This is a genomic window from Phenylobacterium sp., from assembly GCF_036502675.1.
Classification (GTDB): domain Bacteria; phylum Pseudomonadota; class Alphaproteobacteria; order Caulobacterales; family Caulobacteraceae; genus Phenylobacterium.
The window spans coordinates 56140-110865 of sequence record NZ_DASXYF010000107.1 but is presented as its reverse complement, the minus strand read 5'-3'; the positions used below and the strand labels follow the sequence as shown (position 1 = coordinate 110865).

The 54726-nt window shown below is 66.0% G+C and carries 60 protein-coding genes, 1 tRNA gene and 1 pseudogene (2 of these 62 cut by a window edge); 32 read left to right on the top strand and 30 right to left on the bottom strand.

What is annotated here, in order from left to right; all coding sequences use genetic code 11:
* On the top strand, window positions 1–667 hold the 3' portion of the coding sequence (locus VGL30_RS14095; RefSeq protein ID WP_331540639.1) for a hypothetical protein. Its footprint begins 134 nt before the window's first position; the window shows 667 of its 801 coding nt (coding positions 135–801); its start codon lies beyond the left edge, outside the window; its stop codon occupies window positions 665–667.
* Window positions 668–794: 127 nt separating this feature from the next.
* Here the strand turns inward: VGL30_RS14095 and VGL30_RS14090 are convergent, their stop codons facing one another.
* The 7 genes from VGL30_RS14090 to VGL30_RS14060 form a co-directional block, all read right to left on the bottom strand.
* Window positions 795–917 carry a hypothetical protein gene (locus VGL30_RS14090; RefSeq protein WP_331540638.1) on the bottom strand — a complete coding sequence of 41 codons (123 nt, stop codon included), beginning with the start codon at window positions 915–917 and terminating at the stop codon, window positions 795–797.
* Window positions 914–1312, bottom strand: coding sequence for a hypothetical protein (locus VGL30_RS14085; RefSeq protein WP_331540637.1), 399 nt, complete (start codon window positions 1310–1312; stop codon window positions 914–916). Before VGL30_RS14085 ends, VGL30_RS14090 begins: the two co-directional genes overlap by 4 nt.
* Window positions 1313–1327: 15 nt before the next feature.
* Complete coding sequence (locus tag VGL30_RS14080) at window positions 1328–1516, bottom strand: hypothetical protein (protein ID WP_331540636.1); 189 nt, start codon at window positions 1514–1516, stop codon at window positions 1328–1330.
* Window positions 1513–1746, bottom strand: coding sequence for a hypothetical protein (locus VGL30_RS14075; RefSeq protein WP_331540635.1), 234 nt, complete (start codon window positions 1744–1746; stop codon window positions 1513–1515). The genes VGL30_RS14080 and VGL30_RS14075 overlap by 4 nt, the downstream gene beginning before the upstream one ends.
* A 166-nt stretch (window positions 1747–1912) precedes the next feature.
* Window positions 1913–2110: a hypothetical protein gene (locus VGL30_RS14070; RefSeq protein WP_331540634.1), complete on the bottom strand. Its 198-nt coding sequence runs from the start codon at window positions 2108–2110 to the stop codon at window positions 1913–1915.
* A 281-nt stretch (window positions 2111–2391) separates the two neighbouring features.
* Window positions 2392–3096 carry a hypothetical protein gene (locus VGL30_RS14065; RefSeq protein ID WP_331540633.1) on the bottom strand — a complete coding sequence of 235 codons (705 nt, stop codon included), beginning with the start codon at window positions 3094–3096 and terminating at the stop codon, window positions 2392–2394.
* Between the two features lie 29 nt (window positions 3097–3125).
* Complete coding sequence (locus VGL30_RS14060) at window positions 3126–3380, bottom strand: hypothetical protein (protein ID WP_331540632.1); 255 nt, start codon at window positions 3378–3380, stop codon at window positions 3126–3128.
* Window positions 3381–3654: 274 nt separating this feature from the next.
* Here VGL30_RS14060 and VGL30_RS14055 point away from each other — a divergent pair, with 274 nt between their 5' ends.
* Window positions 3655–4227: a recombinase family protein gene (locus tag VGL30_RS14055; RefSeq protein ID WP_331540631.1), complete on the top strand. Its 573-nt coding sequence runs from the start codon at window positions 3655–3657 to the stop codon at window positions 4225–4227.
* On the opposite strand, the gene VGL30_RS14050 is transcribed toward VGL30_RS14055, so the two are convergent.
* Complete coding sequence (locus tag VGL30_RS14050; protein ID WP_331540630.1) at window positions 4224–5279, bottom strand: glucokinase; 1056 nt, start codon at window positions 5277–5279, stop codon at window positions 4224–4226. The two genes, VGL30_RS14055 and VGL30_RS14050, sit on opposite strands and share 4 nt — an antisense overlap.
* A 134-nt stretch (window positions 5280–5413) precedes the next feature.
* Here VGL30_RS14050 and VGL30_RS14045 point away from each other — a divergent pair, with 134 nt between their 5' ends.
* Together VGL30_RS14045 and VGL30_RS14040 are read left to right on the top strand one after the other, a co-directional pair.
* Window positions 5414–6220: a hypothetical protein gene (locus VGL30_RS14045; RefSeq protein ID WP_331540629.1), complete on the top strand. Its 807-nt coding sequence runs from the start codon at window positions 5414–5416 to the stop codon at window positions 6218–6220.
* A gap of 137 nt (window positions 6221–6357) precedes the next feature.
* A complete protein-coding gene (locus tag VGL30_RS14040) occupies window positions 6358–6489 on the top strand; it encodes a hypothetical protein (protein ID WP_331540628.1) in 132 nt (43 codons plus the stop codon).
* Between the two features lie 244 nt (window positions 6490–6733).
* On the opposite strand, the gene VGL30_RS14035 is transcribed toward VGL30_RS14040, so the two are convergent.
* The gene (locus VGL30_RS14035) at window positions 6734–7351 is read right to left on the bottom strand and encodes a hypothetical protein (protein ID WP_331540627.1); all 618 of its coding nucleotides are present in this window, start codon (window positions 7349–7351) and stop codon (window positions 6734–6736) included.
* A 484-nt stretch (window positions 7352–7835) separates the two neighbouring features.
* On the opposite strand from VGL30_RS14035, the gene VGL30_RS14030 reads away from it, so the two are divergent.
* From VGL30_RS14030 to VGL30_RS14015, 4 genes are all read left to right on the top strand, one after another.
* The gene (locus VGL30_RS14030) at window positions 7836–9632 is read left to right on the top strand and encodes a recombinase family protein (RefSeq protein WP_331540626.1); all 1797 of its coding nucleotides are present in this window, start codon (window positions 7836–7838) and stop codon (window positions 9630–9632) included.
* A gap of 238 nt (window positions 9633–9870) precedes the next feature.
* Window positions 9871–10950 (top strand): hypothetical protein, encoded by a 1080-nt coding sequence (locus tag VGL30_RS14025; RefSeq protein WP_331540625.1) that lies wholly within the window; start codon window positions 9871–9873, stop codon window positions 10948–10950.
* A gap of 88 nt (window positions 10951–11038) precedes the next feature.
* Complete coding sequence (locus VGL30_RS14020; protein WP_331540624.1) at window positions 11039–12592, top strand: hypothetical protein; 1554 nt, start codon at window positions 11039–11041, stop codon at window positions 12590–12592.
* Window positions 12593–12608: 16 nt separating this feature from the next.
* Window positions 12609–13577, top strand: coding sequence for a competence protein CoiA (locus tag VGL30_RS14015; protein WP_331540623.1), 969 nt, complete (start codon window positions 12609–12611; stop codon window positions 13575–13577).
* A 452-nt stretch (window positions 13578–14029) separates the two neighbouring features.
* Here the strand turns inward: VGL30_RS14015 and VGL30_RS14010 are convergent, their stop codons facing one another.
* The 3 genes from VGL30_RS14010 to VGL30_RS14000 form a co-directional block, all read right to left on the bottom strand.
* Window positions 14030–14701 carry a recombinase family protein gene (locus VGL30_RS14010; RefSeq protein ID WP_331540622.1) on the bottom strand — a complete coding sequence of 224 codons (672 nt, stop codon included), beginning with the start codon at window positions 14699–14701 and terminating at the stop codon, window positions 14030–14032.
* A complete protein-coding gene (locus VGL30_RS14005; RefSeq protein WP_331540621.1) occupies window positions 14698–15468 on the bottom strand; it encodes a hypothetical protein in 771 nt (256 codons plus the stop codon). Before VGL30_RS14005 ends, VGL30_RS14010 begins: the two co-directional genes overlap by 4 nt.
* A 75-nt stretch (window positions 15469–15543) precedes the next feature.
* Window positions 15544–16203 (bottom strand): hypothetical protein, encoded by a 660-nt coding sequence (locus tag VGL30_RS14000; RefSeq protein ID WP_331540620.1) that lies wholly within the window; start codon window positions 16201–16203, stop codon window positions 15544–15546.
* A 111-nt stretch (window positions 16204–16314) separates the two neighbouring features.
* On the opposite strand from VGL30_RS14000, the gene VGL30_RS13995 reads away from it, so the two are divergent.
* Window positions 16315–16650, top strand: coding sequence for a helix-turn-helix transcriptional regulator (locus tag VGL30_RS13995; protein ID WP_331540619.1), 336 nt, complete (start codon window positions 16315–16317; stop codon window positions 16648–16650).
* 7 nt (window positions 16651–16657) lie between these two features.
* On the opposite strand, the gene VGL30_RS13990 is transcribed toward VGL30_RS13995, so the two are convergent.
* The 4 genes from VGL30_RS13990 to VGL30_RS13975 all read right to left on the bottom strand — a co-directional run bounded on the left by VGL30_RS13990 (window position 16658) and on the right by VGL30_RS13975 (window position 22288).
* The gene (locus tag VGL30_RS13990; RefSeq protein WP_331540618.1) at window positions 16658–20080 is read right to left on the bottom strand and encodes a type ISP restriction/modification enzyme; all 3423 of its coding nucleotides are present in this window, start codon (window positions 20078–20080) and stop codon (window positions 16658–16660) included.
* 19 nt (window positions 20081–20099) lie between these two features.
* Window positions 20100–20255 carry a hypothetical protein gene (locus VGL30_RS13985; RefSeq protein WP_331540617.1) on the bottom strand — a complete coding sequence of 52 codons (156 nt, stop codon included), beginning with the start codon at window positions 20253–20255 and terminating at the stop codon, window positions 20100–20102.
* A gap of 105 nt (window positions 20256–20360) precedes the next feature.
* Window positions 20361–22127, bottom strand: a complete 1767-nt coding sequence (locus tag VGL30_RS13980; RefSeq protein ID WP_331540616.1) for a site-specific integrase — start codon at window positions 22125–22127, stop codon at window positions 20361–20363.
* An 85-nt stretch (window positions 22128–22212) separates the two neighbouring features.
* Window positions 22213–22288, bottom strand: a tRNA-Ile gene (locus VGL30_RS13975).
* A gap of 105 nt (window positions 22289–22393) precedes the next feature.
* Between VGL30_RS13975 and VGL30_RS13970 the strand changes: the two genes are divergently transcribed.
* A complete protein-coding gene (locus VGL30_RS13970) occupies window positions 22394–23122 on the top strand; it encodes an SIMPL domain-containing protein (protein ID WP_331540615.1) in 729 nt (242 codons plus the stop codon).
* A 2-nt stretch (window positions 23123–23124) separates the two neighbouring features.
* Here VGL30_RS13970 and VGL30_RS13965 read toward each other — a convergent pair whose 3' ends face one another.
* Window positions 23125–23586 carry a hypothetical protein gene (locus VGL30_RS13965; RefSeq protein ID WP_331540614.1) on the bottom strand — a complete coding sequence of 154 codons (462 nt, stop codon included), beginning with the start codon at window positions 23584–23586 and terminating at the stop codon, window positions 23125–23127.
* On the bottom strand, window positions 23583–23939 hold the full coding sequence (panD, locus tag VGL30_RS13960; RefSeq protein ID WP_331540613.1) for an aspartate 1-decarboxylase: 357 nt from the start codon (window positions 23937–23939) through the stop codon (window positions 23583–23585). Before panD ends, VGL30_RS13965 begins: the two co-directional genes overlap by 4 nt.
* A gap of 339 nt (window positions 23940–24278) precedes the next feature.
* Between panD and VGL30_RS13955 the strand changes: the two genes are divergently transcribed.
* From VGL30_RS13955 to VGL30_RS13940, 4 genes are all read left to right on the top strand, one after another.
* Window positions 24279–24515 (top strand): flagellar basal body rod C-terminal domain-containing protein, encoded by a 237-nt coding sequence (locus VGL30_RS13955; protein ID WP_331540612.1) that lies wholly within the window; start codon window positions 24279–24281, stop codon window positions 24513–24515.
* Between the two features lie 48 nt (window positions 24516–24563).
* Window positions 24564–25184, top strand: coding sequence for a TIGR02466 family protein (locus tag VGL30_RS13950; RefSeq protein ID WP_331540611.1), 621 nt, complete (start codon window positions 24564–24566; stop codon window positions 25182–25184).
* Window positions 25185–25540: 356 nt separating this feature from the next.
* Window positions 25541–26971: a hypothetical protein gene (locus tag VGL30_RS13945; RefSeq protein ID WP_331540610.1), complete on the top strand. Its 1431-nt coding sequence runs from the start codon at window positions 25541–25543 to the stop codon at window positions 26969–26971.
* A 92-nt stretch (window positions 26972–27063) separates the two neighbouring features.
* On the top strand, window positions 27064–27876 hold the full coding sequence (locus VGL30_RS13940; RefSeq protein WP_331540609.1) for an RMD1 family protein: 813 nt from the start codon (window positions 27064–27066) through the stop codon (window positions 27874–27876).
* Between the two features lie 75 nt (window positions 27877–27951).
* Here the strand turns inward: VGL30_RS13940 and VGL30_RS18845 are convergent, their stop codons facing one another.
* From VGL30_RS18845 to VGL30_RS13915, 6 genes are all read right to left on the bottom strand, one after another.
* Window positions 27952–28062, bottom strand: a complete 111-nt coding sequence (locus VGL30_RS18845) for a type II toxin-antitoxin system RelE/ParE family toxin (RefSeq protein ID WP_414695003.1) — start codon at window positions 28060–28062, stop codon at window positions 27952–27954.
* A gap of 167 nt (window positions 28063–28229) precedes the next feature.
* Window positions 28230–28481: a hypothetical protein gene (locus VGL30_RS13935; RefSeq protein ID WP_331540608.1), complete on the bottom strand. Its 252-nt coding sequence runs from the start codon at window positions 28479–28481 to the stop codon at window positions 28230–28232.
* Between the two features lie 55 nt (window positions 28482–28536).
* Window positions 28537–30495 carry an RNA polymerase sigma factor RpoD gene (gene rpoD, locus VGL30_RS13930; protein WP_331540607.1) on the bottom strand — a complete coding sequence of 653 codons (1959 nt, stop codon included), beginning with the start codon at window positions 30493–30495 and terminating at the stop codon, window positions 28537–28539.
* An 81-nt stretch (window positions 30496–30576) separates the two neighbouring features.
* The gene (dnaG, locus tag VGL30_RS13925; protein WP_331540606.1) at window positions 30577–32469 is read right to left on the bottom strand and encodes a DNA primase; all 1893 of its coding nucleotides are present in this window, start codon (window positions 32467–32469) and stop codon (window positions 30577–30579) included.
* A gap of 2 nt (window positions 32470–32471) precedes the next feature.
* Complete coding sequence (locus VGL30_RS13920) at window positions 32472–33257, bottom strand: site-2 protease family protein (protein WP_331540605.1); 786 nt, start codon at window positions 33255–33257, stop codon at window positions 32472–32474.
* 46 nt (window positions 33258–33303) lie between these two features.
* Window positions 33304–33999: an HAD family hydrolase gene (locus VGL30_RS13915; protein ID WP_331540604.1), complete on the bottom strand. Its 696-nt coding sequence runs from the start codon at window positions 33997–33999 to the stop codon at window positions 33304–33306.
* Window positions 34000–34160: 161 nt separating this feature from the next.
* On the opposite strand from VGL30_RS13915, the gene VGL30_RS13910 reads away from it, so the two are divergent.
* The 3 genes from VGL30_RS13910 (at window position 34161) to VGL30_RS13900 (ending at window position 37020) form a co-directional block, all read left to right on the top strand.
* Window positions 34161–35336 carry a response regulator gene (locus VGL30_RS13910; protein ID WP_331540603.1) on the top strand — a complete coding sequence of 392 codons (1176 nt, stop codon included), beginning with the start codon at window positions 34161–34163 and terminating at the stop codon, window positions 35334–35336.
* An 86-nt stretch (window positions 35337–35422) separates the two neighbouring features.
* On the top strand, window positions 35423–36589 hold the full coding sequence (carA, locus tag VGL30_RS13905) for a glutamine-hydrolyzing carbamoyl-phosphate synthase small subunit (RefSeq protein WP_331540602.1): 1167 nt from the start codon (window positions 35423–35425) through the stop codon (window positions 36587–36589).
* A 224-nt stretch (window positions 36590–36813) separates the two neighbouring features.
* Window positions 36814–37020: a cold-shock protein gene (locus VGL30_RS13900; protein WP_331540601.1), complete on the top strand. Its 207-nt coding sequence runs from the start codon at window positions 36814–36816 to the stop codon at window positions 37018–37020.
* Window positions 37021–37106: 86 nt separating this feature from the next.
* Here the strand turns inward: VGL30_RS13900 and VGL30_RS13895 are convergent, their stop codons facing one another.
* Window positions 37107–37316: a hypothetical protein gene (locus tag VGL30_RS13895; RefSeq protein WP_331540600.1), complete on the bottom strand. Its 210-nt coding sequence runs from the start codon at window positions 37314–37316 to the stop codon at window positions 37107–37109.
* 221 nt (window positions 37317–37537) lie between these two features.
* Here VGL30_RS13895 and VGL30_RS13890 point away from each other — a divergent pair, with 221 nt between their 5' ends.
* The 6 genes and pseudogenes from VGL30_RS13890 (at window position 37538) to VGL30_RS13865 (ending at window position 42079) form a co-directional block, all read left to right on the top strand.
* Window positions 37538–37747 (top strand): cold-shock protein, encoded by a 210-nt coding sequence (locus VGL30_RS13890; RefSeq protein WP_331540599.1) that lies wholly within the window; start codon window positions 37538–37540, stop codon window positions 37745–37747.
* A 194-nt stretch (window positions 37748–37941) separates the two neighbouring features.
* A pseudogene (gene infA / locus VGL30_RS13885) lies at window positions 37942–38157 on the top strand (translation initiation factor IF-1); the annotation flags it as partial.
* Between the two features lie 67 nt (window positions 38158–38224).
* Window positions 38225–38398, top strand: a complete 174-nt coding sequence (locus VGL30_RS13880) for a hypothetical protein (protein WP_331540597.1) — start codon at window positions 38225–38227, stop codon at window positions 38396–38398.
* Window positions 38399–38714: 316 nt separating this feature from the next.
* A complete protein-coding gene (locus VGL30_RS13875; protein ID WP_331540596.1) occupies window positions 38715–40553 on the top strand; it encodes a bifunctional diguanylate cyclase/phosphodiesterase in 1839 nt (612 codons plus the stop codon).
* 58 nt (window positions 40554–40611) lie between these two features.
* On the top strand, window positions 40612–41142 hold the full coding sequence (locus VGL30_RS13870; RefSeq protein WP_331540644.1) for a hypothetical protein: 531 nt from the start codon (window positions 40612–40614) through the stop codon (window positions 41140–41142).
* A gap of 49 nt (window positions 41143–41191) precedes the next feature.
* On the top strand, window positions 41192–42079 hold the full coding sequence (locus VGL30_RS13865; RefSeq protein ID WP_331540595.1) for a TIGR03620 family F420-dependent LLM class oxidoreductase: 888 nt from the start codon (window positions 41192–41194) through the stop codon (window positions 42077–42079).
* A gap of 9 nt (window positions 42080–42088) precedes the next feature.
* Here VGL30_RS13865 and VGL30_RS13860 read toward each other — a convergent pair whose 3' ends face one another.
* Window positions 42089–42511: a VOC family protein gene (locus VGL30_RS13860; RefSeq protein WP_331540594.1), complete on the bottom strand. Its 423-nt coding sequence runs from the start codon at window positions 42509–42511 to the stop codon at window positions 42089–42091.
* A gap of 251 nt (window positions 42512–42762) precedes the next feature.
* On the opposite strand from VGL30_RS13860, the gene VGL30_RS13855 reads away from it, so the two are divergent.
* From VGL30_RS13855 to VGL30_RS13830, 6 genes are all read left to right on the top strand, one after another.
* On the top strand, window positions 42763–43326 hold the full coding sequence (locus VGL30_RS13855) for a hypothetical protein (RefSeq protein WP_331540593.1): 564 nt from the start codon (window positions 42763–42765) through the stop codon (window positions 43324–43326).
* A gap of 232 nt (window positions 43327–43558) precedes the next feature.
* On the top strand, window positions 43559–46846 hold the full coding sequence (gene carB, locus VGL30_RS13850) for a carbamoyl-phosphate synthase large subunit (protein ID WP_331540592.1): 3288 nt from the start codon (window positions 43559–43561) through the stop codon (window positions 46844–46846).
* Between the two features lie 136 nt (window positions 46847–46982).
* A complete protein-coding gene (locus tag VGL30_RS13845; RefSeq protein WP_331540591.1) occupies window positions 46983–47723 on the top strand; it encodes a glucose 1-dehydrogenase in 741 nt (246 codons plus the stop codon).
* Window positions 47724–47808: 85 nt separating this feature from the next.
* A complete protein-coding gene (locus VGL30_RS13840) occupies window positions 47809–48177 on the top strand; it encodes a DUF427 domain-containing protein (RefSeq protein WP_331540590.1) in 369 nt (122 codons plus the stop codon).
* 154 nt (window positions 48178–48331) lie between these two features.
* The gene (locus VGL30_RS13835) at window positions 48332–49198 is read left to right on the top strand and encodes a LysR family transcriptional regulator (protein WP_331540589.1); all 867 of its coding nucleotides are present in this window, start codon (window positions 48332–48334) and stop codon (window positions 49196–49198) included.
* A 265-nt stretch (window positions 49199–49463) separates the two neighbouring features.
* The gene (locus VGL30_RS13830; protein WP_331540588.1) at window positions 49464–49628 is read left to right on the top strand and encodes a hypothetical protein; all 165 of its coding nucleotides are present in this window, start codon (window positions 49464–49466) and stop codon (window positions 49626–49628) included.
* An 87-nt stretch (window positions 49629–49715) separates the two neighbouring features.
* Here VGL30_RS13830 and VGL30_RS13825 read toward each other — a convergent pair whose 3' ends face one another.
* Complete coding sequence (locus VGL30_RS13825; protein ID WP_331540587.1) at window positions 49716–50177, bottom strand: hypothetical protein; 462 nt, start codon at window positions 50175–50177, stop codon at window positions 49716–49718.
* A gap of 8 nt (window positions 50178–50185) precedes the next feature.
* Complete coding sequence (locus VGL30_RS13820) at window positions 50186–50818, bottom strand: response regulator (RefSeq protein ID WP_331540586.1); 633 nt, start codon at window positions 50816–50818, stop codon at window positions 50186–50188.
* Window positions 50819–51223: 405 nt separating this feature from the next.
* Between VGL30_RS13820 and VGL30_RS13815 the strand changes: the two genes are divergently transcribed.
* A complete protein-coding gene (locus tag VGL30_RS13815; protein ID WP_331540585.1) occupies window positions 51224–51502 on the top strand; it encodes a helix-turn-helix transcriptional regulator in 279 nt (92 codons plus the stop codon).
* Between the two features lie 341 nt (window positions 51503–51843).
* On the top strand, window positions 51844–53139 hold the full coding sequence (locus VGL30_RS13810) for an MFS transporter (RefSeq protein WP_331540584.1): 1296 nt from the start codon (window positions 51844–51846) through the stop codon (window positions 53137–53139).
* A gap of 61 nt (window positions 53140–53200) precedes the next feature.
* On the opposite strand, the gene VGL30_RS13805 is transcribed toward VGL30_RS13810, so the two are convergent.
* On the bottom strand, window positions 53201–53992 hold the full coding sequence (locus tag VGL30_RS13805) for an SDR family oxidoreductase (RefSeq protein ID WP_331540583.1): 792 nt from the start codon (window positions 53990–53992) through the stop codon (window positions 53201–53203).
* 213 nt (window positions 53993–54205) lie between these two features.
* Between VGL30_RS13805 and VGL30_RS13800 the strand changes: the two genes are divergently transcribed.
* Window positions 54206–54625: a hypothetical protein gene (locus tag VGL30_RS13800; protein WP_331540582.1), complete on the top strand. Its 420-nt coding sequence runs from the start codon at window positions 54206–54208 to the stop codon at window positions 54623–54625.
* Here the strand turns inward: VGL30_RS13800 and cobS are convergent.
* Window positions 54612–54726: the end of an adenosylcobinamide-GDP ribazoletransferase gene (gene cobS, locus VGL30_RS13795; protein ID WP_331540581.1), read on the bottom strand. 647 nt of this gene lie beyond the right edge of the window; the window shows 115 of its 762 coding nt (coding positions 648–762); its start codon lies off the right edge, out of view; it ends in the stop codon at window positions 54612–54614. The genes VGL30_RS13800 and cobS overlap by 14 nt on opposite strands.

The window sequence follows — 54726 nt, the reverse complement described above, 5'->3', positions numbered from 1 at the left end:
CGATATCGAAGGCAAACTCAAGGCGGCGATTCCGATGCGGGGATCTGCGGGCGCAGAGGGAAAGTTCGTTCAAAGCATTCAACGCACGTCGACGCAAATCTTTCGGTCCACTGGAGAGAGCGGGTTCAATCGCGCGCGGGAGATAACCGAGTATCGATCTTGCGCCCTCCTCGCGGCTGACGACAGTATTTCGGGAGAACGCAAAGCTATACTTCTCGTGGAACTGAAAGAGCGAATTCAGGAAAGCGCCGATAAGGTTCGCAAGGACAAGCAAGATTGCTTCGATGCGAAATTCGCAGCCGAGAAGGCCGCCTCCATCATACCTTATGAGAAAACGGGAGGTGCAGACGCAGCAGGCCCAGGTTGGAAAGGTGGTAAAAACAAGGGCGAAGAAACCGTCTGCGCCACCATTCCGCCAGGCTATCAGCCACTCGGTCCCACAAAGATCGAGCCCATTAGCTGCCATGGCGGTCGATGCAGCGACGGGCCGATCACCACTGTGAAGGCTGCCGATGGGTCGACGAACATCTGCATGAAGGTCAAGGCGTGGTCGGAGTCCAATTCTGGGGGTGGTGGTGGCTCTCGCAAGATTCGCCTCTTCGGAGAGGCGGAACGCCCCATCACGAAGGCTCAAACCGATGAGATGCGTGCGGCGTGCGGCTTGTAACTGAGCTGCACAGATGAGGCCACCTAAAGGCTCTCCGCCATGATCTCCGTGAGGACGTGAACCTGTTTCTCTAGGAACTCGGCGCTCGCAGCGATGATCTCAGCGTACTGCCAACGCTGCGTATCCGTCAGCGCCGCTTTCGGATCGGCCAGAATCGAGGCGAACCGGCGATGTTGGTCAGACTCTCCCGTGCCTCGTGATCGAACACGCGGGCAAGCTCGTGAATGTCCCGCCGCTCGGCGTCCGTCATGCCATCCGCCACCGGCCATTCAGCTCGGGACGCGCCGCATGCCACGCTTTAATTTCGGCCCAACGCTCATCCTGCCTACGCTCGGCGAAAGGGTTTCCTCGGAATATCGCGGGGCAGGTCTCGTTGTAGCTGTCCCAATCGCCCCCGGTCGTCAAAAAGTGGCGGTAGGCATCGGCCAGCTTCGCCCAGGTCCAGCGCATACCAAGTGGCGCGTCGGGATTCGCTTGGTGCATCGCGAGGTAGTCGTTCCGGCGAGCAGTCAGGCGCATCACCGCGTCAGCACTCAGGCTTGGATGCGGTTCTAGCGCAGTCTCGGCCACTCCCCAGCCCGGCAGCGCGGTCCCAGCGATCACCGCACCTGATTGGATCGCCAATTCGCGGCGGGAGACCGTCATGACGCTTCCTCCCCCTCACGCATCGGCGATGATACCTCCTGTCTCGTAATGCAGAATGTAGGCCGCGCGCTCTTCCACGCTCGGCCCGCACGTAGCTGGGATGATGTCCCAATCTTGCAGGACGCGGTACTCGCCCTTCGTGATCGTGACGCTGATGGTCACCTCGTCTTCGTCGAAATACTCAGGTTCGTAGCCTGTCTTCATCGTGACTTCCTTGATCGCCGCCGTTTCAAGTGCGGCGGTGCTGCGGCTTGCAGCAGCTTCGCCATGACACCCGCAACGGCGGGATCGTCTTCGCAGATCAGCGCCGCCGTCTCCCAGCTCATCGGCGTGTTGCGGACCAGCGAGATGACGCGCCTGCGCTTGTCCCGCATGCCGTAGCGATCGAATTCCGGCGGTCCGCCGCGCCTGTCATCGCCGCCATCGATCCACATCGTTTCCCCCTTCGGCGCGCGGCCCGCCGGGTGGAAAGCTCCCGGCGGGCTCTCCAGACTCCTCCATCGAATTCCGCGTGCCAAGCTTGACCGTCGATCACATTTCGATCTGGCTGAGCTTTTGATGGAAGGAACCGAGCGCCCGCGAAAGGCGCCCGGTCGAAGCTTAAGCCTGCGCCTCATCGGTGTCGGGTTCAGGCACGCGCAGGACGATCTTGCCGTCGAGCGGAAGCGCGTCGAGCTTCACCGTGAAGCCTTTGCCGTCGTGATTGGCGAACGCTGCGCCGACGCGTATCCAGCGACTGGGCTTCGTCTCGCCCGTCACCACGAACACCTCGTGCGATGGTTGGTTTTTTGCGGTCATGTGGTTCTCCTTTGTTCGAGGCCGCGACCATTCGCGGATCTCATGGGAGCTCCCTGACCGGCGGGCCTGCGCCGGAGATCAAACGCCGCGGTAGCGCCGCGCAGCGGGGCGGAGCTGCACAAGCGGGCTTGCCCGCGCGGAAGCGAGCCGCGTTGGTCTTCCGGACACCGCCGGTCTAAGCCCCATGAATGAGATCCGCAGGTCGCGGCTGATGTCAGAGAAATCCCTGACCGCCACGCCCGATCGCGGAACCAGGTTCAGTCGTCAGAGGGGAGACAGGATTAGGCGGGCGCAGGTTCGGCGCGGCGTTGCGATCCACGCTCAGGCTTGGCGGGGCCAAGTTCGTTCTCCAGCGCTTGCTCGGCAGAGATTTCGGGCTTTGCGTGGTCGTTGCCAACCTTTTGACGGACGCGCTCGGGAGCCTCTTCGCGGAGTTCTTTGTCCAGCGCCTCAAGCTCGGCCTTGGAAAGATCGGGGTCCTTGGTGCGCTCCCGCGCATTGTCGAGCTTGCCTTGATAGGCATGAAGCTCTTCGCGCTCGTCAGTTAGGCGCTGTTCGTCGTGCTTCGCGTGGCGGAAGGTTTCCCAGCGCGTCAGGTGGGGGTCTATCTCGTCGGGCTTGACCTCATTGGCTTTCAACTCGGTGCCGTGCTGATCGAAGACTCGTGTTCCATCTTCGGTCAGGAACACCTTTCGCCCGTCCGGCAGCGTGTGCGCTTTGAGCAGCATCTTATCGACCCGCTCCTGAGCGGCCCGAAGCTCGACGCCATTCTCCATGAGTGCGCTTACAGTCGCCTCATCGTACCGGTCGAGCGTGACCGTGAAGTTTGCGATATCGCTCTTCGTCGCGTGCGCGATGACCTCTTCGGCCACTTCCTTGCGCTCGTTCTCTTCCTTCTTCTCCTGACGCTCCTCGTCCTCGCGAGTTCGACGCTGAAGGCGTTGGGCCGTCTCGCGATCAAGCTCTGCCTGCTTCGCGAATTCCAATCGTAAGAAGAAATCAGCCCCTATATCCATTAAGCCCCGCATTTCACGGCGGCGAGGGTGCCGACGACTTGCCCCGGAAGCACATTTGGATAGCGCTCAAACCCGGCATAGATTTTTCTGATCGTTGTCTTGTCCTCATAGAACCAGTTGAAGATGCACTCGCGCCCGGCTGTGGTTTTGCCATCCTTGATGTAGCGGGCGTGCGCCAACCCTTCGACGATCCCGGCAACATAGGTATAGAGATCGCCGCCCTTCATGTTCTTCATGACGACGCCAGCGGTCATTTCCGTGGCTGACGCGGGCGCGGCGGCACCCAATGCGTATATAAGAGCAGCCGAAGCAATATGAACAATTCTACCCTTATAATTACTCAACATAAACGACCGTTTTTGTTAAAGTTTTCATAATGACATTCCGTTATGCTATGATACACGTAATAATTGGATTGAGCCCTGCATTGCCAGACCTTGTCGGTCGCTGCACGGGCTAGGCGGCGGATCGCTCAAAAGGGGTCCTTTATGAGCCGCCCCGGAAAACGAATAAGTAGTTGTTTTTAAAATGCAAAGACGCATAGGATATTTGCGCGTATCCACCCAGGACCAGCGGCCCGATCGTCAGATTGATGGCCTCACACCCCTTTGTGACGAACTCCATGTGGAATGCCTGTCGGCGGCATCGCAGCATCGCCCAGTCTATGAGAGCGTCATAGCGTCACTTCAAGCAAACGACTGCCTAATCGTGTGGGATCTGGACAGAGCCTGGCGCAGCACCCTGGACGCCTTATCAGAGCTGCAAAAGCTTCGGGATCGCGGGGTGGATTTTCAGATCGCGACAATGGCAGTGGACCATTCCAGCGCAGCGGGGACGCTGATCCTGACCATTGTGGCGGCGGTCGCCCAACATGAGCGCATGAACCTCAGCAAGCGCACCAAGGAGGGGCTCGCCGCCGCCCGCAATCGAGGTGTTCGTCTTGGTAGGTCGCCGAAGCTCGATGAGCACAAGCTCACCAAAGCCGCCCAGCTCATCGCCAGTGGTCAAGAGCCTGCCGCCGTCGCCCGGCGGTTCAAGGTCGCGCCGTGGACGCTAGTGCGGGCGCTGCGCAGATCATCGATGATGCCGACAGCACGCTAGATCACAGATCCAAGGCGAGCCAAGCCGCGCAGATATGGGTTGGGGTGGGTAATCAGAACGCGAGGGATCGATGACAGGTATCCCGGTGAGGGTCCGCCGATTTCGAAGTTTTGGTGAAACGCCTCCCAGCCCGAACCACGCGACAGGAAATCGTTCGCTAACGGACCAGCCAAATACACCCCACCAAAGGCGCCGTAGGCGAGAGTAAGGTTGCGCGCCAAGCTTCCAAAGAAACGACACCACATCTCGATAGTTAAACGGGCTATTTCGCCCTCCGGTCCACCAGACTTCGCCATGCGTGATATGTCCCTAGCTTCCCGCGGAGCTTCAACCTCAACTTCGCGATAACGCATCACCGCCTCATACAGCGCGAGGGAGCCGGGGCCGGAGAGCACGTCATGCCCGGTGATCGACAAAAGATCGCGACGCCGCTGTTTCCGATAAATGTCCCGAAGGTGATGCAGAACCTGATGTTCAGGATCGCTCGACGGCGTCAGGCCGAGGTGACCGCCTTCGCCCTGGATCGGAATCATCCCGCCCGTTCTATCGACGACAAACCCTCCGCCGCCCACGCCAGAGCGTGCGGCGAGGATAACGAACGGATAGTTCGTTCGCTGTATGCCGGGGCCGATCAGTTCGTAGTGATCGGTTCGAAGCACCTCTGGCAGAGCCATCCCAAGCGCCACCACGTCGTTCACCGGAAAAATGTCGCCGAGACCGAGCTCATCCTTCAGTTTCTTTATGCTGAAGCGCCACTCACCTTCGGCGCCCCCCGGCGCGGGCATCTGGGGAAACACGGCGGTGTCGCCCGCAACGGAGGCGGGAACAGACAGATAAAGCGTCGCGCCCTCGCGTGGGATCTTGGTGCGATCAAAAAGCGCGCTGAGGAGGTCCAGCATGGGCGAGGGACCGGTGAAGTCGGATGTCGGCAATCCATCGATCCGAGCCTCATCGAGTGGATCGTCCCGCCTGCACATCCGCGCGCTGGTGCGGCCGATATCGCAGATGGCGATGTTCGCTGAAGCGTCAGTTGGTTTCGCACGCTTGGGCATTTGGCGCTCCGGCCAGACACAAGGAACGAGTCTGCTATAACGCGCCTTGCCTCTTGCCGCCTACCGAGGCTAGGCGAGCAAGTTTCTCTCCCCGCGAACTTATCGCGTGGAGGCCGCATCCGATTGAGGGGGTCATGAGCGTCAACATCGTCGAAGGAATCGAACGATGCCTCAAGCAGCAGCCTGCGGCTATACTATCCGAAAACGCCAAGGAACGCCCACGCGCTAGAGACATCTCCCCCCAGTCCGGAGTCAGAAAACGCGTTTATCCTATTGAAGATTATACCTTTCCGCCGATTTTGTTGCTTGATAGGGTGGAAACGTGGTTACCTACTACAATGTTTTACGTAGAAGGACTTAGCAAAGAGGATTTTAAGCTTTACGAATACCTCCTGGAAATCGGCTTCGCGGCAAAGGACGCGCGGCACATGGTTCCCCGGGCAAAGGCTTCGATCGACAGCGCTGCGGCCGCCGAAGGTATCGAGAGGCCCAGGTTGGCCCTCACGGGCGTTGGGCGAGATGTGCGCGCGGCTCGCCCAACCCCCGCATTCTCGGCGGCGGGAAGCGGTCAAGGGACGGCCGTCAGGGGAGAGGCCGCGAAACGCAACAAGCCAAAGGCGGAACCCTATGAGCGGCGCGCTACGTACAACGACCGCCCCGATAGGGCGCAAAATGCGTCTGGCTTTCTTACGAGTGTTTGGGCTGATCTGACACGGAAGGGCGAGCTTTACGAGCATCGCCTTCGCGCCACCGATGGCCCCTTAGTCGCGGCGCTTCGTTACGAATTCCGCGACGATCTACCTGGGCTGCGGAAGCTCTTGAAGACGAAGAGCGATGAAGTGACCGAGCAGGGACGGCGAGCTTTTGGATCCGACGCATCTCCGGTCGAGCGTCGCAAAGTGGTTAGAAACAGCTACCGGCTGCGCGGGCCGGAAGCCTGAGCAATGGCGGCATTTTAATAATTTTCCGTATTTTTAATAGACGCGAATAGCAAGCTGTGGATAGGTGGTCCGCGGCAACGCCCGTTGCCGCCTAGCGAGAGGGCGTCTCGCAGCGCTCAGCAGAAGGTGAGCGTGACATGAGCAGCACCCCGTACAAAGAAGGCCACAACGCCGGCCAAAACGGCGGCGTCTTCAAGGAGGCAGGTAAGTCGGCCTGGGAGATCCAAGAAGCCCAACGCGGCAAGTCGGACGCCCAAAAGGGTAAGTAATCGAAAGCCCCCACTCAGCCCCGCTGCCCACCGGCAGCGGGGCCCCTTCGAGAGATCGAGCCATGCGGACCACCACACACTGCTACGGCTGCCCGCACGCCCAACAGCCGCGCGACGACCTTCCTTGGTCGTCACCATACCCGCCGGAAGACCGCATCACCTGCAACACGCGTTGCAGCGCTATTCATTCGATCTAACCCCGCTTGAGTGCGCCGCGTGCCTCGGCGGCAGTCCACCGCCGAGGCTAACTCTCCACGATTTCGCGAAGCGCTGCTCGCCGCCCATCTCCTCGGAATGCTGGCCCATTCCGCTCCAGCCACAAAATTCGCTGATCCATCTGGCGAAGCTTCGCCATCAGGCCAACCTTTCGGTTCGTGGGCTTGCCACCGACCGGACCGCAGAGGCGTATGATCTCCAATAGGTGCACCAGCATCATCGCGTAGACCGCGTCCGATGGGCGTTGGTCGCGCAGCACCTGATAGTCGAACCGCCAGCAGCTTTCGGCGAAATGATAGTCGGGGCCATCCGGCGGCGCGGCTAGGCCGCGCTTCTCGCCGATCCGGCTGAAATGGAATTCCAGCAGGCGGCGCTCGAACTCCAGGTTCTCGTTCTCGGGCGCGTCCATATCGCCCATGGTGTAATAATCCACGAATAGCCCCGCTTCGGTGAAATAGCCCCGCAGCTTGCGGAAGATCGCCGCCGCGCTGTTGACGGACAGCCCAGTCGCCCGCGCCGCCTCGGTGGCGGTGTGGTCGCGGACGAAGTGCCACAGGACTTTGCGAAAGCGATAGTCGCTGATCTTGGCCGAGCGATAGAGCGGCTTGGCACGCCGCGTCGCGTTGCGTTTTGCGCCGTTTGGCACGGCGGCAATCTCCTCGAATTTTCAATCGCCTGGGCGTTCGCTCCGCCGCCCGCCCGGCGTTTTGCTTGTATAGAACTGTGGCCGTGGGCTCGTCCACCCCAGGGCGGCTTGCTATAACACTGCAGTCTTGATGGCGATGCGGCTCCCGAATTCGATCTGCCATAAGTATTCATGGTGACGATGTTAGGAAAATAAACCCAAAATACTGCTTGCCGATAGGACTTTGTTCCTGTATTGTTCTCATTTGGCGGCCACGGTGGCGCTAGATGACAAGGAACCTGTGAACAGCAACGAGACCGACATTGACCGATACGCCCGACATCGACGACACTACTCAAGCCCCAGCGGCTTCGTCGAAGGCGGACCGGAAGATGGTCGAGCTTGTGCGCTTTCTCGCGCGACGCGCCGCCCAGCGGGACTTTAACGAACAAGTCAAAGCGTCGCGTAGGTGTGTGGAGCCTGACGGCGGCCGAGGAGGTCTCCCATGATCCGCGTCGCCATTTATGCCCGTTACTCCTCCGACCTCCAGCAACGGACCAGCATCGAAGATCAGGTCCGCATCGCCAAGGAGCGCGCCGACCACGAGGGGTGGACGATCGCCGAAGTCTACACCGACTACGCAATTTCCGGGGCGTTCCTGCACACACGTCCGGGCATGCTGAACCTGCTCCGCGATGCCGCCGCGCAGAAGTTCGATCTGGTGCTCACAGAGTCGCTGGATCGCATCTCACGCGATCAGGAAGACACGGCCCGCGTCTTCAAACGCCTGTCCTTTGCAGGTGTGAAAATCATCTCCCTCTCTGAGGGGCAGATCAGCGAACTCCATGTGGGCCTCAAGGGCACGATGAACGCCCTGTATCTCAAGGACATGGCTGACAAGGTTCGCCGTGGACAACGGGGGCGCGTCGAGCAAGGGAAGATCGGCGGCGGCAACGGCTATGGCTACGATGTCGTCAAGCGCTTCGACGATCGCGGCGAGCCCGTGCGCGGCGAGCGAACCATCAACGAAGGCCAGGCGCAGATCGTGCGCCGCATCTTCGAGGAGTTCGCCGCCGGGAAATCCCCCAAGGCGATAGCCAAGCAACTCAATAAGGAAGGCGTTCCGGGTACTCGCGGGCGCGGTTGGTCCGCCAGCACCATCTACGGCAACTGGCAGCGCGGTGCGGGCATAATCAACCAGGAGATGTACCGGGGCGTGATTGCTTGGAACAAGGTCCGCTACGTCAAGGACCCCGACACCGGGAGGAACGTCACGCGGATCAACCCGGAATCCGAGTGGATACGCAAAGACGCCCCGCACTTGCGCATCGTCGATCAAGCCCTGTGGGACAAGGTGAAAGCCCGGCAGACGCGCACGCGCGTTGAGAGTCCGAACTTGTGGGATCGGCGACGCCCGAGACACCTCTTCTCCCATAAATTGCGCTGCGGCGGCTGCGGTGGCGGGTTCGCCAAGATTTCCAGCCTCGCCTATGGATGCACAACCGCGCGCAATAAGGGCAGCGCGCTTTGCGAGAACACTCGCACCATCAGGCAGGACGAGTTGGAGCACACGGTGCTCGACGCGCTGCAGGCGCATCTCATGGCTCCGGAGCTCGTGAAGGAGTTCTGCGAGGAATACACCCGCGAGGTCAACAGGCTGCGGATTGAGCACAACGCAGCCCTGCACGGCTATCAGCGTCAGCTCGAAAAGCTCGACCGGCAAGAGCAGCGGATTGTCCGCGCCATCATGGATGGCTTTGCTTCACCGGCGCTGAAAGCCCAGCTCGACGACCTGGTCACCAAGCGTGAGGAAACCAAGCGCCTAATGGGTTCGACCGTCGAAGTGCCCGCCTACGTGCATCCGTCGATGGCGAGACGCTATCAAGAGGAGGTTTGCGCGCTCGTCCGTGCTCTTAACGACCCCAGTACGAAGCATGAGGCCGTTGACCTGCTCCGGTCGCTCGTCGATCGCATTGTGCTGGCACCGGACCCGAACGTGCGTGGCCTCCTGATCAACCTGTATGGCGATCTCGCCGGAATCCTGAACGTCGCGAGAAAGGAAAAATTCGACGATGAATTAGAGCTCAATCACATCCGGATGGTCGTCGGCCTAGACAGAACCGCGACCACCAATCGGCAGATGGCGAGCGATGCCCGCCATCCCTCAGCCAGATCAAGTCGGCTGGGCATTATGGAATCCTTCCAATCCCAAAACTCTCTGCTGCAGGAAAAGATGGTGGGCCCTGAGAGGCTACGTCAATCCCGGACGCAGGAGAAGCTGGTGGGCCCGGCAGGAAATTAACCGAAACAGCCACGCACTCAGCGAAAACAGCTACTTAGCGCATCTACACACATCCAATGTGTTACAGGCATGTGGCGCATGTGGGAACCCTGATGTGGGTCCTTCCCAGGAACACGAACCCACAGCCAGTTGGGGCCATCAGATATCGCGCGCCTCAATTGCCGGACGATCTCGCGCCTTTGATACCGAGCGATTCTGCGGTAGTTCTTGATCCGTTCATGCGGATAGGAGCCGTGCGATGAGCATCAAAAGCGACGCGGCACACCTCGCTCAGTTGAAGCTAGCGACCGCTGGGCTCGATCACCTTGCCGACATGAAGTTGGCGACCGCCGGATTCGACCACCTCGCCGACATGAAGCTGGCGACCGCCGGGCTCGACCACCTCGCCGACATGAAGCTGGCGACCGCCGGGCTCGATCACCTCGCCGACATGAAGCTGGCGACCGCCGGGTTCGACCACCTTGCCGACATGAAGCTGGCGACCGCTGGGCTCGATCACCTCGCCGATATGAAACTGGCGACCGCCGGGCTCCATGGCCTGAGCGAACAAATGAAGGCCGCCCTGGGCCCAAGCTTAATAGCTAACGAAATCGCATCTCTGCGGCTGTCAGACCAGTTGAAGGCCATGGACCTTCCCTCAAGCCGAATAGCCGATCAGATGCGGGAAGCTCTGGGTCCTACTGCCTATGTCGCAGAGGAAATTCGCAACTTGAGGGGATCGCTCGCGGAGCAAATCGGCGCGGCGAAGCTAGCGACAGAACGAAGCCTGTCGCTGGATGAATTGACGTTCGCGCACGACCAGGGGCCGAGTGATGATCGATTGGTCGCGCTGGAAATCCCACGCTTCGACATGCCGGCGATGCCCGCCAACCCAATCCACGAGACAAATGGGCGATTGGCGGAATTGTCTGAGCACATTTCTCAGATGCGCGATCTCGCCGCGACGACAGCGCAGATGCAGCAGTCGTTGAACGAAGTTGCCAAGACAATTCTGACCGAGTTCAGCAAGGGCGCGGAAGCGTCGAATAGGGCAACGAAGCGGGCGCTTTGGATCGCGGCCATATCGACGGCCTTGTCCCTGGTGGCCGTGGTGGTGGCGGTGTGGAGCGTCCTTCATCAAGACGCCCAAAATTCCAAGCGGGAGAACGAAGCTGAAGCGGAGCGTGCTGTTCAGCTTGAAGTTCAACACAGGAATACGACGGCGCTCAATCGGCTGAGCAAGAATTTGGAAGCCGAAAGAACTACGGCGCTCGCGGGGAGAGCGCCGGTTACAGAGCCACGCCCCAAGCTCAAGAACCCAGGTCCGCTCTCGAACTGACCTGCCAGACGCCGCGCGTGTGCGGTCCTGTAGTCGGAGCGGTTGTGATCGCCGAGAAGCCGGTGAGATGTCGAGGATTGGAGGGAGAATGGGGCGCCCGACGACGGCCCGTTTCAGCTTAATGACGGACGCTGAGCTTCTCGCGTATTGCCGTAACCTCTATGAGGCCGAAGGCTTCGCTGCCCTATCGTTTTCCGCCCTCAAGAAGCACGACGGCCTATACTTCGCTCTCTACAAGCTGGGGATCAATCAGGCGACCCTCCTCGACAAGCTAGGCATCGCCGACGCCTACAGTGCCCACAAGGGCAGCCAGCCTCTCATTCGCAACGGTCGGCACGTTCAGCGGTGGACCTGGGAAAGGATCGTCGCTGAAGCAAGGGAAGTCGCCACTCTCCAGGGCAATCTGCCGCCGGCTCCATGGTTTCAGCGGAACGGCCGTCAGTCCCTTGTCCAGGCGACATACAACATGGGGAAAACCTGGGAAGACCTGCGCGATGCGGTCGGCGACTTCGCCACCAGCAATTTTGTAGCGTCCCGGAACGGCCTCCGATGGCGCAGCCATCCCGAGGCGTCCCTGTCAAACTTCCTCTACGCCAGGGGCATCGAGCACCGGCGAGGTGACAGATATCCTGATGCATATGCCGACCAGAGCGGGCGAGCCTACGGCTTCTACGATCTCCACTTGAAAGCCGGTGATGGGTGGTTTGATGTCGAGATTTGGGGCGACAATCCAGGCGGTCATGGCGAAGCGAAGTATCGAGCGAAGCGGGGCGAGAAAGAGGCGTTTAACTCAACGAACCCGCGCTTCCTGGGCATCGAATTCCGAGATTGTTACGACGATTCCCGGCTAGCCTCGATCCTGGTGCCGTTCATAGGCACGCCGGAGCCCTACGTTTTCGACAGGCCCACTGATCGCATCATTCACAGCACCCATTGGTCAAATACGGACGAACTTCTGGACCACTGCCGGGTGCTGGCGGCCGAAATGCCCGATGGAGTGTTCCCAACCGAAGAATGGTTGCGGAAACGGGGCAAGTGGGCCGACCGCCCTGGCCCGGCCTACAATACCGTATCCGTCTACGTGAAGACTTGGTTCGGCGGCGTCAGGCGTTTGCGCGAACTTCTGGATCAAGCCGATAGCAGTACCACGAAATGGGATCGACCGACTGTCCTAGCGGCGTGGCAGACGTTCTGGTCAAAACACGGCCTGACGCCGAGTCAGGTCCGGGCATCGGGTCGAAATGGAGCATCCATCTTCGCTCCCGAGACGTGGCGCGAGGCAGGCCGGCTCGCTAGCGCTGTCGTAAAATACGCCGGTGGTGCCGACGCAGCCAACGAAGCCCTCGGGATCGAGCCGATCCTTCAAAAGAAGTGGACCCGCGAGGCGATCCTAGAGGGGTTCCAACGGCTCACGACGAAATGGGCCGCCACACCTAGCCAGATCATTTACGACCGCCGCACCGGCCGCGCCGCCATCCCAGACGACGATTATAGGGACGCCTGCCAGCTTATGGATGCCGCAGGCCGTGAGTTTAGCGGACCTGCGGAAGTCTTGCGGCTGATCGATTTTAAGACCCCGTCCAGGAAGCGGGCCAAGCGCGGGTCACGCCAGCGCGCCAGCCAACTGGGCGTACCAGATTGACGGGAAATCGACGGCAATGCTGACCGCCAAATCAGCGCTTAACCCATACGTCGAAGCGGCGGTCGCCAAGCGCGGGGTCGATTACGCATGTCGCGGATGCGGCAAGCCGGTGATCTTCAAACCGGGTCGCGTTCGCATCTCGCACTTTGCACATCATCCCGGATCGGAATGTTCCTACGGCGGCCTGATGTCGGCCGAGCACCTGAAGGCACAGCACATTATCGCCGAGGCGTTGCGGGAGCGCGGGGTGGGGGTGGAGCTTGAAGCCCCCGTACTATCGCTCGTGGGGGATCGCCGAGCCGACGTGCTGGCTTGGCCGAGCGCACGCCCAACCGTGAGGATCGCGGTCGAGGTACAAGCCAGCGACATCACCATTGATCTGATCGATGCCCGCACGCGCAGTTACGCCGCCGAAGGGATCGCGCCGTTGTGGCTTCGCCTCTACGATTTCGGCAAATGGGAGAGCCCGCAAACCCTCACCCGATGCAACACAGTCTGGATCGAAAAGCACCACCTGCGATCATGGGAACGGTGGGCCTACGATCACCTTGGCGGGCGGCTCTGGTTCATGGACAGCCGCACTTTCCGCGTCTGGCGCGCGACGTTTATACAGGCGCACCGATACAACGAAATCTCTACGTGGTTCGGCCCCGGCGGTACGGAAGAGTCAGCCGGCGGTGACTGGCGGGAAATCATCCGTTGGGTTGAGATGTCTTTGGAAGGCCCATTCTCGGTGGTTGACCTGCGCCTGAGCCGTGGGCGGGTTCGTGGGCCAGACGGCAATACGCGCTTGGCGGCCTGGTTCCTAGCTCCCGGTGAGGAGACCGCGCCTCGCGATCCTTCGGTACGTTCGACGTTCCTGAAGGCCAAGCCGCCTACCTATTTCGAACCACGGCAAGTCCAGGTGAGATCGGCAGAGGAATGGATCAAGGCCGTTTTCGAACCGGCACCCGACGACTGGCGCATCGAAAGCCAAGCCTACTGACATCCGAATTAGCATTCAGCGATCTACCGGCACCACTGCCCCGCAGCCCGACCGGCATGGTGAAGGTTCTCGCCTGAATGGGCGTGCAAGGCTGGTGATGCAGGAAGCCCGAGGCGTTCGATTGGTCCGAGACGGATCGTGGATGAATACACTCTGGGAGCCTCCAGAATGGCCCAGGAAGGCACCGAGGGGCCCATTCCGCCCCAAGACACCCCCCGATCAACAATTGGGCTGAGCAGCCCTCTGCGTCGCCGGTCAGGATATCGGGTTAGAATTTGCCTTGCATCCAAGAAACAGGCGGCCTTCTAAGCGTCGGAAAAATCGTCAACCCATCGCGGAACAATCGTTCCGCTATTCTTCTCTTTGTACCTTTCTTAAGAGTACCTTTCTTTATGGGGGTGCAAATCCTGCACTCCCCCCGGTGCAAATCCTGCACCCCCCCTGTGCAAATTTTACACCTCAAGTTGGCACCGTTCGACTGACTCCAGACGCTTGCAAACTCTCTGCACCGAGCCCGCGTGCCAACGTCCGCCTCTTGCGCTCGGCACCCCAAGAGCATTGAGCCCCAACGCAACCGCCCGGTATGTACACGCGCCGCCCTGCCTCAGCATACGGATGGACTCTGCCAAATCCGAAGCACGCGCCAGGGCAGCCTCATGGTTATACCGGGCGAGGATCACGCCCGTCCGCCCTAGCTGAACGCCACGTGCCTTCGCGGCAGCTAATGCCGCCTTTGTCCTCTGGCTGATACGACGCCCCTCCTCCTCTGCGAGCGCCGCAAATATGTGGATCGTGAAGCGGTCGGCGTTCGCCATGTCCACGGCGACGAAATCGGCGCGGCCCTCCATGAGATTCGCGACGAACGCCATGTTGCGGGCCAAGCGGTCGAGCTTCGCGATCACCAGCGTGGCCTTCTGTCGGCGACACGCATCCAGAGCGGCAGCAAGTTCGGGGCGGTCGGATCGCTTTCCGGTCTCCACCTCCGTGAACTCACCCAACACGTCGCCGCCGCGTTGGGCGACGTAGCTCTGCACAGCCTCCCGCTGCGCCTCTAGACCCAAGCCGGACCGACCCTGCCGCTCGGTACTGACGCGGTAGTACGCGACAAATCGGTTCTCGATCATGCGTCAACGCCGATCCTGTCACATGCGGACGTTCGATCACTTGCGACAGATCCCGCCAGGGCGCAGTCGTCGCGCACGGTTTCCCTATGGGGATGAAGCCGGATGCAATGCGGCGGGGTTTCGCCATGGCTCTTTGCAACGGGTTGCAAAGCTCGCGGGGGCGGCGTGCGGAACTCCGGGAAGCCGGGATACTGGTCTGAGTGATCGCCCCACCCGTTGAGCATCCCCGGTCCGGTCAGGCGGCCTCGCGGCGCGGTGTGGGACATGATCTCCCGAGCGGGGTCTTCTCTCCAGCCGATGTTCGCCGCTGCCTGTCGACCGAAGAACACGATCCGGTGGTAGTCGATTTTGTCATGGAGGAACCACGCCAGCCGTTCCCACTCGTCGGCGCGGTGGTGCTCCAGGAACCACGGGATCACGATACAGGCGGTCGCCCCCATGCGGCCCGCCCCGTCGCGCCGGTCCCAGATATGATCGGCAAAGGTCCGGTAGTTGCTGGAGCAATTGAGACCCCGCTCATTTCCGAACGCGTTGAGGCGCGCGGACCTGTAGCCGCTCCGGATGTGGATGCGGCCGAACGTGGCCTGCAACGGTTCCAGGATGCGTTGGCAAAGCTCGCGGCCAACGAGGACCGCAAGTTCGAGATCATCCGGAAGGTTGGGGATCGCGTAGGCTGCACCGATCTCTGAGAAGAGAAAGTCCCGCATGTAGAAAGAGCGTGAAAGCTGGATGCGGCCAATCTCATCAAGCTCTCGGTATCGGGACACAATGATCTCCAGACTATACCTAGATCATCTCAATTCGCCGATCATTTGTCAATAAAAATGCACAAATACAATAACTTATGATCCGATCCACACTCCGCAGCTCTTCCGCTCCACCCCATACGTCTCCTGCAAGCGTAGGCGGTCCTGCACGGCGGCGACGCCCTGGCCGTCATTGATGACGCTGCGGGCGAGTGTCGCCAGGGTGTTGGCTGCGCGCTCGCAAGGCAGGACGCTCTCCAGGTCTGCCGTTCCCATCAGCGGCTCCCGATCCGTCACCATGGCGAAGCTCACCTTTAGGGCCGCGTTCTGGGCCTCGCGGACCAGATCCATGCGCCTCTGTTCAACGGCGCTCGTCAGAGTGACTTCGGCCGCGTCCAACGTCTTGAGCCCGGCGCGCGTCTTGACCTTCAGCGCGGCGACATCGGCGGCTTTCGCAGCGGGAGCCACAGTCCGTTGTTCGCCCGGCTTGATACGCACCAAATACGACGGGTCGCCCTCAGGAGCGTCCGATTTGGCATCTGGGGTAGACGCGGACGCCGTTGGGGCCTGTGGCTTGGCCGCAGATGTGGTGTCGGAGCGGGGGATTACGATAGCGGCGACAACGGCGGCGACCTGCACCGCGACAAGGCCAAGGGCAGCCTGCTTCCGCCCATTGAACGGGGGTAGCGGGCGGAACAGGCTTACCAGCGCATAGAGGCTGCCAAAGAACCATGCGAACCCAAGCACCAATTCCACCTGTATCCCTCCACGACTTCAAACCTAAAACCCGTATTATCATACGAGTTAAGTGCTGAAAGCCGGGTTAAGCGCGGTGTCGCTCGGGTTCCTGTCGATGGACCTTCGGGCATGTCACTCAAGCTGCGCGTCGGGGGCCGCCTCCGCGAGATCAGGAAATTCAGGGGGCTCACTCAGGAGCGGCTGGCGGAGCGCATCGAGCGATCCGTGGACGCGGTGTCGGCCCTGGAGCGTGGCCTTGCGCTTCCGAGCTTCGAGACGCTGGAGAAGCTTGCTGACGCGCTGGACGTGCCCGTCCGCGACTTCTTCGACGTGGAGGAGGACGCATCGGAGGCGCGAGTGCAGATGCTCACGCGATTGATGATGCACGCGCGGGCGCTCAGCGATGCAGACCTTGAAGTCGCGGTCGAGCAGGTAGGCGTGATGGCGCGGCGCGCGAAAAGGTAGCGGTGGGTTAGGCCGGTACGGGGCTTAGCGATTCATCGCTGGCCGATCCTGTCGGGTCAGCATCGGCGGTCGGGCGTCCATCCCTCCACCCAATGGCGGCGCTCCGACATTCGTCGTGAATGTGATCGAGGGCCGGTCCGTGCAGCAGCAATTCTGTGATCCTACGCACCACGCCGGAAAAATGTAGAACCTCAGAAGCCTCCAGCGCTCGACCGAGGACCGTCTCATCGCGATAGGAAAGCCACTTCCTCAGAACTGGATAGCCGCCAAGTTCGTAACCCCAGACCGCTGGCGGGACGCCTTGCCAGTAGGCATCATCATTTAGATGAACGTCGATGGCCTCCTTCCCGAGCAAGTCGAGGACGTGATCCAGAGTTAAGCCGTGACGCTTGGCCAGGGCAGATAAGGCGTCCTGTTCTTGGGCGTTCCAGCTACGCCGCTTGATGTTGCCTTGGCCGGGCATAACGATGTTGCTGCCACCTCGGCTTTTCTGACGATATCCCCACGCCCTCAGATGATAGTCCTTGCCGCGAGGGACAGCGATCAGCGGCAATCCCTCAAAGAGTGCGCCTGCGGTGACGCCTGCCACGGCGACTTCCACATCGAGAAGCTGGGCTAAGGTCAAGCCGTACGTTGCAGAGTTTTTGAAAACCTCTTGGCTCGACGGAAGGGGGATGCGCGGCCAATCGCTTCTCAACGCGCCGCCGTTACTCGAAGCATAGGCCGGCGAATGCAGGGTGGCGACCACATGGAGCGCGACCGCATCAAGCGGAATTCCCCGGTCGGACAGCCACTTCTCCAATGATGCGTTCAAGTTAGGCCGAACGGCTTTTGTGACCGGATCATGCAGCCAAGTAGGGAAATTCGAGGAGCCGCGATCCAACAGATCGAGGCAGGCGAGTGATGTCCCTGCTTGCGCACCGTGCCACTCGCCGCGTGCCTTCTGTTGAGCCGAGATGATCACGTTCCCCTGGCTGACGTGGGGCAGAAATTCCTCTCGCTTTTCATCCAGGAGCTTGGTGTCACGATCCCAGTAGAGCCACCGCACGTCAAACGGGCGATATGCGTAGCGGGCGAGGTCGCCGCCTTGCCGCCCCCTATTTCGCAACATTTTTCTGATCTCGTACGGATCGTAACGCTTCGTCACGCCCATTACTTCTGGATGAGCTTTAGACAAATCATCGTCGCTCACCCCCGGATCGAAATATCGGTCCATCCTCTGCTCCAGGGATGGGCGATCTATGCTCACCAGGAACTCGTCACGTGCGGTCTGAATGCCGGCGAAACAACTCGGCATTAGTTCCGGGAGCCGTGGCCAGTCTGCGTAGCCCGCAGCTACTGCTCCCTTCATGAAGTTCAGTTTCAATGGCAGTGACGGGGTGAGCACCTCATAGGGGTACAGTTCCGGATTATCGAGGGACGCTAGGAGGCTTGCTCGACGCTCGTCAGCGTTGGAGGCATCGAAGTCGCGATACTCGATGGTTTGCCGAGGCGCATGATCAGGCAGCCTAACAAGGGTCGAGATCGCCGTTCCCACCTTTATTCCCGGCGATTGGCCGCGCACGGCAAACACGGTGGCGCTCGATTTTCCGTCGGGTGCCCTTTCCGAAGCTTTCCGATCTCCATGAAGGTTGTCGATCCTCACGGCATCAAAGACTTCTAGAAAACGCTCCCGCATGCCGGTGTGGCTGAGACCATCCAGCCACGAATAATTGCTGATGAAGCAGATGATGCCCGCGCCGGTCTTCTCGGTGATCCTGCGCTCAGCCATGCGGAAGAAACGAACGTAAGGTTCGTTCAGGCCCTTTCCTTGAGGGGCCTCCACCTTCTTGAACTTGCGATATTCGGTAGACAGGCTCCGCTCTTCGTCTCCGGGCGCAACGCCCGAAAATCCATCGTAGGGAGGGTTGCCGAGGATCACGAGGATCGGGGCTTTCTGCTTGATAGCGTCGGCGGAAGCTCGTTCGGCCTCAAGTTCTGGGAACGGGAGCGGCTTCGAAGTATGAGGTTCCCATCCAGTAAGGGCATTGGTCAGGTAGATGCCCGGCCTCTGCCCATCTTCCAGGTCAGCCTCTAATCGGCTCAAGGCGAGACCCACCTGAAGGTGCGCCACCACGAATGGCGCCGGCATTATCTCAAAGCCGAAGACACGGTGCTGGGCGGCGTCCCGAACCAGTCCGCCTATCGCGTCTCCAAGACCATGAGAACTCAAGTTCTGATGGATTCGCTCAAGTGCTGCGGTGATGAACCCGCCGGTTCCACAGCACGGATCGAGTATGAACACGTTGTCGGCGGCCAAACCGTCCTCGATTTTCAGATCGACCTTTAGGGCGTGGTCAACCTGCGCAACCATGTATCTGACGATTTCGGTAGGCGTGTACCAGACGCCGAATTGCTTGCGAAGTTCTGGGTCGAACGCTTCGAGGAATGGTTCATAGAAAAACTGAATAGCTTCGCCAGAATCGAAACTTTTCAAGAACTGTTCGGGCGAAATTCGGTTCAGAGTGTCTCCCGCCCAATCCAAAACTTCTGTGATACCGAGCGGCTCAAGCTGCATTGGTGAAGATAGCTGCTGGAATAATGTGCGCACAAAGGGGACGTTCAAATACCAAGTCGAGGCTCGCCAATCGAATGACTTGCCGCCCTTGGGGCCAGTTCGCGCCCACAAAACCCACGCTGAAAAGAGGCCGTAGAATAGGGTTTGGACCAGAGTAGATCGGAAGAAATGGTCTCCCTGCTTCGCCTGAAATTCTATGCCCAGCGCCTCTTCAAGGGCGGCGCGCACAGTAGCGAGCGCGGGTAGATCGCCGGCCGCCTCGACGCGATGACGCGCGTCACGTGCGTAGGACGCGAGAAACCAAGCCACGTCTTTCGGACGATGAAGCGAAACGGATTGAGTGAGCGCACGGCTTAGAAATTCACCGAAGGAATTCCCGACTTTCTGCGACGAGCTGCCGGGTGTTTGGATGAGCGACCAAAATTCCGCTGGCGTGTCAGCTAGCGTGAAGCGCTCCAGCCTCACCGCATTGCCGCTTGGGTCCTCTCCAATGATCTGGAAGGAACGAAGGTTGGTGACGATAACGAGCCGATAGTAATCAAAATACTTGGTGATCTGCTTGGGTTCGGACGTGAAGAGGCTGTCGTCGTTAACGGCCTTCATCTCGATCACGCCGCGAGACGGGAGCTGACCTGGGCGAGGCTCGCCCTTTTGCAATTGGTCCGACGAAAACAATCCGAAGTCGGGTGAGCCAGAGCCTGTGTTCGCCAATTGAGAGAGGCAGTGCACCTGTGGCTTTAGGCTTGAGCCGACCGCATCCAGCAGCCCTTTCAGAGCCTCGTAATAGCTTGTCTCCGGTGTGCCTGCGCCAAGCGCCCTGGTCGTGCGAACTTTGTCGAAGAACGACTCCACCAGCTTAGTCACATCAACCACTGACGCACCCCTTGCAGACCTACCGCCAGCCTTGTTCAGCTAGAGCGCCGATTTGGTTAATTATCGTCAAGGCGCGCGCCATTATTCGCGATTCGCGAATGTCTTCGTGATGCGCGCGACGCTCCTCACGCTGGACACCGTTGATGGTGGCATTGTCCAGGATGCTGAGGATCAAGAGCTGACAGCCTCCACCTAGTCGGCCGCGACCGTCATTGTGCAACGGGTTGCACGGTCAGGGCGCAGCGCCAAAACTCCACGGGCTCTCCTCCCGTCCGTTACCTCAAGCTTCGAGTGCGCTCTCCAACGCGACCGGCAGTTTGAACCCATCAAAGTCGAGCTTCTTAATCGCCCGATCCAAGACAGGGACCATCCCCCGGTTGCCGTACCGGGTCGCCTGATTGATCGCCGACCACCCTCCCAGCGCCCGAGCCGTCTCGTCGCCAATGTCCGCCATGCGGCAGGCGTCCCGGAAGCCATGGCGGAAGCTGTGAAAGACCAGGGACGGCTGCGCGAAACCAACCCGCCGCTTGAAGCGGCCAAACCACTTCGAGAACTCGTGAGAGAAATTGCCCTTCGGCCCGGCCTTCAAGTCGGGAAACAGGCGCTCGTGATTGTGCTGGCGCTCAACAAACCGCAGGAACCCCGCCTCGACAATAGCGGGGTGCAAGGGAACGATCCGCTCACTGGCCGCCGTCTTGAGCCGCTTATCAGCGACGCGCGTGCCATCCGGTCCAAATTCCGAGAGGTTCAGGCAGTGCAGGCCGTCCACCTCGATCACATCTACGGTGCGAAGCTGGCAAATCTCGCCAGCCCGCGCGCCCGTGTAGACCGCTAAGGCCGGAACCCAGAACTTGGTCGGGGTTGCGTCGCGCAGAGGCTCCAGGGCCGCAAAGAGCGCCTTCAATTCATCGGGGGTGAAACTGCGGCGCTGGACGTTGGCGCGCCGACTCCCCGTCAACCCTTGGGCCGGGTTCTTATGAACGCCCCAGTCCCCCTGCTTCTCGGCCCAGTTAAATACGGCCGAGAGGTTCTGCATGTATCCGCCCACGGTGGTCGCGGCCATGGCGGGAAGGCCCTTCTGTTTTCGCACTGCGGCTGCCTCGCCCAGCGTGAAGCCGCGAAAGCGTTTGGAGATATTCGGCGGCAAAGCGTCGAGAAGCGCCTTTACCCTCACACAGTCGGACGCCTTGATCGCCGCGACCGCGAAATCTGAACCCAGCGTCTCCTCCAAGGCCCGGAACAGGAGCTTGTATTTTCGATCCGTGCTTTCCTTGTCGTAGGAAGCCTCACGATAGCGCCCGTACTCGCGGACGAGATCGGCGACCGTGCGGCGACCTATCGCAGCGGACGTGCTCGCGGTCAGCGGGGCGTGGGGAGCCCGCCCGCCCTCAGGATTGAACAGCGGATCAAACGTCGCCGTCTGGCCTCCATCCAACTGGTCTTTGGACACTGCGATGTCGGCCAGCAGGGCTCGTCGGACGAGGTTGATCAAGTATGCGTACTGGGACGTGGAGCGATCTACGACCGGAACCGCCGCCTTAGTCCGCGAGCGCCCCAGCTTCCGGGTCCTGGCCGCCATGCCCGCGTCGAGCAAGAGCCTGTTGGCGGCGTTTTCCACGGGGTCCATGTCATGCGGATCAGGCGCACGGATACGGCTCTCGTCTTCCGCCAGGTGGTGCAGATGGGTGCGCGCATCCAGCTTGTCGAACGACGGCTCGCGCAACACGGCCCGTTTGCGGAACCAATCGCCCACGAGGGTCTCGATATCCGCATCCGACAGAAGTTCGAGCCGCCCCGCACGGAGGGCGGCCTGCACCGGCCCTTGGGCCTCTAGCTCGGAGCGCAGTTCGTGAAACCGGCGTTCGATATCGGCCAATCGAAAGGGATAGCGCCGCTCGGCTTCCCTTGGGTCGGTGGTCCCCAGGCTTATCGCGATCTGCTCACGATTTTCGACATGACGCAGGTCCATGGGCACGCGTTTTTTGACGTACCACGTGCTGCCTCGGCGATAGACGCCAGGATAACGGCCCAAGTCGATCTCGCTCAAAGTGGTACACCAATGTGTGACAGGTGGAGCCGAGAAGCTGTTTTGGACCAAAGACTTGTGCTGAGACAAGCCCTTAGGGAGACGCTGGTGGGCCCGGCAGGACTCGAACCTGCAACCAGACCGTTATGAGCGGTCGGCTCTAACCATTGAGCTACAGGCCCCTGCAGCGCGCGTCCGCGGTTAGCATGGGCTGCATGGCGCTTAAAGGCTACGTTCAGCCACGGCTTGCGAGTTTTGCGCCCGACCTCACTCCCTCGGAGATCCCGATGAAGACCCTGATCCAGGCCGGCGCGCTCGGTCTCGCCCTTGTCGCCGGCGCTGCGCCGCAGGCCCTCGCCCAGGCTGCGGCGGCCGACGCCATGTTCCGCGCCACCACCTTCAACCTGTCGGCCAATGGCGAGACGCGGGTCGCGCCGGACATGGCCAGCATCAACCTGGGCGTCGTCGGCGAGGCGCCCGGCGCCGCCGCCGCCCTGGCCGCCAACTCGGCCAAGATGAACCGGGTGATGGCCGCCCTGAAGAAGGCCGGGATCGCGGCCAGGGACATCCAGACCTCCGGCCTGAACCTCAACCCGCAGTACGTCTACCCGCAGAACCAGCCGGCCAGGCTCACCGGCTACCAGGCGAGCAGCCAGGTGACGGTGACGGTGCACGACCTGGCCAGGCTGGGCCAGGCCGTCGACGCCACGGTGGGCGCCGGCGCCGACCAGGTGAACGGGATCAGCTTCGGCCTGGACGATCCGTCCACGGCGGAGGACGCCGCGCGCCTGGCGGCCGTCCGGGCGCTTTCGGCCAAGGCCGACCTCTACGCCAGGGCCACGGGCCTGCGCGTGGCGCGGCTGGTGTCTCTGAGCGAGGGTGGCGGCTACACGCCGCAACCGCCGGCGCCGATGATGGCCATGGCCCGGATGGAGAAGTCCGACGCCACCTCGGTGGCGCCCGGCGAGCTGCGGGTGCGGGTGGACGTGACCGGCCTCTACGAGCTCAGCCGCTGAGCCTACAGGCCGGCGTCCTTGAAGGCCCGGTCGAGGCGGTCGACGACCATGCGGCCGGGAAAGGCCCGCTCGCCTTCCATGACGGCGGCGTAGATCAGGCCGCGGCCGGCGATGGGACCGGCCGCCCAGGCCACGACGCGCGAACCGTCGGGGTTGCTGTCGCAGCTCATGGCGCGGGGACGGCCGTCCTTGGCCACCGCCTGCAGGAGGTCGCCCACCGTGCGCCGGCCGGGCGCGTCGCAGGCCGGCAGCGGCCGGGCGCAGGCGGTGTGGGTGTTGTAGCGGTAGGCGGGCCGCGCCTGGCCGGAGGGGGCGACCAGCACGCAGGTGTTGGGATCGCCGATAGCCTGGGAGATAGCTTCGTCCAGCCGGTCCGCCCGCACGCCGTCAGGCAGCTTGGGGGCGCAGGCGCCCAGGGCCAGAATCGCGCAGAGCCAGCTCGCCCCGGCCGCCGGCCAGATCACGCGGCGTGCTTGATCTCGTTGCCCTCGCCCAGCAGGACGACGGTGGGGGCGTAGTTGCGGGCCTCCTCGGCCGGCAGCTGGGCGTAGGTGACGATGATCACGTTGTCGCCCTTCTGCACCAGGCGCGCGGCCGCGCCGTTGACGCCGATCACGCGCGAGCCGCGGGGCGCCTCGATGGCGTAGGTGGTGAAGCGGGCGCCGGTGGTGATGTTCAGCACGTCCACCTGCTCGTGCGGCAGGATGCCCGACGCGTCCAGCAGGTCGCGGTCGATGGCGATCGAGCCCTCGTACTCCAGGTCGGCCTGGGTGACCGTGGCGCGGTGCAGCTTGGCCTTCATCATGGTCAGCAGCATGGGGACCTAAGGGCTCCTTGGAACACTCAAGACGCGCGGGGCCGAGAGACGACAGCCCGCCAACAACAGGGACCGCGCATATAGACATGAAATCGTTCATGTTCAATTGCCGCGACGCAACATCGCTTCCGCCGGGTGAGGTCCACGGCCCCCGGCCGCAGGCGACGGGGGTGGTCAACCCGGATATTTTCCACGCCGGCCAAGCGGATAGCGCGACATTCTGTACTTCATGGCGCGCCGCCCCGCGGCGCCGGACCGCCGCCGCAACACATCGTTCACTGTTCTTCCACGCGAAGGCTTAACCGCGACGCGCGAAGGTTGCGCCAGGAGGGCTGGAACATGGATCCGATAGCCGCCGCGCGATACGGCATGATGGTCGCAGCCAAGCGCTTCGAGGGCGCCGCCGACCGGATCGCCGGGACGGACGGGGCGTCCGCGACCGACGACACCCAGGCCGTGACCGACATGGTGCAGGCCAAGCATCAGTACGTCGCCCAGGTGCAGACGCTCAAGGTCGCCGACGAGATGTGGCGCGCGCTGATCGACCTGCAGGCCGGAAGCCACGCCAGGCCCTGACGCCGCCGGCCGTTGACCGCCGCCCCCGCGGCGTCTAGCCCGCGGGGCATGGCGCTGCGCTCCCTGTTCACGACCCCCGTCTACGAGGCCTCGCTGGCCGCCCAGCCCGGGTTCGCCGGCTTCAACGGCGAACTGGCGGCGGCCTGCCGCATGCTGGCGGAGGAGGACGCCGCCGGCCGCGCCTGGTGCCGGCGGGAGGGCTACGGCGGCTACACCTCCTACGCCTCGCTGGACGACCTGCCGAAGCGAGCCACCGTGTTCGCCCAGCTGAAGACCCGGCTCGACCGCCACGCGGCGGTCTTCGCCGAGGCCCTGGCCTTCGACCTGGGGGCCGGGCGGCTGAAGCTCGACAGCCTGTGGGTCAACGTCCTGAAGCCCGGCGCCGCCCACTCCGGCCACGTCCACCCGCACAGCGTGCTCTCCGGCACGGTCTATGTGGCGGTCCCGCCAGGCGCGGGCGCCCTGAAGCTGGAGGACCCGCGCCTGCCGCTGATGATGGCCGCCCCGCCTCGGCGCGCCGACGCCCCCGAGGGCGCCCGCAGCTTCGTCTACCTGGCTCCGGAGGAGGGCGCGGTCCTGATGTGGGAGAGCTGGCTGCGCCACGAGGTGACGCCGCATCGCGGCAAGGGCGAGCGGATCAGCCTGAGCTTCAATTACGGATGGCGGTAGGGGCGCGCCGGGGTCTCGAAAACCGTGCGGAGGCGAGGGAAAAGTCTTTCAATGTCCTGGGGTTGTGCATCCGGAAGTGCTTACAGGCCTTTACGAGATAAGCGCTTTCAGGGGTCGTAAACAGCACTTCCGGGGTGGCGCGAAGTTGGGAACAAAACAAGAATATCACAGGCCCGCGGAAGGGCAAGGAACGGCTTTCGCCGGACGCGGCGACGGGGCCGGACAGTGGCTGAGTTCGAGGCGCGGCGGGCATGGCGCCCGGACCGGCTGCGGCTATGCTGTCCGGGAGAGTCGGGGGAGCGTCCAAGGCTCCATTGGCGAAATGTACGCGGTGGACGGCCGGCGCGCTCGCGACGATGAAATTCAGATCTGACCTGGGACCGGCCGCGCGCCGGGACGGCGGCTGGGGAGCGGCGGCTTTCGCGGGCCTGGCCGTCCTGGAGCTGCTGCTCGTCTTCATGCACTCGCCCTGGCGGGACGAAGAGCAGGCGTTGCTGATCGCCCAGCAGCCGGTCCGGGCGCTGTTCGACCTTCTGCATTACGAGGGGCATCCGGCGCTATGGTACCTGCTCCTGAAGGCGGGGACGGCCGTGACGAGCTCGCCCATGGCGCTTCCGTTCGTGCAGGCGGCCGTGAGCCTTGGAACCCTGACCGTCCTGTGGCGCGCCTCGCCCTTCACCTGGCCCGTCAAGCTGCTGATCGGCGCAGGCTACTTCGTGTTGTTCGAATACGGGGTGATCGCCCGAAGCTACGGCCTCGGCGCGTTGCTGTTCTTCACCTTCGTCGCCCTTCGGCGCAGCCCGTGGGCCTGGGTGGTCCTGGCGTTGCTGGCGAATGTCGCGCTGCACACCGCCATCCTGGCGGGGATCTGCGCCGTCTGGCTGATCTCGGAGGGGAGATGGTCCCGGGCCGGCGCCGCAACCCTGGCCGCCGGAGGCCTGATCTCCCTGGCGACCCTGTGGCCGGCCGCAGACCTGGTCCGGGCGCTGCCGCTGGAGGGCGGCTGGTTCGCGCAGCTTCTCGTCGCCCTCTCGTGGAATTCACTGTCCATTCTGCCGGCCTGGCCGATCGATGCGACGCCGGGCTGGTCTACGCGCACGCCAGCCTTGGCCAGCATCACCCTCGGCGCCCTGCCCCCGCTGCTCGGCGCGGTCGCGCTGCGGCGCAACCGGCTGCATGTCCTGCTGTTCCTGGCCTTTTACGCAGGTCTCTTTGCGGTATCGGCCTTGGTCTATACGAGCTTCCCCCGCCATTTCGGCCTGGCGGCCATGCTGTTCATCGGATTGCTCTGGGCGCAGGCCGAAGCCGGCGAGCGGCTTCACCCGACAGCCTGGGCCTGGCTTGGAATCATGGCGGTGGGCGGCGCCTGGTTCGCCGCCAGCGCCCTGGTCCAGCCCTTCTCGAACGCGCGGCAGCTCGCGGCCTGGATCCGGTCCCAGGGCCTTGAGGACCAGCCCTGGGCGTCGATGCCCGGCTACCACGGCCTGACCCTGGCGGCCCAGCTCGGCCGCCCGAGCTACAACCTGCAGAAGGGATGCCGCGACACCTTCCAGCGCTGGGACTACAACCCCGAGGCTCCGATGTCGGACGCGGACCTCGCGGCTCGCCTGGGAGCGTTCTCGCAAGCCGTGAACGGCGGCTACCTGTTGACGGATCGTCCCCGGCTGCCCGTCACCGACGCGACGAAGGTGGCCGGGTTCGCAGGCGGCATGTTCGGCCAGCCGCTCTACGTCTACCGGCTGGCGCCCGGCGGCCCGGAGCGAAGGCCTCCGCCGGACTGCCGTTGAGGCGGCCGCGGCGAAGGCGGGCAGGTCGGCGTGCGCTTCAATCGCGGGCGGGGCGGTAGGCGCCGGCGCTCCGGCGTGCTCCCCTGGCGGGCATGGCCGCCTCGCCACCGGAGTCCGCATTCCCGCCGCTCACCGCCCGGGCGGTGCTGCTCGGCGAGCGCATCGACACGGTGGGGCTGGAGCGGCGCGACGCCGTCTCCACGACCCCGCTGGCCTTCGGCGTCGGCGAGCAGGGCTTCGCCGTGGTGTTCCGTTATGGCGTCGTGGTGCTGATCGGCCTGGACCCCCTGGCGGAGGATGAGGTCCTGCGCGGCATAGGTCCCCGGGTGGTGAGCCCCTTCGCTCTGAGGGAGGAGGAGACGGCCCGCCTGGCCCCCGCCGGCGACCGGGAGGAGCGGGTGGAGCCCGACGGCGCGATCTGCATCGCCGACCGCTCGCCGCAGCGCCTGCTGGTGGTGGCCGACGCCCTGGCCAAGAGCGCGGCCCTGGCCGACGACGAACGGCAGGTGGCGCAGGTGTTCGACACCATCGAGCCCTGGGCGCGGGAGCTGGCCCGCCGCGGCCGCGGTCCCGCCGGCCGCCGGGCGATGATCCGCCTGATCGGCGCGGCCCTGCTGGTCGAGCATCGGGTTTCCGGCCGCGTGGCGGTCAGCGACAAGCCCGACATCCTGTGGGACCGGCCCGACCTGGAGCGGCTCTATGCGCGCCTGGAGACCGAATACGAACTCGACGAACGGGCCGAGGTGCTGAACCGCAAGCTGGGCCTGATCGGCCAGACCGCCCGGCTGATGACCGACCTGATCGACACCGAGCGCTCCCTGCGGCTGGAGTGGGCGATCGTCGTGCTGATCGTCGCGGAGATCGGGCTGACGCTCTATCAGATGGCCAGCGGCGTGGCGGGTTGAGGGGGCGGCTGGGGCCGCCTGTCAGAGAATCCACCCGCAGCCGGAACAGACGAGAGACGGAACGCCGAGCTCTTCTTAGCGCTGCTCGCGCGTGTGGAAGATGCGCGTCACGATGACCGTTCGCTCGTCCACCCGATAGCGGACAACATAGCCGTCGCGGCCGAACCTCATTGGAAGTTCACGCAGGCCGGTCGCTGTTTCGCGGCCACGCTAGGCGTTGTCCTGAAGAGACAGCAGGCCCCGCGATATGGCGGCAAGAGCGCGACGCGCGGCTTGCGGGTTCTTCGTCGCCAGGAAGGCAGCCAAGCGCACGAAGTCCCCACGAGCGGCCGGGGATAACTTTACGTCGCGCTTCACTTGCGCTCGGCAAGCCGCTTTTCGAGTTCGTCACGAAAGAACGTCACGCCTTCTTCGACGGACATGAACTCCCCGGTGCGATCGTATTCGGCGAGGCGCCGGAAATCCTCGCCCCAGTCGTCGGACAGGCTATCGGCGATCAGGTCCGCTGCGTAGTCGCCCACCGGCACACCCGCCGCGTCCGCAGCTTCCTGCAGGCGGCGCGCGGTCTCATTGTCGAGCTTGAGGGTCAGTTCGCCCTCGGCCATGGGGCCATGGGGCCATGGGGCCATGGGGCCATGCTCCCGCCGACGGCGGGCGGCGTCAACTATCCAGGAAGCTGCGCAGCTTGCGGCTGCGGCTGGGGTGCTTGAGCTTGCGCAGGGCCTTGGCCTCGATCTGGCGGATGCGCTCGCGGGTGACGCTGAACTGCTGGCCGACCTCTTCCAGGGTGTGGTCGGTGTTCATGCCGATGCCGAAGCGCATGCGCAGCACCCGCTCCTCGCGCGGCGTCAGGCTGGCCAGCACGCGGGTGGTGGTCTCGCGCAGGTTCGACTGGATGGCGGCGTCGATCGGCAGGACGGCGTTCTTGTCCTCGATGAAGTCGCCCAGGTGGCTGTCCTCCTCGTCGCCGATCGGCGTCTCGAGGCTGATGGGCTCCTTGGCGATCTTCAGGACCTTGCGCACCTTTTCCAGCGGCATGGCCAGCTTCTCGGCCAGTTCCTCCGGGGTGGGCTCGCGGCCGATCTCGTGCAGCATCTGGCGCGACGTGCGGACGATCTTGTTGATCGTCTCGATCATGTGCACCGGGATGCGGATGGTGCGCGCCTGGTCGGCGATCGAGCGGGTGATCGCCTGCCGGATCCACCAGGTCGCATAGGTGGAGAACTTGTAGCCGCGGCGGTACTCGAACTTGTCCACCGCCTTCATCAGGCCGATGTTGCCCTCCTGGATCAGGTCCAGGAACTGCAGGCCGCGGTTGGTGTACTTCTTGGCGATGGAGATCACCAGGCGCAGGTTGGCCTCGACCATCTCCTTCTTGGCCTGGCGGGCCTCGCGCTCGCCCTTCTGCACCGTCTGGACGATGCGGCGGTAGTCGTCGATCGGCACGCCGGTCTCTTGCGCCAGCGCGGCCACCTCGTGGCGGATGTCGTTGACCTGGCCGCCGTCGTTGCCGACGAACTTCGACCAGCGCACGCCCATCTGCTTGACCGTGTCGGTCCAGTTGGGGGCCATTTCCGAGCCGAAGTAGGCCTTGAGGAACTCCAGCCGCGAGATGCCGTAGCTGTCGGCCAGCCGCAGCAGCCGGCCTTCCAGGCCCATCAGGCGCTTGTTGATCGCATAGAGCTGCTCGACCAGCGCCTCGATGCGGTTGTTGTTCAGCTTCAGCGTCTTCAGGTGCTGAACAATGGCGCCGGAGGCCACCTCATAGGCCTTGCGGTCGGCCGCGCCCAGGTCGGCGCCCCGCAGGCGCTGGGAGACCAGCTTTTCCTGCAGGCGCCGGAAGGCCTCGAACTCGGTGGCGATGGCGTCGAGGGTGGCCATCACCCCTTCGCGCAGCTCGCCTTCCATGGCGCTGATCGTCGGACCCGCGCCGTCGTCGAAATCGTCGTCGTCGTCGCCCTCGGCCTTGGCGACGGCCTCGCCGTCCTCGGTCACCTCGGCGGCGGCGGGCTCTTCCTCCACCACCTCGGGGGGCGCCAGGGCCTCGGCCGCGCCGGCGTTCTGGCCGCCGTAGGTCTGCTCGAGGTCGATCACCTCGCGCAGCAGGATGCGGCCGGAGCCCAGCTCCTCGCGCCAGACCATGATGGCTTCGAAGGTCAGCGCGCTTTCGCACAGGCCGCGGATCATGGTGTCGCGGCCGGCCTCGATGCGCTTGGCGATGGCGATCTCGCCCTCGCGGGAGAGCAGCTCCACCGAGCCCATCTCGCGCAGGTACATGCGCACGGGATCGTCCGTGCGGTCGTAGGCCGCCTCCTTGACGGTCTCGACGACCTGGGTCTCCTCGCGGACCGCGACCTCGCCGCCCTCGGCGTCCTCCTCGGCCTCGACGACGTTGACGCCCATCTCGGACAGCATGGCCAGCGTGTCCTCGATGGCCTCGGAGGTCACTTCCTCGCTGGGCAGCACCTTGTTCAGCTCGTCCATGGTGACGTAGCCGCGGGCCTTCGCCTGCTTGATGAACTTCTTGACCGCAGCATCGGTCAGGTCGAGCAGCGGCCCGTCGCCGCCTGTCTCGCCGCCTGCGGTCGTGGTTTCGGCTTCGGCCGTGGTGGTGGTCATCCAAATCTCCGACATCGGCTGCGTCCGCCCCATGCAAGGGTCGGGCCGCCGATGGTTAATGGGTCGCCGGGCGCCGTATTCCTACGACCCCCCAGTCTCCCAGATCGTTCCCGTTCTGATCGCGCGCTTCAGTGCGTCGCGTTCGGATTTAAGCCGCATCAACAGCGCCGCGCTGGTCCCGCCGCCACCCAAGTCCTGCTTGGCGGCGATCAGAGACGCTTCCAGCGCAGCCAGCCGCGACATTGCGGTAAAGCCGACCGACCACTGCGACCTAGCGGCTTCGAGGGAAACATCCGGTCCGAGGAAGGGCGCGCCCGATGCCGCGGCGGCCCGATGGATGTCTGTCAACAGCTCACTAAACCCGCACGCTGCCAGATGGCGTGCGAGGGATGCAGAGTCAAGATGATCCTCATCCAACCGGACCCGGATGATTTCCTTCGTCAATCCTGCGACGGCGGAATCCCCGAAGCCCTGGGCGGTGAAATCGTCTTCGAGATACGAATCCAACACCGGCGGATCATCCAGCGCATACTTGGCCATGGCGGCCGGAAGCAGCTCCAGACCTGAAGCGAGGCGTTTTGCCGCAGCCCTTCCTTCCGCGGTCGGCGGACCGGCTTCCCATTCGGGGGGTGCGAAGCCGCCGCGGCGGCGGCCGCGCGGGCGCTGCGGCGAATCGGGCCGCCCGACGCGGGGCGGCGGCGAGAGGGCGTCGAAGCGCTCGAACAGCGCCTCGCGGTAGGCCTGGGCCAGGTCCTTGTCGGCGATCGCCTGGGCCGCCTGGCGCAGGCGTGCCTTCAGGCCCGCGCGGCGCTCGGGCGTGTCCAGCGGCTCCAGGTCGCGCTCGCGGCGGAACAGGGCGTCGACGAAGGCCGTGGCGGCGGAGAGCTGCGCCCGCAGCGCCGCCGCGCCCTGCTCGCGCAGCACTTCGTCGGGATCCTTGCCGCCCTGCACCAGGGCGAAGCGGAAACTTTTGCCGGGCTTGAGCAGCGGCAGCGCCCGGTCGACGGCCCGCGAGGCCGCCTGCAGCCCCGCCCGGTCGCCGTCGAAGCAGAGGGTGGGCTCGGGGTGCAGCCGCCAGAGCATCTCCATCTGCTCTTCGGTGAGCGCGGTGCCCATGGGGGCGACGCCGGCCACCCCGGCGCGCTGGCAGGCGATGGCGTCCATGTAGCCCTCGACCACCACCAGCAGCGGCGCCTCCTCGCCGCGGGCGGCGGCCAGGATCTTCCGCGCCTCGGCCAGGCCGTAGAGGTTGCGGCCCTTGTGGAAGACGCCGGTCTCCGGGCCGTTCAGGTACTTGGCGCGGGCCTGGGGATCCATCGCCCGCCCGCCGAAGGAGACCACCCGCCCGCGGCCGTCGGCGATCGGGAAGATGATCCGGTCGCGGAACCGGTCGTAGGGGGCGGCGGCGTCCTCCGGCGCGATCAGCAGCCCCGCCTCCACCAGCTCGCCGGGCCGGGCGCCCTTGGCGACCAGGTAGTCCTTCAGGGCGGTGCGGCCGGCGGGCGAATAGCCCAGGCGGAACCGGCCCCACTCGGCCTCCGGCAGGCCGCGGCGCTGCAGGTAGGCGCGGGCCTCGCGGCCGACGGGGCGGCGCAGCTCGGCCTCGAACCACTGGGCGGCGGCCTCCAGCCAGTCGCCGAGCCCCTGGCGCACCTTCTCCTGCTCGGCGGCGCGCGGATCGGCGGCGGGCAGCGGCACGCCGGCCTCGGCCGCCAGGCGCTCCACCGCCTCGACGAACGACAGCCGTTCGGTCTCCTGCAGGAAGCTGATCAGGTCGCCGGTCTTGCCGGAGGAGAAGTCGAAGAACTGGCCCTTGTCGTCGTTGACGTAGAACGACGGCGTCTTTTCCTTGTTGAAGGGCGACAGGCCGACGTACTCGCGGCCCTGCTTGCGCAGCTTCACGGTCCGGCCGATCACGTCGGAGGGCCGCAGGCGGGACTTGATCTCGTCCAGGAAGCGCTCGTCGAACCGCACGGCTAGACCCAAAATCGGAAGGCGTTGAAGCCCTCGAAGATCAGCTGGCCAGGCACGCCGGCCCAGCCGGCCAGGTCGGCGGCGGCGCCGAAGACCAGGCGGTTGAGGGGCGACGGGGTCAGCAGCAGCACGGCGAAGCCGATGAACAGCAGGCCTTCCAGCTTGCGCAGGCGCAGGGTCAGCGCGCCTGGCAGGAAGGGGCGCAGCGCCCCGTAGCCGTCGAGCCCGGGGATCGGCAGCAGGTTGAGGCAGAAGGCGGTGGCCTGCAGGAAGGCCAGGAACGCCAGCGCCGGCGCCAGGGCCTGGGCGTCGGGCGCCGCGGCGCGCAGAACGGCCAGGCCGCCGGACAGGAACAACAGCACGACCAGGGTCATGCCCGGCCCGGCCAGGGAAGCGGCCGCCCGCCAGAGCGGGCCGCGCATCAGGTCCGGCCGCAGGTAGACCGCCCCGCCCGGCAGGCCGACGCCGCCGACCGCCAGCACGACGAGCGGGATCACCAGGCTGGTCCCGGCGTCGAGGTAATGGCGCGGATCGAGGGTGAGGTAGCCCTTGGCGGCCACGGTGTGGTCGCCGCCCAGCCAGGCGACGAGCGCGTGGCCGAACTCGTGGGCCATCACCGCCAGCACCCAGCCCACCAGCACGAAGCCGAAGGTCAGCGGGCCGCGCAGGTCCGGGACGAGGCCGAGCGCCGCGCCCAGGGCCAGCCAGGCCAGCAGGATCAGCCCGGCGGTCGGGCTGATCGCCGGGGCGGCGGCCGTTTCGGGCTGTGTCTTGGCGGGGGCCGACATCGTCGCGGCAAACCTAGCACGCGCGGCGGCCGGAGGGGAAAACCGCTCACCCGATGGCGTCGACCCAGGCGGGGAGCTCGGCGATGGTGGCCAGCTCGGCGAAGCGCGGATGGTTTGCCGGGGCCTCGGCCGCCTCGTGCGCCCAGAGCAGCGGATAGGGCACGTGCGCGGCCCAGGCGCCGGCCTGAAGCGCCGGCAGGACGTCGGAGCGCAGGGAGTTGCCGCACATGGCCGCCTGCGCCGCCCCGGTCCCGTGGCGCCCGAACACCCGGGCGTAGGTGGGGGCGTCCTTCTCGCTGACGATCTCCACGGCGGCGAACAGGTCGCCCAGGCCCGACGCGGCCAGCTTCTGCTCCTGGTGCAGCAGGTCGCCCTTGGTGATCAGCACCAGGCGGTAGCGCTCGGAAAGCGCGGCCAGCGCCTGGTCGACGCCCGGCAGCGGCTCCACAGGATGGGCCAGCATCTCGCGCCCGGCCGCCAGGATCTCGCGGACCACGCGGCCCGGCGGCTCGCCGCCGGTGAACTCCATGGCGGTCTCCAGCATGGAGAGGATGAAGCCCTTCACCCCGTAGCCGTAGAGCCTGAGGTTGCGCCCTTCCACCTCGGCCAGGCGGGTGGTGACGGCGGGCGCGTCGGCCACGTCCGACAACAGGGCGAAGACCCGCTCCTGGGTCAGGCGGAAGACCGTCTCGTTGTGCCAAAGGGTGTCGTCGGCGTCGAGACCGACCGTTGTGATACGCATGGTTGCAGGTCCTAGCAAAATCGACGCTTCGGTCGAAAGCCTGGGCAGAGGCCGCCACGGCCGCACAAGCTTCAGGCGCCTGACGTTTTTGCACTGCAGCGCCGTTCTTCGGCATAATAACTTAAGGCGTGTTCGCGGACGAGGTTGTCCGGCGCGTGGATATGAGTGAGTCGGTGGGAGGACGGATGGCGGCGGGGCCGTTGCAGAGAGGGTTCGCCGCGCTGGCCCGGATGCTGGGCGGCCGGGCCCTGGCGGACGCGGAGGCCGACGCGCGCCTGGCCCGCGACCGGTTGCGCGACGCCATCGAGGCCATCCCGGAAGGGGTGGTGTTCCTGGACAGGGAGGGGCGCTACATCCTCTGGAACCAGCGCTACGCCGAGATCTACCACCGCTCCGCCGACCTGTTCGAGGCGGGCGCACGGCTGGCGGACACCTTGCGCATCGGCGTGGAGCGGGGCGACTATCCCGACGCCGTCGGCCACGAGGAGGCGTGGCTGGCCGAGCGCCTCGACAAGCTGCAGACCCCGAGCGGCCAGCGGCACGAGCAGCGGCTGGCCGACGGCCGCTGGCTGATGATCGAGGAGCGGCGGACCACCGACGGCGGGATCATCGGCCTGCGGGTCGACATCACCGAACTCAAGGCCCAGGCCGACGCGCTGACCCAGGCGCTCGCCAAGGCCGAGGCGGCCAGCCGGGCGAAGAGCGAGTTCATGGCCGACATGAGCCACGAGCTGCGCACGCCGCTGAACGGCGTGCTGGGCCTGGGCGAGGCGCTGCAGGCCACGCCGCTGGACGAGAACCAGCGCAACCTGCTGTCCGACATCCTGGCCTCGGCCGGCCGGCTCGACCGGCTGGTGAACGGCCTGCTGGACTTCGACGAGACCGAGCGGACGCCGGCGTCGGCCGGCGCGCCGCAGGCCTCGGCGGACGGCGGGGACCCGGATGCGGTCCGCGTGCTGCTGGCCGACGACAACCCCACCAACCGGCGGGTGATCGAGCTGATGCTGGGCGCGGCCGACGTGCAGGTTGTGAGCGTGGAGAACGGGGCCCAGGCGGTGGCCGCCTGGCGCTCGGCCCGGTTCGACGTGATCCTGATGGACCTGCGCATGCCGGTGATGGACGGGATCGAGGCGATCCGCACCATCCGCGCCGACGAGAACGCCCGCGCCCTGCCCCGCTCGCCGATCATCGTGCTGTCGGCGAACACGGCGCCCACGGACCGGGCGGCCACCGCCCAGGCCGGCGCCGACGGCCACCTGGGCAAGCCGGTGAAAGCCGAGGAGCTGATCGGCGCCATCTCGGCCGCGCTCGGGGACGAGGGCGCGCCGCCGCATTGACCCCGCCGCGGCGACTGACTACCTACGCGCCGGTTTGGACGAAGGCCGGCCGGCCTTTCGCCGCCCCCGAAGACCCGGAGCCGCCCATGAGCCGCGACCTACTGCCCGGCGCGACCGGCGTCCTGGTGCTGGCCGACGGCACGGTCCTGCAGGGGATCGGCGTCGGCGCCGCAGGGTCGGCCGTGGGCGAGGTGTGCTTCAACACCGCCATGACCGGCTACCAGGAGATCCTCACCGACCCTTCCTACATGGCCCAGATCGTGGCCTTCACCTTTCCCCACATCGGCAACACCGGGACCAACCTCGATGACCTGGAGCAGATGTCGGGCTCGGCGGCGACGGCGGCCCGGGGCGCAGTGTTCCGCGACGTCCCCACGCCTGCCGCCAACTGGCGCGCGGACTCCGACCTGGCGGGCTGGATGGCGCGGCGCGGCGTGGTCGGGCTGGCGGGCGTCGACACCCGCGCGCTCACCCGGCTGATCCGCCGGCGCGGCATGCCCAATGCGGTGATCGCCCACCACCCGGCCGGCGCCTTCGACCTGGAGGCGCTCGCCGCCCAGGCCCGCGACTGGTCGGGAATCGTCGGGCTGGACCTGGCCAAGGACGCCACCTGCCTGCAGCCCTTCACCTTCGACGAAGGCCTGTGGTCGTGGCCCGAGGGCTATGGCCGGCGGCCGGCCGCCAGGTACGAGGTGGTGGTCCTGGACTATGGGGTGAAGCGCAACATCCTGCGCGCGCTGACCTCGGTGGGGGCGCGGGCGACCGTGCTGCCGGCCGCGGCCACGGCGGAGGAGGTGCTGGCCCGGAAGCCCGATGGCGTGCTGCTCTCCAACGGCCCCGGCGACCCGGCGGCCACCGGCGTCTACGCCGTGCCGGAGATCCGCAAGCTGGTGGACAGCGGCGTGCCGGTGTTCGGCATCTGCCTGGGCCACCAGATGCTGGCCCGGGCCATGGGCGCCCGCACGGTCAAGATGGAGCAGGGCCACCACGGAGCCAACCACCCGGTGAAGGACCTGACCACCGGCAAGGTGGAGATCGTCTCCATGAACCACGGCTTCACCGTGGACCGCGACAGCCTGCCCGAGACGGTGGTGGAGACCCACGTGTCGCTGTTCGACGGCACCAACGCCGGGGTGGCGCTGAAGGGCCGCCCGGTCTTCTCGGTGCAGCACCACCCGGAGGCCTCTCCCGGGCCGACGGACTCGCTCTACCTGTTCGAGCGGTTCGCGGGGCTGATGGACGCGGCGAAGTAGGTTTTTGTCCACGAACCGGGATTCACAACCCTGGCGTTTTCGGGCCTCCGGATTGCACGCCGGGCGAAATCGTACTAACGTCGGGGCATCGAACTCGTAAGGTTCGGCCGACTTTCCACGCCCTTCAACCGGGCGCCGGACCTGCCTCCCGACCCTTCTCGATCTTTGATCGGCTGCGTGAGCTTGCGTGGTTCGGAATATCTATCGAAGGAATATGGATCTCTATGCCTACCGGCACCGTCAAATGGTTCAACGGCCAGAAGGGCTATGGCTTCATTCAGCCCGACGAAGGCGGCTCTGACGTCTTCGTGCACATCTCGGCCGTGGAACGCGCGGGCCTTCGCTCGCTGAACGAAGGTCAAAAAATCAAGTACGAACTCGAGCGCGACTCCCGCAGCGGCAAGACGTCCGCAGGGCAGCTGGAAGCTTAGGTTCCGCAGGCGGCGCGCCAAGGCGCCCGTCCGCAACAACTACCATGGGCCGGTCCCGGCGGGGATCGGCCCATTTTCATCGGGCCTCAGACTACGGCGAAGAAGCCGTGCTCGCCGCTGATGCGCACCTGGCAGGCGCGCCCACCGTCGAGCATTTGCCGCGCCCGCTTGTTGGCGGTGGCCTTGGCGATCTCCTTGTCGGGGGAATGACCGAAAATGGAGCCCTCATGCTCCACGACCCAGACGCCTTCGTGCCGTGTGACGGTAAGAACCGCCCTATCCTGACCGATTTTCATCCGGGGCGTATAACACACAATCCCGTGCGCCAGGGGTTTTTTGCGAATATTCCTTGCAGACGCGGCCCTCTTCCTGCATTATGGCGGGATCAAATCTCGTTTTGGCTCGCCTACCGTTCCCGCCGTCTTCGATAATTCGGCCCAGAACTCGACCCTCTCCGAAAATTTGATCTCGCAGCCTAAACTTGGGCGCGAGAACTCGTGTCCGGAAAGGGACTATTATGCAAACTGGCACCGTCAAGTGGTTCAACGGCCAAAAGGGTTTCGGCTTCATCGAGCCGGAAAACGGCGGCAGCGACGTGTTCGTGCACATCTCGGCCGTGGAACGCGCCGGGCTGGGCTCGCTGCACGAAGGTCAGAAGATCAGCTTCGAGCTGGAGCGTGACCAGCGCAGCGGCAAGATGTCCGCCGGCCAGCTGCAAGCCGGCTGAGGTCAGAGCCGCACCGGCGGCGACGCGGTTCCGCGTCGCCGCCGGTGCTGGCGTCTTCCTGACGGAGGCGCCGGGGACCACAGGTCCCGTGACGCTGGTGGTGAAGGCTGAACGCCCCGCCCGGATAGCGACCCGCAAGACACGCCCCGAAGAGCGGCGCCGAGGCGGATGACGAAACAGAAAAAGGACGCCATATGGCGAAAGAAGAACTCATTGAATTCGATGGCCTGATCACCGAACTGCTGCCCGAGGGGCGCTTCCGGGTGCGGCTGGAAAACGACCACGAAATCCTGGCCTACACGGCCGGCCGGATGAAGAAGAACCGGATCCGCTCGATGGTCGGCGATCGCGTGACGGTCGAGATGACCCCCTACGACCTGGACCGCGGCCGCATCACCTTCCGGCACAAGCCCGAGGGCGCCCGCACCGGCCCCGCCCCCGCACGCCCGCAATTCCGCAGACGGTAAGACTGATTTCTTGAACAAATTCGACAGCGAAGCCTTGCTTCGCGCCCTGCTCGCCGCCAGTCCCGGCGTGAGCGTGCATGCGGTTCGCGCCGCCCATCCGGCGTTCCGCGCCATGTCCTTCGATCACCTAGGCCTGCGCATCGACCGCGCGCTCCGGCGCAGCGCCGCCACCGGCGGAAAGTAAGACGCCAGCGGCGAGGCCGCCGCCCTGCCCCCTTTCCATCTTGAACGTCATCCCCGGCTGGAGCGCGTATGCGCGGAATGCCGGGGACCCATGCAGACCAAGGTCCAGGATGGATCGTCGGGTTCGATGTTCATGGAGGGCCGGGACAAGCCCGGCCAGAACGTCTTGATATCAGGACGTCTTGATACCAGGACGTCTTGATAAGGGTATGCGCGCCTCCGCCCTCGGTCAGGTTCCCGACAGTTAACGCTGTTCATTAGCGAATTCTTCGCCGCCACCGGCGATAACGAACGCTGTTTTTCGAACGGGGCGCGGAATGCTCGGGCGCGCGGTCGCAGAAGACCAGGCTGCAATCGGCGCGCCCGCGCCCGCCCGGACGGCGGAGGCGGTCCCGCTTGCGCTGACCACGATCGTGGTGGGCCACGACGGCGCCGCGGCCCGCCAGCTGGCCGGCCTGGTGCGCGAGGCCCTGCCGCACGAGAGCGTGGTGGTCTGCGCCGGCGCGGTGGAGGCCATCGCGCGGGCGGAGATCTCGGGACAGTTCGGCCGGACCGCGGCGATCTTCGTCTTCGACCTGCGCGGCCGCCTGGCGCGCGACCTGGCCGACGAGCTGCGCAGCGTCAGCAAGGCCAATCCCGGCGCCGAGCTGGTGGTGGTGGCGGACCGGCGCGAGGACGCCCCGCTCGCAGCCTGCCTGCAGGCGGTTCGCAGGCCGGAGAAGCTCAGCTTCCTGCTGGCGCCGCTGCATCCCCCCGAGGCGGTGGCCGTCATCCGCACCATCGCCCTGCGCCACCACGCGGTGAACCGGCCGACGTCGGTGCAGGAGCTCGGCACGATCAAGGGCCTGGAGACCGAACTGCGGGAGGTGCACGCCCGCCTGGAGATCGCCATCCACGCCGCCCGCCACGACGGGTTGACCGGCCTGCTGAACCGCACGGGCTTCCTGGAGGAGCTGAACCTGCGGCTGGGCCGCAGCCGCCAGCGGCAGACGGTGCTGCTCATCGACCTGGACCGCTTCAAGCTGGTCAACGACACCCTGGGTCACGAGGCCGGCGACGACCTGGTGCGCAAGGTCTGCACCGCCATGCAGGGGGTGATCCCGGCCGGCGGCGTGCTGGCCCGGCTGGGCGGCGACGAGTTCGGGATCATCGTCGAAGGCGCCACCGACCGCGGGATCTCCGACTTCTGCGGCCTGATCCTGCGGGTGTGCGCCCAGGGCCGGCGGGTGTCGGGCCACGAGGTGGTGGTGACCGCCTCCATCGGCGTGGCCCACCAGGACTCCAGCGGCGCCGACATGGTGCTGATGCGCCACGCCGACCTGGCGCTCTACGTCGCCAAGCGCGCCGGCCGCAACCGCTACCGGGTGTTCGACACCGCCATCGACAAGGCCGCCAAGCACCGCAGCTCCATCGAGGCGGGGCTGGAGCGCGCCCTGCACAGCGACCAGTTCAAGATGGCCTACCAGCCGATCGTCAAGGCGGACACCGGCCAGATCCAGGGCTTCGAGGCGCTGATCCGCTGGAACAGCCCCGAGCACGGCCAGATCTCGCCGGCGGAGTTCGTGCCGATCGCCGAGGAGACCGGGCTGATCCTCGACCTCGGCGACTGGATCACCCGCCAGGCCTTCAAGGACTGTCGCCGTTGGGGCGGGCCCTATGTGTCGGTCAACCTCTCGGCCCGGCAGTTCCTGCGCCACAACGTGGCCGAGCGGATCCTGCAGTACGCCGCCGACGCCGACGTGCCGCCGCAGCGCATCCAGATCGAGCTCACCGAAACCGCGATCATCGACGACGTGGTGCGGGCGGCGGAGAACCTGGAGATCCTGCGCGCCGCCGGCGTGCGGGTCGCCCTCGACGACTTCGGCACCGGCTATTCCAGCCTGGTCTACCTCAACCAGTTCGCCATCGACTGCATCAAGATCGACAAGTCCTTCGTCGACACCATCACGCGCGACCGCCAGTCCGCGGTGATCGTCGCCTCGGTGGCGCGGCTCGCCGCCTCGCTGGGCATGAGCGTGGTGGCCGAAGGCGTCGAGACCGAGGCGCAGCGCCAGATGCTGATCGCCGCCGGCTGCGACGCCCTGCAGGGCTTCCACTTCGGCCGGCCGATGATGGCCCGCGAGGTGGCGGCCGCCCTGGCGGCGAGCCCGGCTTGACAGCGGCCCCGGCTGTCGGGGGATATGAGCGCGGCAGCAAGGGAATCCGCAGGTGAGAATGGTCCGATACGCCGTCGCCGTGGCGGCCGCGCCGCTGTTCGCCGCCGCCGCCCCGGCGGCCCCGCCCGCGAACCCCGCGCCGGCCGCCCAGCCGCCGGAGCCCGGCGCAAGCTCGGGCGAGGAGGTGCGGCGCAAGGCCGGCGGGATCATCACCCAGCCGGCGCGCGACGTGGGCCTCTCCCGCAAGCAGATCCCGCCGGTGCTGGCCGCCGCCGCCCGGGGCCCCTACAGCCTCGACGGGCTGAAGACCTGCAAGTCGCTGGTCGCGGCGATCCAGAACCTCAACCAGGTGCTGGGCCCGGACTACGACGCCCGCAGCAAGCCGACGGAGAGCCGCGCCGGCAAGCTCGCCGAGGCGGGCGGCGCGGCGGTGGTCAATTCGCTGATCCCGTTCCGCGGCGTCGTGCGCGAAGTCTCCGGCGCTGCGCCCGCCGACCGCCGCCTGAACGCGGCGGTCGACGCCGGCCTGGCCCGGCGCGGCTTCCTGCGCGGCGTCCACCGCCGGCAGGGCTGCAAGCCGGGCTTCTGAGGCCAAGTTTCCGGCTTGCCCGGCCCGGACTTTGTCCTAGGCTGCCGGCATGAGCACGCAAGCCTCCCCCGCGAAGCCCGCCGCACGGCTCGGACGCGTCGGCGTCTGGTCCGGCGAACTGCGCCGGGCCGCGCCCGCCGCCCGGGCGGAGGCGGCGGCCGAGCTGGACGCCCTGGGTTATGGGGCGATCTGGATGCCGGGCGGAATCGGCGGCGAGATCCTGGCCGACGTGCGGGCCCTGCTGGACGCGACCCGGCGGGCCTCGGTCGGCACCGGCATCATCAACATCTGGAAGCACGAGCCCGCCGAGCTCGGCGCCTGGTGGCGCGGGCTGCCGGCCGAGCTGCAGGCGCGGACCATGCTGGGCCTGGGGGCGAGCCACGGGCCGCTGATCGGCGCCGAGTACGGCCGGCCGCTGGCCACCATGCGGGCCTTCCTCGACGGACTGGACGCCGAGGGCGTGCCGGTCCAGTCCCGCTGCCTGGCGGCGCTGGCGCCCGGGATGCTGGACCTGTCGCGCGACCGCTCGGCGGGGACCCACCCCTACCTCGTGCCCCCGGAACACACCGCCGTGGCCCGCGCGCGCGTCGGGCCGGACGCCCTGGTGGCGCCCGAGCAGGGGGTGATCCTGGAGACCGACCCGGCCCGGGCCCGGGAGATCGCCCGCCAGGCGGTGGGCGTCTACCTGGGCCTGCCCAACTATCTGAACAACTGGCGGCGCCTGGGCTATTCCGAGGACGACGTGACCGGCTTCAGCGACCGGCTGTGCGACGCGGTGTTCGCCTGGGGCACGACCGAGCAGATCGCCGCGCGGGTGAAAGCCCACTTCGACGCCGGCGCCGACCACGTCTGCCTGCAGGTGCTGCGCGGCGCGCCGGGAAGCGACATGTCGCTGCCGACGCGGCAGTGGCGCGAGCTGGCGGCGGCGCTGCTCTGAGCGGCCGCGCTACAGCCCGAACGTGACGTGGCCTTCGGCGTCGATGGCCCAGCCCGGGTTCCAGGCGATCTCCCAGGCGTGGCCGTCGGGGTCGGCGACATAGCCGCGGAAGCCGCCGTGCGGCGGAGCCTCGCCCGGCCGCAGCGCCCGCCCGCCCGCCGCGGCGAGCCGGTCGAGGAGCGGCTGCACCTGGTCTTGCGAGCCCACGTTGTGGGCCAGGGCGACGGCGGCCGGGCCAGGGCCGGCGGGGCGGAGCATGTCGGCCTGCAGCGCAGAGCCGAGCCAGGTTCCGAGCATCAGGCCGTTCATCTGGTAGAAGACGATCTCCGGGTTCTCGAACACCGGCGTCCAGCCGAAGCCGTCGACGTAAAAGCGCCGCGAGCGCGCCAGGTCGGCGACGCCCAGGGTCACGACGGAAATCTGTTGCTGCATGGTCCACGTCCTTTCAGGTCCCCGGCGCCCGATGCGCCGGCGGTGAAGGCCATGGGACTCGCCGCATTGCGACGGACAGACCCGCGACAGGCGCGGGGGCCGGACTAACCATACCGGCCAGTCTTTTTCGACGGGGAGAGCTTAGCGCGCGGCGGCGGATGCGGGAAGGCGCGCCGACAGCGGGAAGATCGTTGGCGTGTCGCTCGCCACGCAGCCGTGTTCACATATTGTTCCTATAAACAAGCTGTACTATGGTGGTGATCATTTTTCGGCATCAGCGAAGGACCTCCCATGCGAGCCGTCACGGATTTTCGGATCAGCCGTGCGAAGGCGGCGATGCCCGCCCTCGCAGCCATGGCTCTGCTGGCGCCGCAGAGCGCCTTTGCGGGCGAGGACCGGATGTCGTCCAGCTGTTCGACGCGGTTTGCGCGCGCCCGGCCGACGCCGCGGAGACCGTGACGGCGGCCCGCGCGCAAGGCTTTGTCACGCCGCCGGCCTCCTACATCGGCTCGATGCCCGCCAGCGGCGGCGTCAAGCTGTGGAAGGCGATCGAGGGCCGCATGCTGATGATGTTCCTGGACAGCGGCCCCTTCCCGGGCTTCGACGACCTCGACTCCGAAAGTTGCCACTTCTTCCTATCGCCCGGCGTCCCGGCGTATTGCAGCGCCTGGAGACTTCGCTGGGTCTTGGCGCCGGCGAATCCGCACGGGACGGCAGCAAATCCATCGCCTGCGCGGCGGACGAGGCAGGCGCCAGGCGCATCGACCTTCACGATGACAAGGCGCTGGAACAAGAGGCCCGGAGCGGTCGACTAAGGCTGGTGATGTACGCCAGCCTGAAGAACGAGGCCGGGGACGACATGATGATGGTCCTGGTGAAGCCGACGCCCAGATGACGCACGCCGGCCACGCCGGCGCCCGATCAGCGAGGCCTGCCCTTGCGCGCGCCCTGCGCGGTCTCTAAACGGGCGGCTTAACCTGCATGACCGGTCGGCGGCGGCCGCGCCCTTGCGCGAGCCGGGGCCTTGCCGCGCGAGACGAGAGCCCGATGCCCAAGCGGACCGATATCAAATCCATCCTGATCATCGGCGCCGGCCCCATCGTCATCGGCCAGGCCTGCGAGTTCGACTATTCCGGGGTGCAGGCCTGCAAGGCGCTGCGGGCCGAGGGCTACCGGATCGTGCTGGTCAACTCCAACCCGGCCACGATCATGACCGATCCGGAGGTGGCCGACGCCACCTACATCGAGCCGATCACCCCGGAGATGGTGGAGAAGATCATCGCCAAGGAGCGGCCGGACGCGCTGCTGCCCACCATGGGCGGCCAGACGGCGCTGAACACCGCGCTGGCGCTGGAGGCCTCGGGCGCGCTGGCCCGCTACGGCGTGGAGATGATCGGCGCCAAGGCCGCGGTGATCGACAAGGCCGAGGACCGGCAGAAGTTCCGCAACGCCATGGACGCCATCGGCCTGGAGAGCCCGAAGTCCAAGGCCGCCCATGACATGGACGAGGCCCTGGAGGGGCTGGAGTTCGTGGGCCTGCCGGCGATCATCCGGCCGTCGTTCACCCTGGCCGGCACCGGCGGCGGCATCGCCTACAACGTCGAGGAGTTCCGCGAGATCGTCGAGCGTGGCCTGGACCTGTCCCCCACCACCGAGGTGCTGATCGAAGAGAGCGTGCTGGGGTGGAAGGAGTTCGAGATGGAGGTGGTCCGCGACAAGGCGGACAACTGCATCATCGTCTGCTCCATCGAGAACATCGACCCGATGGGGGTGCACACCGGCGATTCCATCACCGTCGCCCCGGCGCTGACGCTCACCGACAAGGAATACCAGTGGATGCGGCGGGCCTCGATCGCCGTGCTGCGCGAGATCGGGGTGGAGACCGGCGGCTCCAACGTGCAGTTCGCGGTCAACCCGGCCGACGGGCGCATGGTGGTGATCGAGATGAACCCGCGCGTGTCGCGGTCCTCGGCGCTGGCGTCGAAGGCCACTGGCTTTCCCATCGCCAAGGTCGCGGCGCGGCTGGCGGTGGGCTACACCCTCGACGAGCTGATGAACGACATCACCGGCGCCACGCCGGCCTCGTTCGAGCCCGCCATCGACTATGTGGTCACCAAGATCCCGCGCTTCGCCTTCGAGAAATACCCGGGCGCGGAAGCGACGCTGACCACCTCCATGAAGTCGGTGGGCGAGGTGATGGCCATCGGACGCACCTTCGCCGAGAGCCTGCAAAAGGCTTTGCGCGGCCTCGAGACGGGGCTGTCGGGCCTGGACGAGGTGGAGATCGAGAACGCGGAAGACCCGGAGATGGGCCATGCGGCGATCCTGCGCGCCCTGGCCCAGCCGACGCCCGACCGGCTGCGGGTGATCGCCCAGGCGTTCCGGCACGGGCTCAGCGTCGAGGACGTCAACGCGGCCTGTTCCTACGAGCCCTGGTTCCTGCGCCAGATCCAGGCGCTGGTCGCCCAGGAGGCGCAGGTGCGCGGGGCCGGCCTGCCCGAGACGGCGGCGGGGTTCCGGGCGCTGAAGGCGCAGGGCTTCTCCGACGCCCGGCTGGCGGCGCTGACCGGCGGGAGCGAGGCCGCGGTGCGCGCGGCGCGGCGGGCGCTGGGCGTGCGGCCGGTGTTCAAGCGCGTCGACACCTGCGCCGGCGAGTTCCGCGCCGAGACGCCCTACATGTACTCGACCTACGAGACCGGCGCCCTGGGCCAGGCGCCCGAGTGCGAGAGCGACCCGTCCGACCGCCGCAAGGCGATCATCCTGGGCGGCGGGCCCAACCGGATCGGCCAGGGGATCGAGTTCGACTACTGCTGCTGCCACGCGGCCTTCGCCCTCGACGACATCGGGGTGGAGTCGATCATGGTGAACTGCAACCCGGAGACCGTCTCCACCGACTACGACACCTCCGACCGGCTGTACTTCGAGCCGCTGACGGCCGAGGACGTGCTGGAGCTGATCGAGGTGGAGGCCAGCCGCGGCGAGCTTCTGGGCGTCATCGTGCAGTTCGGCGGCCAGACGCCGCTGAAGCTGGCCCAGCCGCTGGAGGATGCGGGCATCCCGATCCTCGGCACCTCGCCCGACGCCATCGACCTGGCCGAGGACCGCGAGCGGTTCCAGCAATTGCTGCACCGGCTGAAGATCCAGCAGCCCATCAACGCCATCGCCCGCTCCCGCGACGAGGCCTTCGCCGGCGCGCACCAGGTGGGCTATCCGGTGGTGATCCGGCCCTCCTACGTGCTGGGCGGGCGGGCGATGGAGATCGTCCGCGACGACGAGCAGCTCGACCGCTACATTCGCACCGCCGTGCAGGTGTCCGGCGACTCACCCGTGCTGATCGACCAGTACCTGTCGCGCGCCACCGAGGTGGACGTGGACGCGCTGTGCGACGGGCGCGACGTGTTCGTGGCCGGGGTCATGGAGCACATCGAGGAGGCCGGCGTGCATTCCGGCGACAGCGCCTGCTCGCTGCCGCCCTTCTCCCTGAAGCCGGAGACGATCGAGGAGCTGAAGCGGCAGACCGAGGCCATGGCCCGGGCGCTGGGCGTGCGGGGCCTCATGAACGTGCAGTTCGCCATCGAGGAGCCGCACGCCGACGAGCCGCGGATCTTCGTGCTGGAGGTCAATCCGCGCGCCAGCCGCACCGTGCCCTTCGTGGCCAAGACCATCGGCCAGCCGCTGGCGGCGATCGCGGCCAAGGTGATGGCCGGCAAGGCGCTGGCCGATTTCGACCTCAGGCAAAAGCCCTACGACCACATCGCGGTGAAGGAGGCGGTGTTCCCCTTCGCGCGGTTCGCCGGCGTCGACACCGTGCTGGGTCCGGAGATGCGCTCCACCGGCGAGGTGATGGGCCTGGACTGGGTGCGGCCGGGCGAGACCCTGGCGCCGGCCTTCGCGCGGGCCTTCGCCAAGGCCCAGCTGGGCGGCGGGACGCGGATGCCGGAGGCAGGAACGGTGTTCGTCTCGGTGCGCGACGCCGACAAGCCGTGGATCGTCGAGCCGGTGCGCATCCTGCTCGGCCTGGGGTTCAAGGTGCTGGCCACCGGCGGCACCGAGACCTACCTGGCCGGCGAGGGCCTGAAGGTGGAGCGGGTGCGCAAGGTGCTGGAGGGCCGGCCGCACATCGTCGACGCCATGAAGAACGGCGAGGTGCAGCTGGTGTTCAACACCACCGAGGGCCGCCAGTCGCTGGCCGACTCCTTCGAGCTGCGCCGCACGGCCCTGATGATGAAGATCCCCTACTTCACCACCGCCGCCGGCGCGCTGGCGTCGGCCCAGGCGATCCAGGCCCTGGCCGCCGGCCCCCTCGAGGTGCGGCCGCTGCAGAGCTACGCCTGACGTCGCGACCGTCATTTATCGCTTTGTTGGAATAAGCCATATCCCTTTCTGGGCCTTCCGCCAGCGAGGCGGAATAGACAACTCTGCTCCAGCGAAACGCCGTCGGGTTTCCGGCGGCTCAACGAGGGACCACAGAATGAGTACTCAAGTTGTCTTGATCACCGGCGCGTTGACCGGCATCGGGCGGGCCGCCGCCGTCGCCTTCGCCAAGAAGGGCGCCCAGGTCGTCGTTTCCGGTCGTCGCGACGAAGCCGGCCACGAGCTCGTCAAGGAGCTGCGGTCTTTCGGTTCGGAGGCCGAGTTCATCAACGCCGACGTCCGCAAGGAAAGTGATGTCCGCACCCTGGTGGACAAGACCGTCGCGCGGTTCGGCCGGCTCGATGTCGCGGTGAACAACGCCGGCACCGAGGGTGACCGCGGCCCGATCATCGACCAGACCGCAGAAAGCTACGCCGCGACGTTCGACACCAACGTCCTCGGCGTGATCCTGAGCATGAAGCACGAAGTGCGCGCCATGCAGGGCCAGGGCGGCAGCATCATCAACATCTCCTCGACCTACGGGCACGAGGGTGCGGCGGGGGCCTCCGTCTATGTCGGCAGCAAGCACGCCGTCGAAGGCGTCACCAAGTCGGTTGCGCTCGAACTCGCCAGTTCGCGCATTCGCGTGAACGCTGTCGCGCCCGGTCCCACGGACACCGGCATGCTGACCCGCTTCACAGAAACGGCGGAGAACAAGGCGGCGCTGGTGACGACGGTTCCGATGGGTCGCCTTGGCCTCTCGGAGGAGCTTGCCGACGCGATCGTCTTCATCGCGTCGGACCAAGCGTCATTCATCACCGGCCACGTCCTCAACGTCGACGGCGGCAAATCCAACTGATCCTGTCCGGGCGCGGGGTTTGGCGCCGCGCCCGGGCAAGGGCGGCTCTCCGAGGCGCCGTTCCCAACACAGGAGGAGGCCGATCATGGCTGACAAGCCCATCAAGGTTCCGGGTCCCGACCACCCGATCACGATCGAAGCGAATTCGTCTCGCGTCGTGGTCACGGTCGGCGGAAGGGTAATCGCCGACACCCGCGATGCGTTGACGCTTCGCGAGGCCGCTTATCCGGCCGTTCAGTATATCCCGCGTCGGGATGTCGATATGGCCGCGCTCACGCGGAGCGCGCACACGACGTACTGCCCCTACAAGGGCGACGCTTCCTACTACGGCATTCCGGCTGGCGGGGACCGTTCCCTCAATGCGGTGTGGACCTACGAGACCCCATTTGAAGCGATGGCGCAGATCAAGGACTACGTCGCCTTCTACCCGGACCGTGTCGACGAGATCAGCTAATCAAAACCGGCAGCCCGGCTTCGAGGCTCGCGCCGGTGTCGGCGCTGCCATTCGCCTGCCCTGGATGAACCCATCTATTCCGTATCGCTGGTGGAAGGCGCATGAAGGGAGACGCCTTATTCCAGCAGAGCGCCAAATGGACAGACTCGCGGCCTTGGAGATCTTCGTGCGCGTCGTCGACACCGGCTCGTTTTCGGCGGTGGCCCGGCATCAACGTATCGGCCAGCCGGCCGTCTCGAAGGCAGTCGTCCAGCTCGAGCGGTGGCTGGGAGTCAGCCTGCTGCTGCGTTCGACGCGCAGCGTGGTCCCGACCGAGGCCGGCCGGATCTTCTATGAGCGCGCGAAGCGGACGATCGAGGAAGCCGACGAGGCGGTGATGGCGGCGCAAGGGAGCGCGAACAACCTCTCCGGGAAGCTGCGCGTGTCGACATCGATCTGCTTTGGACGGCTCCATGTCATTCCGAAACTGGCGGCGTTCCTAGCCCAACACCCTGACCTCGATCTGGAGCTTGTCCTCGATGACCGCTTGGTGGATCTGGTCAACGAAGGCGTTGATGTTGCGCTGCGAACGGGGGCGATGCCGAATTCGAACATGACCGCGCGCCGGATCGCGGAGGGGCGCAGCATGGTCGTGGCCACGCCTGCCTATCTGCAGCGCCATGGCGTCCCGACATCACCGGACGAATTGGCGAGCCATCAGGCCATCATCCTTACGCGGGGTGGTGGGCGTGATTCCTTTACATTTCGAAAGGCCGACGCAGAGGTGTCCGTGTCTCTCCAGGGGCGGTTGAAAGTGACCCAGGCCGAGGGCCTGCGGGAGGCGGTAAATTGCGACCTGGGGCTGGCGGTGTCTGCGGAGTGGCTTTTCTCGCCCGAACTAAAATCCGGACAGGTCGTGGCGATTCTGCAGGACTGGGCCTTGCCGCCGACCAATCTGTCCGCCGTCTACCCGACAGGCCGCCTCGCCAGCACCAAGGCGCGCGCATTCGTTGCGTTCGTCGAGCGGTGCATGGCGGCCTGAACACGGCTTCGCCGCCGCGCGAGCGCGCGACGGGGCGGAAAAGCCCGTCGCGGAAAAGCCCGTCATGGTGAATCTTAATCCTGCTCAGATTAGGATTTGACGGGTCCGTCAGCGAAGCGCACTCTTTGGCTGTCGCGCTGCTGTCGCAGGCGCGGAGAGGCCCCTCCGGCGGCCTTTGCGACCCCGGAGAGCTCCCATCGCGGCGCCTGCCGCAGTCTGGCGCGGAGGCCACCTGGCCTCCTGTACAGACTCCGGAGGGAAAGCCATGCAACCTGAAGTCGGACGCCATCCCCATAAAAATCGCCACCTGGCCGAGAAGTTCGAAGGCTACCTGGGCATCGCCATGGTCGCCGCCATCGTGGTGCTGGGGGTGATCCTGATCTACGGCATCATGAACACGGGCGGCACGACGCCGACCTGGATGCAATGACCGCCTGACGCCGGGTCTCCAGGGCCCGGCCTCGCCGCACCGGCCTGACGGCCTACGTCCCGGCCGCGGGCGCGGGACGCGGCGGCGTCACTCGCTGACGCCGATGGCGGCGCGCAGGTCCTGCAGGCGCCTCAGGATCACGTCGGACGCCTGGCCGGCGGCGCCCGAGCCGCCATGCAGCAGGGCCAGGGCCGAGAGGTGCAGATCGATGACATCGGCCCGCGGGCCCCCCGTCTGATGCCCGATCATGGCCAGGACGCCGCGGGCGACCTCGCCGAGGTCGGACCGGCCGGCGGCGCCGGCGATCTCCGCCAGTTGCATGGCCGCGTCGGAAAGCTCCGGCGCGCGCCAGGAGAGCGCCGGTTCACCCGTCCGATGCAGCTCGATGAGCCGCAGGACCTGGATATCGACGGCGCGGCGCAGGGATGGACCCAGTTCCTCGATGTGCGCCCCGGCGGTGGCCGCGGCCTCGTCCGCGGTGCGCCCGCCGGTCTCGATCAGCACCTTGGCGAGGCGGTTGGGCGGGGTGAAGACACGAACGGGGGTCATGACGGGACTCAATCCTGGAGGATGTCGGCGTCGGCGCGGCGTTCCTCCACCCCGGGGGGCAGGGGCGACTGGCGGACGCGGCGGCAGGGACCGCAATAGCCGGGGCTGACGACGAACGGCCGCGGGGTCTTGGCCAGCCATTCGATGTGGCTGAGCAGGACGACCGGCACGATCGGCTTCAGGATCACCATGTTGGCGCCGATGTCGCGGGCGCGGGCGATCTTGGATAGCGGGGCATGGCCGCTGGCGAGCAGCACGGCCACCGTCTGGTTGGGCCCGTCCGCCCTGGCGCGCAGGCGCCGGGTGAGGTCGAAGCCGTCCTCGCCCGGCATCTCCGCGTCGGCGACCACCAGGTCGAAGGCCTCGGTCTCGAGCCGGGCCATGGCGACGGCCACGGAGGCGAACGGCTGGATCCGCGTGACGCCGAAGCCCCGCAGGGTGGTCACGATGATGTCCAGCGACAGCTTGCTGTCGTCGACGACGGCGATCTTGAGCGCACGCAGGTCGAACCGCTGCGGCGCGGGTGCGCCACGTTCGGCCTTCGCCGCGGCGGCCGGCAGTTGCAGCCCCGCGAACAGCGGGTGGCCGGCCACCCGCTGGATCTCGTCGCGGACCTGGTCGATCTTGCGGGTCGCATCCATCGCTAGAGGCCTCCGAAGGCGTAGCCCCGCGCCGCCGGGGCGCGAACCAGGGGACCGGCCGGGGCCGGTCGCGCGACCCGCGACCGGGGTGCGCCGCCCTCGATGCACGTCTTCAGCGCAGACAACCGACACCTTTAGTAAACGCGGAACGAGAACTGCGATATCCTGGTCAACATGCACCAGTAATGCAAAATGGACGATTAATCGGGGCGCTCATATACCAGTGTTATTGATGCCAGATTGTCGCATGCTCCGGCGGACACTGGACGAAACAAAAACTGTCCCATAATGTGTCATTATCCATCGAGTTCGTTAGATAGAACAGACTGCGAACTACCCGCCCTGATCCGAAATGCTCAACGCATTATTTACCGCGTTGGCGACTTGGGAAGTGTCGAGGACCAAATGTCGTTCACCGCTCTGTTGCTCATGGGCGAACAGATCCGCGCCGGCCGGGCGTTCCTGCGGCTGGAGCAGGCGGAGCTGGCGTCCGCGGCCGGCGTCAGCCTGGAGACCATCAAGCGCCTGGAGCGGATGCGCGGGCCGGTCGAGGCCAACACCCGCACGGTCGCCGCCGTCGTCCAGGCTTTCCACCAGCGGGGCATCGTGTTCGACCTGCGGTCCGGCGCCGGCCCGGGCTTGCGACTGGCCGATCCGCAACTGACCCCGGCCGCCGCCGCCTGACCCGCGGATCGCGCCCTAAGCCGCACGCCGTCATAGAAGGCGGAACCGCGCCGCTACGAGAACTGCGAAGCCCACGGTCGCGGTGATGACCCCGCCGACCGAGATCTCCGATCGGTCATGGCGTCAGGCGGTTCAGGCACGGCCTATCGCACCACAATTTTGCTCGGCGCCGCGATCCCCGGGGATATAGGTTGCAAGAGGCGACCGGCTGGGCGGGACGCCGCCACGATTGAGACCTTCGTCAACCAAGCCGTCGCGACGTGGACCGTCCAAAAAGACCGGCCGGGCTTGACAGCGGCTTCCTGCAGAGGAGCGGTCAAGCGGCAGGAGAGGAACACGACATGACGCCCGAGGCCCTTCCGCGCCCCTTTCCCCAGCGCGTCTATCCCGGCTGGTGGATCGTGGCGGCCGGCTTCGTCAACGCCGCCCTGGTGATCGGGTCGACGATCTATCTGTTCGGTCTGCTCGTGGCGCCGGTCAGCAGGGAATTCGGTTTGTCCCGGGCCGACGCGAACAACGGCTACATCGCCTTCATGCTCGGCATGACCCTCTGGGCGCCCCTGGGCGGCTGGCTCGTGGACCGGTTGCCGGTGAGGCTCGTGATGCCTGTCGGCGCAGTGTTGATGCTGACCGGGTTTCTGACCATCGCCAACACGAATTCGCTCTGGCTGATCGCAGCCATGATCTTCGGCCCGCTGGCCATGGGCGGGACGCTGGCGGGCCTGCTTTCGAGCACGACGGTCGTCACGCGCTGGTTCAGGCGTCGGCGCGGGCGCGCCCTGGGCGTCATGGCCATGAACTCGTCCGTCGCCGGCCTCGTCGTCAGCCCCGCGGCGGCGGCGCTGATCGAAACGTTCGGCTGGCGCACGGCGCTGCTGATCATGGGGTCCGCACTTACGGCGGTGGTGGTCGTGCTGGGCTCGCTTGTCATGCGTGACCGCCCGAGCGAGGACCAACTGGAGGCCGCAGGCGAAACTCAGCCGGAGGAGAGCCGCAAGCCCAACGTCGAAGACCGCACCTGGACGCTCGGCGAGCTGGCTCGCAATCGCAACTTCCACCTGATCATGTTCGGCATCGGCCTGCTGCTCGCCAGCGACCAGGTGATTCTGGCCAGCAAGGTGCCCTACATGCTGGACAGAGGCGTGGACCTAAAGGCCGCCTCGCTGATCGTCGCCTGCCAGTCGGCGTCCGCGCTCTGCGGCAAGCTGGTGGTGGGTTATCTCGCGGACCGGTTCGACCTCCGGCGCCTGTTCGCCGTCGTCGTGCTGTTCCACCTGATCCTGCTGGCGCTCTACGTGGTCTGGCCGGGCTATTGGGTCATGGTCGCCGCCTGTTCGATCATCGGCGTCGCCATCGGCGGGGTCTATCCGGTCAAGTTGCTCCTGACCGCCAGCGTGTTCGGGTCGCGCAGCTTCGGCCTGGCCTGGGGGGCGATGCATCTGGGCACCCAGCCCCTGTCCATCATAGCGTTGCGTTACACGGGGGTGATGTACGACCGGACGGGCGCCTACACCCTGGCGTTCGTGACCCTGATGGCGTGTGTCGTGCTCTCCGTCGTGCTGATAAGCTTCGTGGACCTGAAAGGCGGGACGATCGCACGACGGCGCGCTGCGGAACCCCAGGCCCAGAGCGTTTGAGCCTGTCCGGCCGCGCGTTCGGCCGTCCGACCCGCTGCGGGCTTTCTCCGGCGACGTCCGGTCACGTCAGCCCCCAGCCGCCGTCCTTGCGGCGGATCCAGCCGCCGGCGGCGCCGATGCCGCCGTCCACAGCCAGGGTCGCGCCGGTGACGTAGCTGGCCAGGTCGGAGGCCAGGAAGGCGATGGTGTTCCCCGCCTCGTGGATCGAGGCCCAGCGGCCCAGGGGGATGTGCCGGCTGCGCTCGACCGGGTCGCCGGAGGGGTGGGCGCCGGGCGTCTCGATGCCGTCGGGGGCGATGCAGTTGACCCGCACGCCGTGCTCGGCGAACTCCAGCGCCATGGATTTGGTGAACTCGGTCATGCCGGCCTTGCAGGCGGCGTAGACGCTGTAGTTGGGCGCGGCGCGAAAGGCCTCGCTGGAGGCGACGTTGACGATCGCCCCGCCCCGGCCGCCCTTGATCATGTGCGGGATCGCGTCCTGGGTGGCGGCCAGCATGCTGATGAGGTTCAGGTCGATCACCCGCTTCCAGTTGCCGTCGTTCTGGCTGAGGAAAGGCCGCGACCGGACGCCGCCGACGTTGTTGACCAGCACGTCGAGCCGGCCGAACCGCTGGGCGGCGGACGCCACCGCGGCCCGCACCTGCCCGGTCTCCAGGGCGTTCATGTCGATGAACTGGGCCTGGCGCCCCAGCGCCCGGATCTCGCCGACCACCCGCTCGCCGTTCCGGGCGTCGATGTCGGCGATGGCCACGTCGGCGCCGGCCCGCGCCAGGGCGATGGCCGCCCCCTCGCCGATGCCGCCCGCGCCGGCGGTGACCAGGGCGGCGCGCCCCTCAAGCCCGAAATCCAGCACGCTCGCACCTCCCCTGGCGTTTGAGCACGGAGCCTTGGCGAGACGCCCGCGCACGCCGAATGTGACGGCCGGGGGGGTTTGCGTCCAGCCGGCATGACCGGCAAAGTCGCCGCCCCGGAGCCTCGCGGAGTAGCGGCCACGCCGCGGCGCCTTCATAGTGTCCGGAGCCGGCGCGCGGCGAACGATCGTGCGGCCGCCCCACGGAGGAAACTGATGACCCAGAACACCGAGGCCGAAGTCGCCCAGCTTTTCGCGGACTACCGCAAGACCTTCAACGAAGACGATATCGAGGGCTGCCTGCGGTACTTCGCGATTCCCTGCACCCTGACGAGCTTCGGCCGGGTCCTCTACCTGGACACCCCCGAGAAGTTCGTCTCCCACTGGAGCGCCACGCACGCCAAGATGCGCAGCAGCTACATCACCAACGGGCGGATCTCGAAGCTGAAGGTTTATCCGCTGGACGACGACACGGCCGCCGCCGCGGTGGTCTTCGACCGGGTGAACGACAAGGGCGAAATTCTCACCCAGCAAGCCGGCGCCTATCATCTTTTCAAGTGGCCCGAGGGCTGGAAGGTGGTCTCGTTCATCATGCACCGGGCCGAAGCCTGGATGGGCGACATCAACCGGGCCTGAAGACCGCCGCCAGGCCGACCAGGAACGTCGCCTCGAACACCTGCTCCACCGCGCCCAGCACGTCGCCGGTGTGGCCGCCGACCAGCCGCCGCGCCAGGAGC

Excerpts from the sequence above, each read along its gene's own strand:
- VGL30_RS13915 (WP_331540604.1), bottom strand. The coding sequence starts at position 33,999 with ATGCGTATCACAACGGTCGGTCTCGACGCCGACGACACCCTTTGGCAC.
- VGL30_RS13845 (WP_331540591.1), top strand. The coding sequence starts at position 46,983 with ATGAGTACTCAAGTTGTCTTGATCACCGGCGCGTTGACCGGCATCGGG.
- VGL30_RS14075 (WP_331540635.1), bottom strand. The coding sequence starts at position 1,746 with ATGTGGATCGATGGCGGCGATGACAGGCGCGGCGGACCGCCGGAATTC.
- VGL30_RS13950 (WP_331540611.1), top strand. The coding sequence starts at position 24,564 with ATGGCGCTGCGCTCCCTGTTCACGACCCCCGTCTACGAGGCCTCGCTG.
- panD (WP_331540613.1), bottom strand. The coding sequence starts at position 23,939 with ATGCTGCTGACCATGATGAAGGCCAAGCTGCACCGCGCCACGGTCACC.
- VGL30_RS14055 (WP_331540631.1), top strand. The coding sequence starts at position 3,655 with ATGCAAAGACGCATAGGATATTTGCGCGTATCCACCCAGGACCAGCGG.
- VGL30_RS14025 (WP_331540625.1), top strand. The coding sequence starts at position 9,871 with ATGAGCATCAAAAGCGACGCGGCACACCTCGCTCAGTTGAAGCTAGCG.
- VGL30_RS13910 (WP_331540603.1), top strand. The coding sequence starts at position 34,161 with ATGAGTGAGTCGGTGGGAGGACGGATGGCGGCGGGGCCGTTGCAGAGA.
- VGL30_RS13895 (WP_331540600.1), bottom strand. The coding sequence starts at position 37,316 with ATGAAAATCGGTCAGGATAGGGCGGTTCTTACCGTCACACGGCACGAA.
- VGL30_RS14090 (WP_331540638.1), bottom strand. The coding sequence starts at position 917 with ATGACGGACGCCGAGCGGCGGGACATTCACGAGCTTGCCCGCGTGTTC.
- VGL30_RS13935 (WP_331540608.1), bottom strand. The coding sequence starts at position 28,481 with ATGGCCGAGGGCGAACTGACCCTCAAGCTCGACAATGAGACCGCGCGC.
- VGL30_RS14080 (WP_331540636.1), bottom strand. The coding sequence starts at position 1,516 with ATGAAGACAGGCTACGAACCTGAGTATTTCGACGAAGACGAGGTGACC.
- VGL30_RS14020 (WP_331540624.1), top strand. The coding sequence starts at position 11,039 with ATGGGGCGCCCGACGACGGCCCGTTTCAGCTTAATGACGGACGCTGAG.
- VGL30_RS14010 (WP_331540622.1), bottom strand. The coding sequence starts at position 14,701 with ATGATCGAGAACCGATTTGTCGCGTACTACCGCGTCAGTACCGAGCGG.
- VGL30_RS14030 (WP_331540626.1), top strand. The coding sequence starts at position 7,836 with ATGATCCGCGTCGCCATTTATGCCCGTTACTCCTCCGACCTCCAGCAA.
- VGL30_RS13870 (WP_331540644.1), top strand. The coding sequence starts at position 40,612 with ATGGTCCGATACGCCGTCGCCGTGGCGGCCGCGCCGCTGTTCGCCGCC.
- VGL30_RS13815 (WP_331540585.1), top strand. The coding sequence starts at position 51,224 with ATGTCGTTCACCGCTCTGTTGCTCATGGGCGAACAGATCCGCGCCGGC.
- VGL30_RS13900 (WP_331540601.1), top strand. The coding sequence starts at position 36,814 with ATGCCTACCGGCACCGTCAAATGGTTCAACGGCCAGAAGGGCTATGGC.
- VGL30_RS13920 (WP_331540605.1), bottom strand. The coding sequence starts at position 33,257 with ATGTCGGCCCCCGCCAAGACACAGCCCGAAACGGCCGCCGCCCCGGCG.
- VGL30_RS13865 (WP_331540595.1), top strand. The coding sequence starts at position 41,192 with ATGAGCACGCAAGCCTCCCCCGCGAAGCCCGCCGCACGGCTCGGACGC.
- VGL30_RS13810 (WP_331540584.1), top strand. The coding sequence starts at position 51,844 with ATGACGCCCGAGGCCCTTCCGCGCCCCTTTCCCCAGCGCGTCTATCCC.
- VGL30_RS13860 (WP_331540594.1), bottom strand. The coding sequence starts at position 42,511 with ATGCAGCAACAGATTTCCGTCGTGACCCTGGGCGTCGCCGACCTGGCG.
- VGL30_RS13825 (WP_331540587.1), bottom strand. The coding sequence starts at position 50,177 with ATGACCCCCGTTCGTGTCTTCACCCCGCCCAACCGCCTCGCCAAGGTG.
- VGL30_RS13840 (WP_331540590.1), top strand. The coding sequence starts at position 47,809 with ATGGCTGACAAGCCCATCAAGGTTCCGGGTCCCGACCACCCGATCACG.
- VGL30_RS13820 (WP_331540586.1), bottom strand. The coding sequence starts at position 50,818 with ATGGATGCGACCCGCAAGATCGACCAGGTCCGCGACGAGATCCAGCGG.
- rpoD (WP_331540607.1), bottom strand. The coding sequence starts at position 30,495 with ATGACCACCACCACGGCCGAAGCCGAAACCACGACCGCAGGCGGCGAG.
- VGL30_RS14060 (WP_331540632.1), bottom strand. The coding sequence starts at position 3,380 with ATGACCGCTGGCGTCGTCATGAAGAACATGAAGGGCGGCGATCTCTAT.
- VGL30_RS14085 (WP_331540637.1), bottom strand. The coding sequence starts at position 1,312 with ATGACGGTCTCCCGCCGCGAATTGGCGATCCAATCAGGTGCGGTGATC.
- VGL30_RS13995 (WP_331540619.1), top strand. The coding sequence starts at position 16,315 with ATGTCACTCAAGCTGCGCGTCGGGGGCCGCCTCCGCGAGATCAGGAAA.
- VGL30_RS14045 (WP_331540629.1), top strand. The coding sequence starts at position 5,414 with ATGAGCGTCAACATCGTCGAAGGAATCGAACGATGCCTCAAGCAGCAG.
- VGL30_RS13800 (WP_331540582.1), top strand. The coding sequence starts at position 54,206 with ATGACCCAGAACACCGAGGCCGAAGTCGCCCAGCTTTTCGCGGACTAC.
- VGL30_RS14040 (WP_331540628.1), top strand. The coding sequence starts at position 6,358 with ATGAGCAGCACCCCGTACAAAGAAGGCCACAACGCCGGCCAAAACGGC.
- VGL30_RS13945 (WP_331540610.1), top strand. The coding sequence starts at position 25,541 with ATGAAATTCAGATCTGACCTGGGACCGGCCGCGCGCCGGGACGGCGGC.
- VGL30_RS13955 (WP_331540612.1), top strand. The coding sequence starts at position 24,279 with ATGGATCCGATAGCCGCCGCGCGATACGGCATGATGGTCGCAGCCAAG.
- VGL30_RS14050 (WP_331540630.1), bottom strand. The coding sequence starts at position 5,279 with ATGCCCAAGCGTGCGAAACCAACTGACGCTTCAGCGAACATCGCCATC.
- VGL30_RS13940 (WP_331540609.1), top strand. The coding sequence starts at position 27,064 with ATGGCCGCCTCGCCACCGGAGTCCGCATTCCCGCCGCTCACCGCCCGG.
- VGL30_RS13830 (WP_331540588.1), top strand. The coding sequence starts at position 49,464 with ATGCAACCTGAAGTCGGACGCCATCCCCATAAAAATCGCCACCTGGCC.
- carA (WP_331540602.1), top strand. The coding sequence starts at position 35,423 with ATGAGCCGCGACCTACTGCCCGGCGCGACCGGCGTCCTGGTGCTGGCC.
- VGL30_RS14070 (WP_331540634.1), bottom strand. The coding sequence starts at position 2,110 with ATGACCGCAAAAAACCAACCATCGCACGAGGTGTTCGTGGTGACGGGC.
- VGL30_RS13890 (WP_331540599.1), top strand. The coding sequence starts at position 37,538 with ATGCAAACTGGCACCGTCAAGTGGTTCAACGGCCAAAAGGGTTTCGGC.
- VGL30_RS13970 (WP_331540615.1), top strand. The coding sequence starts at position 22,394 with ATGAAGACCCTGATCCAGGCCGGCGCGCTCGGTCTCGCCCTTGTCGCC.
- carB (WP_331540592.1), top strand. The coding sequence starts at position 43,559 with ATGCCCAAGCGGACCGATATCAAATCCATCCTGATCATCGGCGCCGGC.
- VGL30_RS13875 (WP_331540596.1), top strand. The coding sequence starts at position 38,715 with ATGCTCGGGCGCGCGGTCGCAGAAGACCAGGCTGCAATCGGCGCGCCC.
- VGL30_RS13855 (WP_331540593.1), top strand. The coding sequence starts at position 42,763 with ATGGTGGTGATCATTTTTCGGCATCAGCGAAGGACCTCCCATGCGAGC.
- VGL30_RS14015 (WP_331540623.1), top strand. The coding sequence starts at position 12,609 with ATGCTGACCGCCAAATCAGCGCTTAACCCATACGTCGAAGCGGCGGTC.